50 protein-coding genes (1 of these 50 running past the window's edge) are annotated in these 57,038 nt (G+C 66.0%); 19 read left to right on the forward strand and 31 right to left on the reverse strand.

What is annotated here, in order from left to right; genetic code table 11:
- The 4 genes from PKKP23_RS17610 to ubiA all read left to right on the forward strand — a co-directional run.
- On the forward strand, positions 1-440 hold a 440-nt coding region (locus PKKP23_RS17610), incomplete at its 5' end, for a catalase-related domain-containing protein (RefSeq protein ID WP_126877857.1).
- Between the two features lie 141 nt (positions 441-581).
- Entirely contained in the window at positions 582-749 is a 168-nt protein-coding gene (locus tag PKKP23_RS34150) for a hypothetical protein (protein ID WP_156125922.1), read from the forward strand.
- Positions 750-917: 168 nt separating this feature from the next.
- Positions 918-1,406: a Dps family protein gene (locus PKKP23_RS17615; RefSeq protein WP_017776971.1), complete on the forward strand. Its 489-nt coding sequence runs from the start codon at positions 918-920 to the stop codon at positions 1,404-1,406.
- A 116-nt stretch (positions 1,407-1,522) separates the two neighbouring features.
- Entirely contained in the window at positions 1,523-2,386 is an 864-nt protein-coding gene (ubiA, locus tag PKKP23_RS17620; RefSeq protein ID WP_126877858.1) for a 4-hydroxybenzoate octaprenyltransferase, read from the forward strand.
- A 34-nt stretch (positions 2,387-2,420) separates the two neighbouring features.
- On the opposite strand, the gene proC is transcribed toward ubiA, so the two are convergent.
- From proC to PKKP23_RS17650, 6 genes are all read right to left on the reverse strand, one after another.
- A complete protein-coding gene (gene proC / locus PKKP23_RS17625) occupies positions 2,421-3,236 on the reverse strand; it encodes a pyrroline-5-carboxylate reductase (RefSeq protein ID WP_126877859.1) in 816 nt (271 codons plus the stop codon).
- Positions 3,237-3,268: 32 nt separating this feature from the next.
- Positions 3,269-3,967, reverse strand: a complete 699-nt coding sequence (locus tag PKKP23_RS17630) for a YggS family pyridoxal phosphate-dependent enzyme (RefSeq protein WP_126877860.1) — start codon at positions 3,965-3,967, stop codon at positions 3,269-3,271.
- Positions 3,968-4,078: 111 nt separating this feature from the next.
- Positions 4,079-5,317, reverse strand: coding sequence for a glycolate oxidase subunit GlcF (gene glcF, locus PKKP23_RS17635; protein WP_126877861.1), 1,239 nt, complete (start codon positions 5,315-5,317; stop codon positions 4,079-4,081).
- 8 nt (positions 5,318-5,325) lie between these two features.
- Positions 5,326-6,414: a glycolate oxidase subunit GlcE gene (gene glcE, locus PKKP23_RS17640; RefSeq protein ID WP_126877862.1), complete on the reverse strand. Its 1,089-nt coding sequence runs from the start codon at positions 6,412-6,414 to the stop codon at positions 5,326-5,328.
- Between the two features lie 134 nt (positions 6,415-6,548).
- Positions 6,549-8,042: an FAD-linked oxidase C-terminal domain-containing protein gene (locus PKKP23_RS17645; protein WP_126877863.1), complete on the reverse strand. Its 1,494-nt coding sequence runs from the start codon at positions 8,040-8,042 to the stop codon at positions 6,549-6,551.
- A 58-nt stretch (positions 8,043-8,100) separates the two neighbouring features.
- Positions 8,101-9,525, reverse strand: a complete 1,425-nt coding sequence (locus PKKP23_RS17650; RefSeq protein WP_126877864.1) for an FAD-binding oxidoreductase — start codon at positions 9,523-9,525, stop codon at positions 8,101-8,103.
- A gap of 177 nt (positions 9,526-9,702) precedes the next feature.
- Between PKKP23_RS17650 and PKKP23_RS17655 the strand changes: the two genes are divergently transcribed.
- Positions 9,703-10,323: a cob(I)yrinic acid a,c-diamide adenosyltransferase gene (locus tag PKKP23_RS17655; RefSeq protein ID WP_126877964.1), complete on the forward strand. Its 621-nt coding sequence runs from the start codon at positions 9,703-9,705 to the stop codon at positions 10,321-10,323.
- Positions 10,295-11,638, forward strand: coding sequence for an NO-inducible flavohemoprotein (hmpA, locus tag PKKP23_RS17660; protein ID WP_126877865.1), 1,344 nt, complete (start codon positions 10,295-10,297; stop codon positions 11,636-11,638). The genes PKKP23_RS17655 and hmpA overlap by 29 nt, the downstream gene beginning before the upstream one ends.
- A 43-nt stretch (positions 11,639-11,681) precedes the next feature.
- Here hmpA and PKKP23_RS17665 read toward each other — a convergent pair whose 3' ends face one another.
- From PKKP23_RS17665 to PKKP23_RS17690, 6 genes are all read right to left on the reverse strand, one after another.
- The gene (locus PKKP23_RS17665; RefSeq protein ID WP_126877965.1) at positions 11,682-12,014 is read right to left on the reverse strand and encodes a helix-turn-helix domain-containing protein; all 333 of its coding nucleotides are present in this window, start codon (positions 12,012-12,014) and stop codon (positions 11,682-11,684) included.
- Positions 12,015-12,029: 15 nt separating this feature from the next.
- Positions 12,030-12,371: a type II toxin-antitoxin system RelE/ParE family toxin gene (locus PKKP23_RS17670; protein WP_126877866.1), complete on the reverse strand. Its 342-nt coding sequence runs from the start codon at positions 12,369-12,371 to the stop codon at positions 12,030-12,032.
- Between the two features lie 221 nt (positions 12,372-12,592).
- The gene (gene aroG, locus PKKP23_RS17675; RefSeq protein WP_017776959.1) at positions 12,593-13,666 is read right to left on the reverse strand and encodes a 3-deoxy-7-phosphoheptulonate synthase AroG; all 1,074 of its coding nucleotides are present in this window, start codon (positions 13,664-13,666) and stop codon (positions 12,593-12,595) included.
- A 385-nt stretch (positions 13,667-14,051) separates the two neighbouring features.
- Positions 14,052-15,518, reverse strand: a complete 1,467-nt coding sequence (gene tldD, locus PKKP23_RS17680; protein WP_017776958.1) for a metalloprotease TldD — start codon at positions 15,516-15,518, stop codon at positions 14,052-14,054.
- A 52-nt stretch (positions 15,519-15,570) separates the two neighbouring features.
- The gene (locus tag PKKP23_RS17685) at positions 15,571-16,413 is read right to left on the reverse strand and encodes a carbon-nitrogen hydrolase family protein (RefSeq protein ID WP_126877867.1); all 843 of its coding nucleotides are present in this window, start codon (positions 16,411-16,413) and stop codon (positions 15,571-15,573) included.
- 133 nt (positions 16,414-16,546) lie between these two features.
- Positions 16,547-20,920 carry a YhdP family phospholipid transporter gene (locus PKKP23_RS17690; RefSeq protein ID WP_126877868.1) on the reverse strand — a complete coding sequence of 1,458 codons (4,374 nt, stop codon included), beginning with the start codon at positions 20,918-20,920 and terminating at the stop codon, positions 16,547-16,549.
- A gap of 192 nt (positions 20,921-21,112) precedes the next feature.
- Between PKKP23_RS17690 and glnE the strand changes: the two genes are divergently transcribed.
- Positions 21,113-23,908: a bifunctional [glutamate--ammonia ligase]-adenylyl-L-tyrosine phosphorylase/[glutamate--ammonia-ligase] adenylyltransferase gene (gene glnE, locus PKKP23_RS17695; protein ID WP_126877869.1), complete on the forward strand. Its 2,796-nt coding sequence runs from the start codon at positions 21,113-21,115 to the stop codon at positions 23,906-23,908.
- A 27-nt stretch (positions 23,909-23,935) separates the two neighbouring features.
- On the opposite strand, the gene recN is transcribed toward glnE, so the two are convergent.
- Positions 23,936-25,603 carry a DNA repair protein RecN gene (gene recN, locus PKKP23_RS17700; RefSeq protein WP_126877870.1) on the reverse strand — a complete coding sequence of 556 codons (1,668 nt, stop codon included), beginning with the start codon at positions 25,601-25,603 and terminating at the stop codon, positions 23,936-23,938.
- A gap of 29 nt (positions 25,604-25,632) precedes the next feature.
- Complete coding sequence (locus PKKP23_RS17705; RefSeq protein WP_017776953.1) at positions 25,633-26,535, reverse strand: NAD kinase; 903 nt, start codon at positions 26,533-26,535, stop codon at positions 25,633-25,635.
- A gap of 310 nt (positions 26,536-26,845) precedes the next feature.
- Here PKKP23_RS17705 and hrcA point away from each other — a divergent pair, with 310 nt between their 5' ends.
- The 7 genes from hrcA (at position 26,846) to pabB (ending at position 36,520) form a co-directional block, all read left to right on the forward strand.
- Positions 26,846-27,865: a heat-inducible transcriptional repressor HrcA gene (gene hrcA / locus PKKP23_RS17710; RefSeq protein ID WP_017776952.1), complete on the forward strand. Its 1,020-nt coding sequence runs from the start codon at positions 26,846-26,848 to the stop codon at positions 27,863-27,865.
- 136 nt (positions 27,866-28,001) lie between these two features.
- Positions 28,002-29,069, forward strand: coding sequence for a ferrochelatase (gene hemH, locus PKKP23_RS17715; RefSeq protein WP_026121879.1), 1,068 nt, complete (start codon positions 28,002-28,004; stop codon positions 29,067-29,069).
- A gap of 91 nt (positions 29,070-29,160) precedes the next feature.
- The gene (locus PKKP23_RS17720) at positions 29,161-29,568 is read left to right on the forward strand and encodes an RNA-binding S4 domain-containing protein (protein ID WP_017776950.1); all 408 of its coding nucleotides are present in this window, start codon (positions 29,161-29,163) and stop codon (positions 29,566-29,568) included.
- A gap of 503 nt (positions 29,569-30,071) precedes the next feature.
- On the forward strand, positions 30,072-30,647 hold the full coding sequence (grpE, locus tag PKKP23_RS17725) for a nucleotide exchange factor GrpE (protein ID WP_126877871.1): 576 nt from the start codon (positions 30,072-30,074) through the stop codon (positions 30,645-30,647).
- Between the two features lie 574 nt (positions 30,648-31,221).
- Positions 31,222-33,177, forward strand: a complete 1,956-nt coding sequence (gene dnaK, locus PKKP23_RS17730; RefSeq protein WP_042303326.1) for a molecular chaperone DnaK — start codon at positions 31,222-31,224, stop codon at positions 33,175-33,177.
- A 295-nt stretch (positions 33,178-33,472) separates the two neighbouring features.
- Positions 33,473-34,606 carry a molecular chaperone DnaJ gene (gene dnaJ, locus PKKP23_RS17735; RefSeq protein WP_017776945.1) on the forward strand — a complete coding sequence of 378 codons (1,134 nt, stop codon included), beginning with the start codon at positions 33,473-33,475 and terminating at the stop codon, positions 34,604-34,606.
- Between the two features lie 24 nt (positions 34,607-34,630).
- Positions 34,631-36,520, forward strand: coding sequence for an aminodeoxychorismate synthase component I (gene pabB / locus PKKP23_RS17740; RefSeq protein WP_126877872.1), 1,890 nt, complete (start codon positions 34,631-34,633; stop codon positions 36,518-36,520).
- Between the two features lie 121 nt (positions 36,521-36,641).
- Here the strand turns inward: pabB and panB are convergent, their stop codons facing one another.
- Genes panB through PKKP23_RS17775 form a run of 7 tightly spaced genes read right to left on the reverse strand, consistent with a single transcriptional unit; the run spans position 36,642 to position 43,012 of the window.
- Positions 36,642-37,457, reverse strand: coding sequence for a 3-methyl-2-oxobutanoate hydroxymethyltransferase (gene panB / locus PKKP23_RS17745; protein ID WP_017776943.1), 816 nt, complete (start codon positions 37,455-37,457; stop codon positions 36,642-36,644).
- Positions 37,458-37,498: 41 nt separating this feature from the next.
- A complete protein-coding gene (locus tag PKKP23_RS17750) occupies positions 37,499-38,179 on the reverse strand; it encodes a deoxynucleoside kinase (RefSeq protein ID WP_126877873.1) in 681 nt (226 codons plus the stop codon).
- Positions 38,176-38,769 carry a 2-amino-4-hydroxy-6-hydroxymethyldihydropteridine diphosphokinase gene (folK, locus tag PKKP23_RS17755; protein WP_126877874.1) on the reverse strand — a complete coding sequence of 198 codons (594 nt, stop codon included), beginning with the start codon at positions 38,767-38,769 and terminating at the stop codon, positions 38,176-38,178. Before folK ends, PKKP23_RS17750 begins: the two co-directional genes overlap by 4 nt.
- Before the next feature lie 48 nt (positions 38,770-38,817).
- Entirely contained in the window at positions 38,818-40,455 is a 1,638-nt protein-coding gene (pcnB, locus tag PKKP23_RS17760; protein WP_017776940.1) for a polynucleotide adenylyltransferase PcnB, read from the reverse strand.
- Positions 40,452-41,138, reverse strand: a complete 687-nt coding sequence (locus PKKP23_RS17765; RefSeq protein WP_017776939.1) for a histidinol-phosphatase — start codon at positions 41,136-41,138, stop codon at positions 40,452-40,454. The genes pcnB and PKKP23_RS17765 overlap by 4 nt, the downstream gene beginning before the upstream one ends.
- Positions 41,139-41,149: 11 nt before the next feature.
- On the reverse strand, positions 41,150-41,902 hold the full coding sequence (gene hda / locus PKKP23_RS17770; protein WP_126877875.1) for a DnaA regulatory inactivator Hda: 753 nt from the start codon (positions 41,900-41,902) through the stop codon (positions 41,150-41,152).
- Between the two features lie 33 nt (positions 41,903-41,935).
- A complete protein-coding gene (locus PKKP23_RS17775; protein ID WP_017776937.1) occupies positions 41,936-43,012 on the reverse strand; it encodes an AI-2E family transporter in 1,077 nt (358 codons plus the stop codon).
- Positions 43,013-43,104: 92 nt separating this feature from the next.
- Between PKKP23_RS17775 and purM the strand changes: the two genes are divergently transcribed.
- Positions 43,105-44,160, forward strand: a complete 1,056-nt coding sequence (purM, locus tag PKKP23_RS17780; RefSeq protein ID WP_126877876.1) for a phosphoribosylformylglycinamidine cyclo-ligase — start codon at positions 43,105-43,107, stop codon at positions 44,158-44,160.
- Between the two features lie 141 nt (positions 44,161-44,301).
- Here the strand turns inward: purM and kynA are convergent, their stop codons facing one another.
- The 3 genes from kynA to kynB form a co-directional block, all read right to left on the reverse strand.
- Positions 44,302-45,282 carry a tryptophan 2,3-dioxygenase gene (gene kynA, locus PKKP23_RS17785; RefSeq protein ID WP_126877877.1) on the reverse strand — a complete coding sequence of 327 codons (981 nt, stop codon included), beginning with the start codon at positions 45,280-45,282 and terminating at the stop codon, positions 44,302-44,304.
- Positions 45,283-45,292: 10 nt separating this feature from the next.
- The gene (kynU, locus tag PKKP23_RS17790) at positions 45,293-46,543 is read right to left on the reverse strand and encodes a kynureninase (RefSeq protein WP_126877878.1); all 1,251 of its coding nucleotides are present in this window, start codon (positions 46,541-46,543) and stop codon (positions 45,293-45,295) included.
- Positions 46,544-46,625: 82 nt separating this feature from the next.
- Complete coding sequence (gene kynB, locus PKKP23_RS17795) at positions 46,626-47,267, reverse strand: arylformamidase (RefSeq protein WP_126877879.1); 642 nt, start codon at positions 47,265-47,267, stop codon at positions 46,626-46,628.
- A gap of 160 nt (positions 47,268-47,427) precedes the next feature.
- Here kynB and PKKP23_RS17800 point away from each other — a divergent pair, with 160 nt between their 5' ends.
- On the forward strand, positions 47,428-47,934 hold the full coding sequence (locus PKKP23_RS17800) for an Lrp/AsnC family transcriptional regulator (protein WP_126877880.1): 507 nt from the start codon (positions 47,428-47,430) through the stop codon (positions 47,932-47,934).
- A gap of 76 nt (positions 47,935-48,010) precedes the next feature.
- Here the strand turns inward: PKKP23_RS17800 and PKKP23_RS17805 are convergent, their stop codons facing one another.
- Positions 48,011-48,523 (reverse strand): flavin reductase family protein, encoded by a 513-nt coding sequence (locus PKKP23_RS17805; protein WP_017776931.1) that lies wholly within the window; start codon positions 48,521-48,523, stop codon positions 48,011-48,013.
- Between the two features lie 175 nt (positions 48,524-48,698).
- Between PKKP23_RS17805 and msrA the strand changes: the two genes are divergently transcribed.
- The gene (msrA, locus tag PKKP23_RS17810; RefSeq protein ID WP_126877881.1) at positions 48,699-49,247 is read left to right on the forward strand and encodes a peptide-methionine (S)-S-oxide reductase MsrA; all 549 of its coding nucleotides are present in this window, start codon (positions 48,699-48,701) and stop codon (positions 49,245-49,247) included.
- Positions 49,248-49,310: 63 nt separating this feature from the next.
- Here msrA and PKKP23_RS17815 read toward each other — a convergent pair whose 3' ends face one another.
- The 3 genes from PKKP23_RS17815 to pdxH all read right to left on the reverse strand — a co-directional run bounded on the left by PKKP23_RS17815 (position 49,311) and on the right by pdxH (position 52,666).
- Complete coding sequence (locus PKKP23_RS17815) at positions 49,311-50,564, reverse strand: DUF72 domain-containing protein (protein WP_126877882.1); 1,254 nt, start codon at positions 50,562-50,564, stop codon at positions 49,311-49,313.
- A 90-nt stretch (positions 50,565-50,654) separates the two neighbouring features.
- Positions 50,655-51,869, reverse strand: coding sequence for an SAM-dependent methyltransferase (locus PKKP23_RS17820; RefSeq protein ID WP_017776928.1), 1,215 nt, complete (start codon positions 51,867-51,869; stop codon positions 50,655-50,657).
- Positions 51,870-52,027: 158 nt separating this feature from the next.
- Complete coding sequence (pdxH, locus tag PKKP23_RS17825) at positions 52,028-52,666, reverse strand: pyridoxamine 5'-phosphate oxidase (protein ID WP_017776927.1); 639 nt, start codon at positions 52,664-52,666, stop codon at positions 52,028-52,030.
- A gap of 218 nt (positions 52,667-52,884) precedes the next feature.
- Between pdxH and tcdA the strand changes: the two genes are divergently transcribed.
- Positions 52,885-53,802, forward strand: coding sequence for a tRNA cyclic N6-threonylcarbamoyladenosine(37) synthase TcdA (tcdA, locus tag PKKP23_RS17830; RefSeq protein WP_126877883.1), 918 nt, complete (start codon positions 52,885-52,887; stop codon positions 53,800-53,802).
- Between the two features lie 95 nt (positions 53,803-53,897).
- Here tcdA and trxA read toward each other — a convergent pair whose 3' ends face one another.
- Entirely contained in the window at positions 53,898-54,746 is an 849-nt protein-coding gene (trxA, locus tag PKKP23_RS17835; protein ID WP_126877884.1) for a thioredoxin, read from the reverse strand.
- A 60-nt stretch (positions 54,747-54,806) separates the two neighbouring features.
- A complete protein-coding gene (locus tag PKKP23_RS17840; protein ID WP_126877885.1) occupies positions 54,807-55,682 on the reverse strand; it encodes a pirin family protein in 876 nt (291 codons plus the stop codon).
- Between the two features lie 197 nt (positions 55,683-55,879).
- Between PKKP23_RS17840 and PKKP23_RS17845 the strand changes: the two genes are divergently transcribed.
- On the forward strand, positions 55,880-56,779 hold the full coding sequence (locus tag PKKP23_RS17845; protein ID WP_126877886.1) for an EamA family transporter: 900 nt from the start codon (positions 55,880-55,882) through the stop codon (positions 56,777-56,779).
- 125 nt (positions 56,780-56,904) lie between these two features.
- On the opposite strand, the gene PKKP23_RS17850 is transcribed toward PKKP23_RS17845, so the two are convergent.
- Positions 56,905-57,038 carry the final stretch of an N-acetylmuramoyl-L-alanine amidase gene (locus PKKP23_RS17850; protein ID WP_126877887.1) on the reverse strand. 1,432 nt of this gene lie beyond the right edge of the window, so 134 of the gene's 1,566 nt are visible here — the last part of the coding sequence; its start codon lies off the right edge, out of view; it ends in the stop codon at positions 56,905-56,907.

Below are 57,038 nucleotides of genomic sequence, written 5' to 3' on the forward strand. Positions count from 1 at the left end.
GCGACACGCAGCGCTACCGGCTGGGCGTGAACCACCACCAGATTCCGGTGAATGCGCCGAAGTGTCCGTTCCACCACGCGTTCCACCGCGACGGCGCGATGCGCACCGACGGCAACCTGGGCGGCACGGTGAACTACGAGCCGAACCGCTTCGACGACTTCACGCAGGACCGCAACGCGGCAGAGCCGCCGCTTGCGGGCGGCACCGTGGACCACTACGACCATCGTGAAGACGGCGACTACTACAGCCAGCCGGGCGCGCTGTTTCGTCTGTTCGACGCGGCTCAGCGTGAGCGCCTGTTCGCGAACATCGCAGCGGCCATCGACGGTGTGCCGAAGGAAATCGTGGAGCGGCAGGTCGAGCATTTCCGCCGTGCCGATGCGGCGTATGCCGAAGGCGTGATTGCGGCAATGGCTGCGCGGGCGGAAGCCGCGAAGTAAAAGCCCGGCAATCGAGGCGCGTTGCGGACGGTGGGTGTTTCCGCCGTCCGCGCAGATCGAGATGCAAGGCGAAGCAGGCGAAACACCGGGCGAGGCGCTTCAGCGCCTCGTTCGTTCTTGAAGTTGGAACGGAGAAGGATCATGAATTCGAACCCAATCGCCCAGCGAGCCCATTCCGGCGCGGCAGTCGCATCCGCCTTTCATGCGGGCGGCGACATGCTGATGCGCAAGGCACTGGGTTTCGCGATCGTGAGTAGCGGGTTTGCAGTGTTGGTCGTGCAAGGCGTGCAGCACGTACTGCGCGGCTAGGTCCGTGTCACGTGCGATGCGCGGTTCTTGACCCGCATGCCTGCGCGTGTGCCACCGTGCGCAAGCGGATCGCTATTCCAAGCTAAACTGTCGCCTGCTCGAAGGTCCATGCATGGCGTCTGTCTCATGGGCCAGCGACGGTTCGAATCACTCTTCCAAGGAGTCATCATGGCCAAAAAGGGATCCGTGCAGCAAGTCAACATCGGCATCAACGACAAGGACCGCAAGAAGATCGCGCAAGGCTTGTCGCGTCTGCTTGCCGACACGTACACGCTGTACCTGAAGACCCACAACTTTCACTGGAACGTGACGGGACCGATGTTCAACACGCTCCATCTCATGTTCGAAACGCAATACACGGAGCTCGCGCTCGCGGTGGACGCGATCGCCGAGCGCATTCGCGCGCTGGGCGAGCCGGCGCCGGGCAGCTATCGCGACTTTGCGAAGCTCTCGTCGATTCCGGAAGCGGACGGCGTGCCCGCCGCCGAGGAAATGATTCGCCAGCTGGTGCAAGGGCAGGAAGCCGTGGTGCGTACCGCCCGCGAAATCTTCCCGGCCACGGAAGCTGCCAACGACGAGCCCACCGCCGACCTGCTCACGCAGCGCATGCAGACGCACGAAAAGACTGCATGGATGCTGCGCGCAATGATCTCGTGATGTCCCGCGCGCGAACACGCGCCCTGCAGTAACGCGCGTGACGGCAGAGCCCGCTTGCCGGGCCTGCCCGCGCGGCCTGACCTACAATAGCGGGATCGTTTTCACCGGCACGTCCCATGTTCGCCCGACTCCCGCTGTATCTGCGCCTCGTCCGCATGGACAAGCCGATCGGCAGCCTGCTGCTGCTCTGGCCCACGCTCAACGCGCTCTGGATCGCGTCCAACGGACACCCGCCGCTCCAGCTGCTCGCCATCTTCGTCGTCGGCACCGTGCTCATGCGCTCGGCGGGCTGTGCCATCAACGACTACGCGGACCGCGATTTCGACCGCTACGTGAAGCGCACCGCCGAACGGCCCATCACATCGGGCAAGATCAAGGCGTGGGAAGCCGTGGCACTCGCGGTAGGGCTCTCGCTCATCGCGTTCCTTTTGATCCTGCCGCTGAACGCCTTAACGAAGGAGCTTTCCGTCGTGGCGCTCTTCGTGGCCGGCTCGTATCCGTTCACCAAGCGTTTCTTCGCGATTCCCCAGGCCTATCTCGGCATTGCGTTCGGTTTCGGCATTCCAATGGCGTTCGCGGCACTTCAGGACCACGTGCCCGTACTCGCGTGGGTGATGCTCGCGGCGAACGTGTTCTGGTCGGTGGCGTACGACACGGAGTACGCGATGGTGGATCGCGACGACGACATCAAGATCGGTATCCGCACGTCGGCGCTGACCTTTGGCCGCTTCGACGTGCTCGCCATCATGCTCTGCTATGCCGCGACGCTGGGCATCTATGTCGGCGTCGGCGTCGTGCTGGGCTTCGGGTTGCTGTACTGGCTCGGCTGGGCAGCGGCGGCAGGTTGCGCCGTCTATCACTACACGCTGATCCGTAACCGCGAGCGTATGCCGTGCTTCGCGGCGTTCCGGCACAACAACTGGCTGGGCGGCGCACTCTTTGCAGGCATCGCCGCGCATTACGCGGCGGCTTCGTTCTAGTTTCTTCTGCTGCCCTCGGGCGCCGGCTTCGGGCTTACTGCTTGCCGAACGCCTCGCCCATTTCTTTCGCCCGCGCGTCCGCGGCCAGTGCGCCGCGCACGATCGCTTCCTTCACGCCCGACGCGTCGAACGAGGCCAGCGCCGCCGCGGTGGTGCCGCCCTTCGACGTCACGCGCTCGCGCAGCACGGCCGGCGGCTCGTCGGACTGCGCCGCAAGCTGCGCCGCGCCCGCGAATGTCGCGATGGCGAGCGCGCGTCCCTGCTGCTCGTCCATACCCAACTGGCGTGCGGCTTCTTCGAGCGCCTCGATGAAATAGAACACGTAGGCGGGGCCGCTGCCGGAGATTGCCGTGACGGCGTCGATCTTTGTTTCGTCGTCGAACCAGACGGTTTGGCCCACGGCGCCCAGCACCTGCGAGGCGAGCGCGCGGCCCGCTTCGTCCACCCCCGAGGTCGCCACGAGACCAGCCGCGCCCATGCCGATCAGCGCGGGCGTGTTCGGCATCGTGCGCACGATGCGCGCGTGGCCGCCCAGCCAGCGAGAGAGGTCCGCGGCGCGGATGCCGGCCATGATGCTGATGACGACCTGCGTCGGCGCGAGGTGCGGTGCGAGCGCCGTTGCCACGTCCTTCGCGACCTGCGGTTTCACGGCGAGCACCACGGCGTCGTAGGCGGCGAGCGCCGCGTCGGCGGCGGCGCCGGTGCGGATGCCGAATTGCTGCTCGCTGCGCGCGCGGGCGTCGGCATTCGGATCGATTGCGTAGAGGTCGCCGGGCGCCACGCCGCGGCGGATCATGCCGCCGATGAGTGCAGCGGCCATGTTGCCGCCGCCGATGAAGGCAATCTTCATGATGGTGATGAAAAGAGGTGAGAACGGGTGAGTCAGTGGGCGTATTGGCGCGCGCCGAAAATCGCGGTGCCGATGCGCACGATGGTGGCGCCTTCGAGCACGGCCGCTTCGAGGTCGGCGGACATGCCCATGGAAAGCGTATCCAGCGCGAGGCCGTCGGCGCGCAGCGAGTCGAAGAGCTCGCGCAGCATGCGGTGCGGCGCGCGTTGTGCCTCGAGGGTTTCGGCCGGCTCCGGGATCGACATCAGCCCGCGCAGACGCAGCTTCGGCAGCGCGGCAATCTCATGCGCGACGGCGGCGGCCTCGGCGGGCGTCACGCCGCTCTTCGACGCCTCGCCGCTCACGTTCACCTGGAGCAGGACGTTGAGCGGCGGCAGCGCGTCGGGCCGCTGCTCGGCGAGCCGCTGCGCAATCTTGAGGCGGTCCACGGAGTGCACCCAATCGAAGTGTTCGGCGACGGGGCGCGTCTTGTTCGATTGCAGCGGTCCGATGAAATGCCATTCGATGGATGCGCGCAGGTCGGCGAGCGCTTCGATCTTCGCGATGGCTTCCTGCACGTAGTTCTCGCCGAACGCGCGCTGGCCCGCGGCGTGGGCGGCGCGTACGTCGTCGGCGGGGAAGGTCTTGGAGACGGCGAGCAGCGCGACCGATTGCGGGTCGCGGCCGGCCGCGTGCGCCGCGCGCTCGATGCGCGCGTGGACGTCGGCGAGGTTATGGGCAATATCTGACATGACGCGCGGGCATGAAGCTGGACGGGGACGGCAGAGCGGACACCTGGCGAGCCATCTGGCGAATCCGTAGGCAAACCGGCAGGCAGGCGCGGTGCCGCGAGCAGGCGCCCATTATACGGAGCCTGGATTGGCGAGCATATGCTCGACCAGCTCGATCCAGTGCGCGACGGGCAGGGAGGTACCGCTTTGCAGATGCGCGATGCAGCCGATGTTGGCCGACACGATCATCTGCGGCTCTACGGCGTGCAGGCGCTCCAGCTTCTGGTTGCGTAGCGCGTACGAGAGCTTTGGCTGCAGCAGCGAGTACGTGCCCGCCGAACCGCAGCAGGTGTGGCTGTCGGCGGGGAGTCGCACGTCGATGCCGAGCGTCGTGAGCAGGCGCTCGACGTCGCCCCTCAACTGCTGTCCATGCTGAAGCGTGCACGGCGGGTGGTACGCCACCGTATGCACGCTGCGCCGGCGCGCTGCTGCCGCCAGTTGCTCCTCGAACTGGGGCAGGATTTCCGAGATGTCGCGCGTGAGGTCGGCCACGCGGCGCGCCTTCTCCGCATACGCGGGGTCGTCGCGCAGCAGGTGCGCGTATTCCTTGACCGTTGCGCCGCACCCCGACGCGTTCATCACGATCGCCTCGACGCCCTGCTCGACGTAGGGCCACCAGGCGTCGATGTTGTGACGGGCGTCGTCGAGGGCTTCGTCGTTGTAGCCGAGGTGCAGGCGGATCGCTCCGCAGCAGCCGGCGTCCGGCGCGACCACGGTTTCGATGCCGAGCGCGTCGAGCACACGCGCCGTGGCGGTGTTGACGTTCGGCATCATCGAAGGCTGCACGCAGCCGGCCAGCATCAGCATCTTGCGCGGATGCTTCGCGGTGGGCCACGCGAGCGCACGCTGGTGCGCGGGCACCTTGTCGCGCAGCTTCTTCGGCAGCAGCGCGCGCACGTGCTGGCCAAGCCGCATGGCGGGCGTGAAGACGGCGCTGTTGGGCAGGAAGCTCGCAAGGAAGCGGCGCAGCGCGCGCTGGCCCGCGGGCCGCGGCACCTTCTCTTCGGCGAGCTTTCGGCCTATCTCCACGAGCCGGCCGTACTGCACGCCGGAAGGGCAGGTCGTTTCGCAGTTGCGGCAGGTGAGGCACCGGTCGAGGTGCGTCTGCGTGCTGCGCGAGACTTGCGACCCTTCCACCATCTGCTTGATGAGATAGATGCGTCCGCGCGGACCGTCCAGCTCGTCGCCGAGCAACTGATAGGTGGGGCAGGTCGCGGTGCAGAAGCCGCAATGCACGCACTTGCGCAGAATGGCGTCGGCCTCGTTGCCGTCGGCGGTGTTGCGAATGAAGTCCGCGAGGTTGGTTTGCATCGCGTTGCTCAGAAATCGGGGTAGAGCCGGTTGCGGTTGAAAATGCGCGCCGGGTCGAACGCGGCTTTCAGCCCGCGATGGATCTTCATCACGGGCGCCGGCAGCGGCGTGAACACGCCCGCGCTGCGGTCGTAGCCGTGGCCGGTTCGAAAGAGGGTGGCGTGACCGCCGGCCTGTTTCGCGCTCATGCGTACCGTCTGGGCGTCGGTGTCGGTGATCCACCAGCGTTGCGCGCCGCCCCATTCCATCAATTGAGCGCCCGGCAGTTGCAGCGGCTCGGCAATCGAGGGCAGCGCGAGGCGCCACAGCGCCGACTTCGGCGCGATGCCGGTGAAGAACGGATCGGTCTGCTCGCGCAGGCCTGCCCAGAAACGTTCGGCCTCCACAGCATCCACCACTTCGCCGCCGAGCGTGGCGCGCGCCGTCTTGACGGCGGCCTCGGCGCCTGCGAGGCGCACCACCAGCGTGTCGTTGCGCCACGCGCTGCCCGTGATGGGCAGCGGGCGGCCGCCCCACTCGTTGAGCTTGCGCACGGCGTCGGTGCCGTTCATGTCGAAGCGAAGCGTTGCTTCGGCTTTGGGCAGCGGCAGCACCTTGACGGACAGTTCGAGCATCAGACCCAGGGTGCCGAGCGAGCCGGCGAGCAGGCGCGAGACGTCATAACCCGCCACGTTTTTCACCACCTGGCCGCCGAAATGCAGCACCTGCCCCTGGCCATTCATGATGACGGCGCCGAGCACGAAGTCGCGCGGCGCGCCCGCGTACGGGCGGCGTGGCCCGGCAAGTCCGGCGGCGATGCAGCCGCCCAGCGTGGCCTGTGCGCCGAAGTGCGGCGGCTCGAATGCCAGCATCTGGTCGCGTTCGGCGAGCGTGGCTTCGATCTCGACGAGCGGTGTGCCGGCGCGCGCCGTGATGACGAGCTCGGGCGGATCGTAGGAGACGATGCCGCGGTGCGCGCGCGTATCGAGGATCTCGCCTTCCAGCGCCTGGCCGTACCAGTCCTTGGTGCCGCCGCCGCGGATGCGTAGCGCGCGTCCCTGGGCGCTTGCCGAGCGGATGCGCTCGGACCAGTCCGCGACGATGTCGTCCTCTTCCATGGCGTCTTGTTCGTTGTAGGTCGTTCGATTGTACCGACTGGGTTTGCCCCCGCAACCGGAACGACCCTAAGCCCGGCCCCCGATCCATCACGCCGCAGGCAATTGCAAAAAACCGTGGCTCAAAAGCCTGCGGCTCAGAACCGCGGCAGATCCGGATGCGGCAGCAGCCCGCCGCGCACGTGCAGCTTGCCGTACTCGGCGCAGCGCGCCCGCGTCGGAATGCCCTTGTCGGGATTGAGCAGTCCCGGCGGATCGAAGGCGCGCTTCACTGCGTGGAACGTGTCGCGCTCTTCCGTCGAAAATTGCACGCACATCGAATTGATCTTCTCGATGCCCACGCCGTGCTCGCCCGTCACCGTGCCACCCAGTTCGACACAGGTTTCGAGGATGTCCGACCCGAAGGCCTCGGCGCGGTGCCACTCGTCGAGGTCGTTGCCGTTGAAAAGAATCAGCGGATGCATGTTGCCGTCGCCTGCGTGGAACACGTTGATGCAGCGCAGCCGGTACTGCTCTTCCAGCGTCTTGATGCGCATGAGCAGCGGCCCGATGCTGCGCCGTGGCACGGTGCCGTCCATGCAGTAGTAGTCCGGCGAAATGCGGCCCGCGGCCGGGAATGCGTTCTTGCGGCCCGACCAGAAGCGCAGCCGCTCGGCTTCGGTGCGCGAAATCTGGATGCGCGTGGCGCCATGCTCGCGCAGCACGGCGGTCATGCGCACCACTTCCTCGGCCACTTCTTCGGGCGTGCCGTCCGACTCGCACAGCAGGATGGCCTCGGCGTCGAGGTCGTAGCCCGCGCCGACGAATTCCTCCACCGCACGCGTGGCGGGGTTGTCCATCATTTCGAGCCCGGCTGGGATGATGCCCGCCGCGATGATGCCGGCCACCGCGTCGCCGCCTTTCACGACGTCGTCGAAGCTCGCCATGATGACCTGCGCCATTTGCGGCTTCGGAATGAGCTTCACCGTGACCTCGGTGACGATGGCGAACATGCCTTCGCTGCCGATCAGCACGGCGAGCAGGTCGAGGCCCGGCGCATCGGGCGCGAGCGAGCCGAATTCCACGATGTCGCCGTCCATCGTCACCGCGCGCACGCGCAGCACGTTGTGGACCGTGAGGCCGTACTTGAGGCAGTGCACGCCGCCCGAATTCTCCGAGACGTTCCCGCCGATCGTGCAGGCAATCTGCGACGACGGGTCCGGCGCGTAATAGAGGCCGAACGGCGCCGCCGCTTCGGACACTGCCAGGTTGCGCACGCCGGGCTGCACAGTGGCCGTACGCGCGTACGGGTCCACCTCGACGATTTTGCGAAAGCGCGCGAGCGAGAGCACGACGCCGTGGCGGATCGGCATGGCGCCGCCCGACAGGCCCGTGCCCGCACCGCGCGGCACGATGGGCACGTCGAGGCGCCGGCAGATCTGCACGATGCGCTGCACCTGCGATTCGGTCTCGGGCAGCGCGACTGCGAGCGGCAGGCGCCGGTACGCCGAGAGACCGTCGCATTCGTACGCGACCGTGTCTTCCTCGCGGTAGAGCAGGCAGTGCGTCGGCAGCACGGCCATCAGCGCCTGCACGACTTCGCGCTGGCGTTGTGCGAGTGCGTCCGCTGTCAGTTCGCCCGGTGCGTTCATGAGGTCTCCCGCGTCGAGGGTGTCGGGTTTGTCGGGTTGTCGGGGCGTCGCCGCGCTGTCATGCCGACCAGGAAAAAATCTTCCCGGGGTTCATCAGATTGCGCGGATCGAGCGCGTGCTTGATGGCGCGCATCGTGTCGACCGTGTCGGCACCGTGCTCGTCCAGCAGAAAGCCCATCTTGTGCAGGCCCACGCCGTGCTCGCCGGTGCAGGTGCCGTCCATGCGCAGCGCGCGTTCGACGATGCGCCGATTGAGGCGCTCGGCTTCCTCGAGTTCCTCGGGCTTGTCGGGATCGATCAGGATGGCCACGTGAAAGTTACCGTCGCCGACGTGGCCCACGATCGGGCAGGGCAGCGGCGAGGCGCCAAGGTCGGCCTCGGTCTCGGCCACGCACTCGGCGAGGCGCGAGATCGGCACGCAAACGTCCGTCGTCACGGCGCGGCAGCCGGGCTTCAGTTGCAGCATCGCGAAATAGGCGTTGTGGCGCGCGTTCCAGAGCCGGCTGCGGTCTTCGGGACGCGTGGCCCATTCGAAGCCCTCGCCGCCGTTTTGCGCGGCGATTTCCTGAACGGTCTTGGCCTGTTCCTTGACGCCGCTTTCGGTACCGTGGAACTCGAAAAACAGCGTGGGCGCCTCGCGCAGCGTGAGGTTCGAATGGCGGTTGATCGAACGGATAGCAAGTGAATCGACGAATTCGACGCGCGCTACGGGCACGCCCATCTGGATGGTCTCGATGACGGCGCGCACCGCGTCGCCCATCGACGCGAACGTGCACACCGCCGCGGACACCGCTTCGGGCTGCGGATAGAGTCGCAGCGTGATCTGCGTGATGACGCCGAGCGTGCCTTCCGAGCCCACCAGGAGGCGCGTGAGATCGTAGCCGGCAGACGACTTGCGCGCGCGAGAGCCGGTCTTGATGACGCGGCCGTCGGCCAGCACCGCCGTGAGGCCGAGCACGTTCTCGCGCATCGTGCCGTAGCGCACGGCGTTGGTGCCCGAGGCGCGCGTGGCGCACATGCCGCCGATACTCGCGTCCGCGCCCGGATCGATGGGGAAGAAGAGGCCCGTGTCGCGCAGCGCCTCGTTGAGCTGCTTGCGCGAGATGCCGGGCTCCACGGTGACGGTAAGGTCTTCGGCGTTGATCGAGAGCACGCGGTTCATCTCGGAGAGATCGATCGACACGCCGCCCTGCACCGCGAGCAGATGACCTTCGAGCGACGAGCCGTTGCCGTACGGAATGACGGGCACGTCGTACTGGCCGCACAGCCGCACGATGGTCTGGACCTCTTCGGTACTGCGCGCGAACACGACGGCGTCGGGCAGTTGGGGATCGAACGGCGATTCGTCGCGACCGTGATGAGCGCGTACGGCTTCGGCTGTCGACACGCGTTCGCCAAAGGCGCTCTGGAGCGCGGCAAAAAGACCAGTGGGGAAGGGACGACGGGCAGGATGCAGGGAGGTGGGCGGCGCGAGTTGATTCACGCGTGTCTCCTGATAACGATTGAGTGGTTCTGCTTTTGCTTCATTTTACGCCGATCGACCCTGCGCCCGCCGCCCGGGCTTCCCCGCGCCTCGCGGGCACGGAGAGGGGCGACGCGCGAACCTATAATGTCGCGCACCGCATTGGCCAATGCATCGATCGACAAAGGGGACGACATCATGGGCAACCGCCTCAGCAAAATCGCAACACGCACCGGCGACGACGGCACCACGGGTTTGGGCGACGGCAGCCGCGTGCGCAAGGACGATGCGCGGATCGCGGCGATCGGCGATGTGGACGAACTGAACTCGCAGATTGGCGTGCTGCTCTGCGAAGCGCTGCCCGACGACGTGCGCGACGCGCTGACGGTCATCCAGCACGATCTGTTCGACCTGGGCGGCGAACTATGCGTGCCGCGCCACACGATGATGACCGACACGCACCTCGCGCAGCTCGACGATTGGCTCGCGGCATACAACGCGACGCTCGAACCGCTCAAGGAGTTCATCCTGCCGGGCGGATCGCGGGCGGCGGCGCTGGCCCACGTATGTCGCACGGTGTGCCGGCGTGCCGAGCGCTCCATCGTGGCGCTGGGCGCTCAGTCCCACTCCGCCGGCATGGCAGGGGCGAAGACCGGCGAGCCGGATAAGGGGCGCGATTCGGCGCTCAACGATGTCCCGCGCCGCTACGTGAACCGCCTTTCCGACCTGCTGTTCGTGCTCGCGCGCGTGCTCAATCGCGCCGACGGTGGCAATGACGTGCTGTGGCGCCATGACCGCAGTGCAAAAAAACATCGCTGATGTTGGATTCGCGTCACGTTTCAAGCTTTTTGCGCTGCGACAAAATGTCCTCGTTTTTGTTCGTGCTAAAAAATGTATCGTGTCAGCATCTTTTGAGGAGAGACACGCTATGACAGCGCTTACCGCTGAACAGATGGCCCGCGTGAAGGCTACGGCCCCTGTTCTTGCCGAGCATGGCACCACGATCACGAAGCATTTCTACAAGCGCATGTTCGCGCACCACCCGGAGCTGAAGAACGTCTTCAACCAGACGCACCAGCAAAGCGGCAGCCAGCCCGAAACGCTGGCACGCGCGGTCTATGCCTACGCCGCGAACATCGACAATCTCGGCGCGCTCGGTTCTGCGGTGTCGCGCATCGCCCACAAGCACGCGAGCCTTAACATTCGTCCCGAACACTACCCTGTGGTGGGGCGGCATCTGCTTGGCGCGATCGTCGACGTGCTGGGCGACGCGGTGGATCAGGACACGCTAACGGCGTGGAAGGTGGCCTACGGTCAACTGGCGGACATTTTGATCGGCGCGGAAGCGAAGCTGTATGAAGGCGCGGCGTGGAGTGGTTTCCGTCCGTTCGTGGTGGCGCGCAAGGAAGTGGAAAGCGACGAGATCACGTCGTTCTATCTGACGCCGCCCGATGGCGCGGACGCGTGCCGCTTCCAGCCAGGCCAGTATGTGAGCGTGATGCGTTTCGTGGACCGGCTCGGCGTTGACCAGCCGCGTCAGTACAGTCTTTCGGACGCCCCGCATGGCCGCTGGCTGCGCATTTCCGTGAAGCGCGAGGCCGCACGCGATGACGTGCCGCCGGGCCACGTGTCGAACCTGCTGCACGACGGCGTGGAAGAGGGCACCGTGGTGCATGTGAGCGCGCCGATGGGCGACTTCACGCTCAACCGTTCGGCCGATACGCCGGTCGTGCTCGTGAGCGGCGGCGTGGGCATTACGCCGATGACGTCGATGCTCTCCACCTTGCTGGCCGATGGCAGCCAGCGCCCTGTGGCGTTCGTGCATGCGTGTCGCAATGGCCGCGTGCATGCGTTCAAGACCTGGCTGAACGGTGTGGCTGCGTCGAACGCAAACGTGTCGCGCACTGTGTTCTACGAAGCGGTGGATGCGGCTGACCGCGAGGGCGTCGATTACGACTTCGAAGGCCGGCTCGACTTCAAGCGCATTGCCGACAAGGCTCTGCTGCCGAATGCCGACTACTACATCTGTGGTCCGCTGCCGTTCATGCGCGAGCAGCGCGACGCGCTTGTGGCGCTGGGTGTGGACGCTTCGCGCATCCATACCGAAGTGTTCGGCTCGGGCGCGCTCGAATAAGCGTTTCGTTTTCCGCGTTCGGGTACGGCATCAACCCGCTGCATCACCCCACTGAGAGCCGGACCGGCTTGCCGATCCGGCTCAGCAGTTCTACCAGCATGTCGATGGTGAACTTCGAAGTCTTGCGGTTCACCACATCCGAAACGCGCGGCCGCGACACCATGAGCACCTGGGCGGCCTCCACCTGCTTCAGGTTGTGCTGCTCGATCCATTGCGTGAGTTCGGCCATGAGCTGCTCCTTGAGCAGCCGCGTGTCGTTGATCTGCTTTTGCGACGCTGCGTAGAGACGCTTCGCTTCGTCCGGCGCAAAGCCGAGTTCGAGGAAGAGATTGGCGCCCGGCTTCGTGACGTGCCGGATTTCGGTGTCGATGTTCACGGTCTTGCTGGTCATTTACTGAATCTCCCTGCGATGAGCCACGGCGCGGTAACGCGCCATGGCGATTTCCGTATCGAGCGTTCGGGTAACCGGTGTCTTCTTCTGAAAGCAGTGAAGCACGTACACCGCTTCTTCGAACTTCGCCACGTAGAGCACCCGCCAGGTGCCGAAGCGCTCGCGGATACGGATTTCCCGCGTACCCGCGCCGATGCGCTCGAACGGCTTCCAGTTGGTCGGATCGAGGCCCGCCTGCACCTTGCCAAGATCGAAGCCAGCCTGCCTGCGTACTGCCTGGGGAAAAGCGAGCAGGTCGTCCAAAGACGAACCCACCCAGCGGATCTCTCGTTCGTGAATCATGGTTACCCAACGTGTATAAAATTTTATACAAGAATGCGCCGTAAAACAAGTTTTGTTCTGCGGCGCGACGGCAACCACCTTACGAATCCCGGCACCCGGCGACTATTCGTCCGGACGGCCAAATAAAAAAGCCCGGCACCTTTGTGCCGGGCTCCTGCTGCTGCCCACCGTCGCTCGAATCAGCCGGTTGCGCAGTTACGTCCGAACTCGTCTGGCCACGCTCAGTTCCCGCTGCCGCGGGCTGCGCGTCGCTGTCGTACCGCTTCGGCGAGGCCTTCGAGCACGCCGACACTTTCGTCCCAGCCGATGCACGCGTCCGTGATGCTCTGGCCGTAGGTGAGCGCGCAACCTTCCTTGAGGTCCTGGCGCCCCGCGACCAGATGCGACTCCACCATCACGCCGACAATGCGCTCGTCGCCGCCGGCAATCTGGCGGCCGATATCAGCGCACACCGGAATCTGGTTCTCGTGCTTCTTCGAGCTGTTGGCGTGGCTCGCGTCGATCATGAGGCGCGCGGCGAGGCCGGCTTTGCCGATGTCGCTGCATGCCGCGTCCACGCTTTGCGCGTCGTAGTTCGGCGCCTTGCCGCCGCGCAGGATGACGTGGCAGTCCTCGTTGCCCGCCGTCGAGACGATGGCCGAATGGCCGCCCTTCGTCACCGAGAGGAAATGGTGCGGCTGCGACGCGGCCTTGATTGCGTCGACCGCGATCTTCACGTTGCCGTCCGTACCGTTCTTGAAGCCGACCGGGCACGACAGGCCGGAGGCCAGCTCGCGGTGCACCTGCGACTCGGTCGTGCGCGCGCCGATCGCGCCCCAGGAGATCAGGTCGGCGATGTACTGCGGGCTGATCATGTCGAGGTATTCGGTGCCCGCGGGCAGTCCGAGTTCGTTGATCTGCATGAGCAGTTCGCGCGCGGTGCGCAGGCCGTCGTTGATCTTGAAGCTGTTGTCGAGATACGGGTCGTTGATGAGGCCTTTCCAGCCCACCGTCGTGCGCGGCTTCTCGAAGTACACGCGCATCACGATTTCGAGTTCGCTCGCGAAGCGCTTGCGTTCCTTCACGAGTCGCCCCGCGTATTCGAGCGCCGCGCGCGTGTCGTGGATCGAGCACGGCCCGATGATGACGATGAGCCGGTCGTCCATGCCATGCAGGATGCGATGCATGGACTGCCGCGCGTTGTAGATGAGGTCGGCAACCGTTTCCGTGCACGGGAATTCGCGGATGAGGTGGGCCGGCGGGACGAGTTCCTTGAGTTCGCGGATGCGCACGTCGTCGGTGTTGTACGGGGGCATGGTTTTCTCCTGATTCTCTTCGTAGCGTGTCTGCGCAGTCTTTGATGCGGCTACAGACGAATTCGAAAGGTCTTGCGGTCAATGCATGAGGCGAAAAAAAACCGCCAGACTGGCTGGCGGTTTTTCGGGAATTTCGGGTGACTTTCGTGCGCTAACACCCCTCTCGATCCGCCAGCGGCCTGAGATACCAAAAGAAATAAAAGTAAAACCGGGCGGACATGATCGTGAGGAAACGCTGGATGCGTGAAGTACGTGCGTTGAAAGTGTTGAGCTTTATAACCCGGCGAACCGGTGCTGACAAGCCGAGTCGCGCAAAAATGCGGGAAATCCGCACGATCCATTGCGATGGCGCAAGGACCGTGCGTTGGTTCGGATCAGATTCGGATCAGACGGTGCCGCCCACCGTCATGCGGTCGATGCGCAGCGTCGGCTGGCCCACGCCCACCGGCACGCTCTGGCCTTCCTTGCCGCAGACGCCCACGCCCGTGTCGAGCCGCATGTCGTTGCCGATCATGCTCACGTACTTGAGCGATTCCGGGCCGCTGCCGATCAGCGTCGCGCCTTTAACGGGGTAGCTGATCTTGCCGTTCTCGATCATGTACGCCTCGGAGGCGGAGAACACGAACTTGCCGTTCGTGATGTCGACCTGGCCGCCGCCGAAGTTCACGGCATAGAGGCCGTTCTTCACCGAGGCGATGATCTCCTGCGGATCCTTGTCGCCGTTCAACATGTAGGTGTTGGTCATGCGCGGCATGGGCAGCGACGCGTACGACTCGCGCCGCGCGTTGCCCGTTACGGGCATGTTCATGAGGCGCGCGTTGAGCGTGTCCTGAATGTAGCCCTTGAGGATGCCGTCTTCGATCAGCGTCGTGCACTGCGTGGCGTTGCCTTCGTCGTCGATGTTGAGCGAGCCGCGGCGGTTCGGCAGCGTGCCGTCGTCCACCACCGTCACGCCCTTGGCCGCCACCCGTTCGCCGATGCGCCCCGCGAACGCCGACGACCCCTTGCGATTGAAGTCGCCTTCAAGCCCGTGGCCAATGGCTTCGTGCAGCAGCACGCCCGGCCAGCCCGGCCCGAGCACGACCGTCATCGCGCCGGCCGGCGCGGGACGCGCTTCCAGGTTCACGAGCGCCGAGTGCACGGCGTCGTCGACGTAGCGCGACAGCACGTCGTCGGTGAAATAGCCGTAGTCGAAGCGACCGCCGCCGCCGCCGTTGCCGATCTCGCGGCGACCGTTCTGTTCCGCGATCACCGTGACGGACACGCGCACGAGCGGCCGGATGTCGGCCGCCAGCGCGCCGTCGCTGCGCGCCACGAGCACGATGTCGTACTCGCCCGCGAGCGCCGCCATCACCTGCGTGATGCGCGGGTCGCGCCCGCGCGCCATCTGCTCGATGCGCTCGAGCAGTTTCACTTTGGCGGTGGCGTCGAGCGAGTGGAGCGGGTCGGAGGGCAGGTACAGATCGCGGCCGGCCACGCCCGTGAGCGACGAGGCCACCTTCACCTTCTGCTTGCCGCCGCCCGACTTCGCGATGGCGCGCGTGGCGATGGCCGCCTGGCGAATCGCTTCGGGCGAGAGGTCGTCGGAATAAGCGAAGGCAGTCCTGTCGCCGGACACGGCGCGCACGCCTACACCTTGATCGATGCTGAAGCTGCCCGATTTGACGATGCCTTCCTCGAGGCTCCACGCCTCGCTACGGGTAGCCTGGAAATACAGATCCGCGTAATCCACGCGATGCGTGAAGATCTCGCCGAGCGTGCGCGTGAGCACGCTTTCGTCGAGTCCATATGGCGTGAGGAGCACGTCCTTTGCGGTCGCGAGATTGCGGATGCCGGGTTCGATGATGTTCATGCGAGCAGTAATGAAAGGACTTGGGTGACAGTTCGGGCCAATATGCGGGATATCAACGGGCGCGCGGCTCGTCCAGCACGCGATGTCGCCATGCGGGCAGGCTCGAGCGAACTTCCTGGATGCGCGCAGGATCGATGTCGCCGACCACGGCGCCCGCGCCTTCGTCGCGTACCGCAACGATTTCGCCCCAGGGGTCGATCAGCATGCTGTGCCCCCAGGTGCGCCGACCGTTTTCGTGCTTGCCGCCCTGGGCCGCGGCGAGCACATAACACTGGTTCTCCACGGCGCGGGCGCGCAGCAGCGTTTCCCAGTGAGCGCGGCCGGTGGTGTACGTGAATGCGGAGGGCACCACCATCAGCGCGCAATCGCCCATGCGCCGGTACAGCTCCGGAAATCGCAGATCGTAGCAGACCGAGAGTCCCACGCGCCCGAACGGCGCATCGAAGGTGCGGACCGCGTCGCCGGGGCGGATGGTGCGCGCCTCGTCGAACGACTCCTCGCCTTTTTCGAAGCTGAACAGGTGGATCTTGTCGTAGCGTGCCACCTCGGCGCCTTGCGGGTCGAACACGAGTGTCGTGTTGAGCACGCGCTCGGGTTCCGGTGCCACGAGCGGCAGCGTGCCGCCGATCACCCATACGCCATGGCGGCGGGCGGCGTCCGACAGAAAGCGCTGGATCGGACCGTCGCCGTGCGGCTCGCGCACGGCGATCTTGTCCGTGTCCTTGAATCCCATGAAGCAGAAGTATTCGGGCAGCAGCACGAGCTGCGCCCCTTGGGCGGCCGCTTCGGCGATCAGTTGTTCCGCCTCGGCGAGATTGCGCTCGCGCTCGGGCGTGCTGACCATCTGCAGCGCCGCAACGCGGTAAGACGACAAACCGGTGTGTGGATCGCTCATCAACCTGACAACCCCCGGCACTGCAACGTCCCACGAAAAAGCGGGTGCCGCCGTGCGCGTAATCTGCTGAATTTCCTGAAAGCCCAGAGGCCGGGTGCTGGGCGAAAGCCCCGGTGGGCGTGGCGCTTGCGGCCTACTGCGCCGCGACCGGCATTTGAGCGTCCATCTTACCCTGTTCGCCCCGCACCCGCTCGACGTGGGGTTTCGACCACGAACCGGTGATCGCGTAGTCGAGCGCGAAGGCCGATGAGATGGAGTGGGAGAGGGCGAAGTCCGCCACGAGCGCGCCCAGCCCGAACAGTGGATTGATGACCGCGGCCGCCACCACGCCGGCCCCGGCGCTCAACGTGGGCACCACGTGGACGTGCAGGTTCTGCGTTTCGTGCGCGAGGTCGACGGTGCCCTTCATTTCGGCGCGTGCCGGAGCGGTGACCATCTTGAAGTTGCTGGTGCGCCCAATGCCGTTCTCGATCTGGCCCGTGCCCGTCACGCTTTCGTACGGCAGCCCTTCGCCGATCACGTCGCGGAAGTTGAGCGTGACGAACCGCGCGAGGCTTTGCAGGCTCAGCACGCCGAGCAGCTTCGCCACACCGGGATCGACTTTCAGGATCTGCCCGTGATGCAGGTCGAGCGCGAGATTGCCGTTGAGCGTGGGATAGTCGATTGCCGTGGGACCGCCACGCCACGCCACCTTCCCCGAGAGCGTGCCGCTGCCCTTCTTGAGCGTGCGCGGCAAACCCGCTCGTTCGAGCAGCGCACCGGCGTCCTTGATGTCGAGCTTGAAGTCGAGCGCGGTGCGACGCGGTGCGTCTTCGTCTGCGTTGGCGCCGAAGCTGCGCGCCGTGCGCCAGTTCGCCGTGGCCGTGAGCTGGGCGGCCGGATTGCTGATGTCGAGCTTGTCGAGTTGCCACACGGGCGCACCGTCTTCCTCGCGGTTGCGGGCGTCCACTTCGAGCCGGCCGACGTTGCGGTCTCGCACGATCAGCTCGTTCACGACGAGGTCGATGGAAGGCATGTTCTGCGCCGGTGCCGAGATCGCTTCGCCCAGCAGATCGTTTTCCGCACGGGCCGGCACCACGAGTTTCGCGAGCCGCGCTTCCAGCGTGCCGGGCGCGCCGGGCACCGCGCCCGGCAGCCAGGTCAGGTGGCCCGACACCTGGTTCGACGCGATGTTCGCCTGCCACGTGCGGTCGGTATGGGATGCGCCCAGCACCACGCTTTCCCAGTGGCGTTTGAGCAGCGTGAGCGTACCGATGTGGACGGCGAAGCGCGATGGCAGGAATTGCGCGACGGTGCTGGCGGGCAGGGCGGGCGCTGCCGTCTTTGCCGTCGTCTGGTTCGGCGCCTGGCCTGTTGCAGGCGCTGCTTGTGCAGTCTGTGCTGTGCCGGCCGTAGCGGTTTGATCCGCACCGGTTTGTCCGGCGGATGCCGACGACGCTTGCGGCGCTGGCGCCACCGGCTGTTGCTGGGCCTTCCCGCGCATGGCTGCGATCACGCCGCGCCAGGCATCGGCGTCGAGCGTGTCGAGATCGACGGCCGCGGTCACGCCTTCGGACGGCAACTCCGCCGGGCGGTTCACGCCGATCGCGCCGCGCACGACTTGCGGCGGCTCGCCCGGCGTCGCGCGCAGCAGATAGGTCGCGGCGACCGGCCCGAACGTCAGCGCCGCGCGTTGCAGTCCACTCGGCTCCAGCTTGCCTGCTTCGTCGCCGTGGGCATCGTCTTCCTTCGTGTTGTCGGGGCGAAACGAGAGGCGCAGCGGCATCGGCTGACCGGCTGGCTTGCCGAATGGGGCAGGGAAGTCGAGCGCGAGGTCGGTCAGATCGGAGCTTGCGGACACCTCGGGCAACTGCTTCTTCGCGCCGCGCACCGAGAGCGCATACGGCGCCGTGCCGCTCATGCGCGTGAGCACCTGCGCCGCCGTGCCGCGCAGGTTGAGCCCGCGTGCCGCGTCGACCGCAATGTTGCCGTCGAGGTCCAACGCATAAGTGCCGTCCTCGCGCAGGCCGCCGTTGGCGTGCACGTCGCCGCCCATGAAGCGGCCCGCGAGGCGGTCCAGTTCTGCCGTGTGCTCCGTGAAGCGCACCTTGCCCGTGAGGTCGGAGAGCGGCGGCACGTTGTGCATCGAAAGCCGGTCGTTCTGGAAGCCCAGCGCGCCCTCCACGGCGATATGCGGTTTAGGCGTGCGCGGTACCGTGAGCTTGAGCGCGAGCGCCGCGGGGCCTTCGGCTTCCACCTTCTCGCCTACGTGCTTCGAGAGGCTGCCCAGCGCGCTGTTGTTCGCGTAGTCGATCATGTCGGCGAGCGGGCCGTGTCCGTTGCCGTTGATGACGAGGCTCGACGCCTTCGTGCCCAGGTCGTCGATCTTGCCCGTCACGCCCGTGAGCAGCACGCGCTTGTAGTAGCCGCGCCCGATGTCGAAGCGCAGCAGGTTTTCCTTGAGCCGGAACACGCCGTCGATACGATCGAAACCAGGCCACACGCTCGGCGTACCGTTCTTGAGCTTGCGCGGCGGGTAGGGCGACGGGTCGAAGCGGCCGCCGGTGAAAGGTGCCTCGATGCGGAAGATGCCCGCCGTCGGGTCGCGCGAGTACGGGAATTTTTCGAGGTTGCCGTGCACTTCGATGGTGGCGCTGCGGGACATGCCGGCCTGCAGACCGTGGCCCAGGTAGATACGCAGCTTCTCGCTGATGCTCGTGGGCAGATAGCGAACGATGCGGTTCACCTGGGCGTGGTCGAAGCTCGCCTTCAGATCGAGCGCGCCGCGGCCGTGGCCCGGGTTCGTATAGTTGGCGACGGCGCTGGCCTTGACGTCCGCGTTTTCCACGCCGAACTCCGGCACATTGATCTTGAAGCCTTTGCGCTTCTCGCCCGGCGCGCGGGCGTTGGCGATGGTCCAGTCGCTGCGGCCATACAGGCGGTCGAACGTGAGGCGCGGATCGTCGAACACGCCGGGCAGCGTGATGGCCGCGTTTGCGGTATCGAAGGTGGCGTTGCCGTGGGTTTCGTCGGCGTCGATGTGCCCCCACAGGTTTTCGATGCCGGGCAGGCCCGCGCGCGGATGGTTACGCGCCGTGAGGCCGGGCGGCGGTTCCTGGGCGGCCACACTGATGCCCTGCAGGTCCGCTTTGAAGCGGTAGCGCACGATCGGCTCCACGCCGTCGCCGCGCTGCTCGGCCGCGGCTTCGCCCGCGTCAGGCCGCGCCCGCTCGATGCCGATCTCGTAGTTGGCAACGAGCCCGCGCGGGTCGAAGCGCACCAGCGTATTGAGGAAGCGGCGCGGCAGCGGCAGCGTGCGGCTGAACTCGGAGAGCATGCCCAGATCCATGCGGTCGCCTTGCACGCTCATCGTCTGCCCGTGCTGGACCGACGGACGGCGGTAATGGCCGGTCAGCGTGGAAAACGAGAGCGTGCGGAAGACGGGCGTGCCGTCGTCGAGCGGCGGCTGGCCGAGTTCGGCGCGCAGGCGGCTCAGCTTCACCGTGTAGTCGCCGGGCGCGGCGTCGACGGTCCAGGAGAAGTGCGCGACCGGCATGTCGAGCCGCGGCTGCGTGGGATGCACGCGCAGCGCGACACCGACGCCGTCCAGCACACCGGTCGCGGTCGTGATGCGGCCTTCGCTGAAGCTTGCCCAGATCACGTTGTCGATGCGGCCGGCGTACGTCTCGACGGGAATGTCGATGTAGCCGGCGAGCGTGGGCAGGTCCACCGGTCCGGTGGATACGTAGGCTGAGCCGCTCCAGCCCACGGGCTTGCCGGGCGCTCCCGTGCGCGGGCTGCGAAAGCGCGCGCGGAAGTCGAGGGGGCCGTGCAGCAGCCGGCCTTCGGGCGGGGCCTGGAGCGCGAGGCGGTGGTCGGTGCCCTCGTTGAGAATGGCGAGGCGGATGTTCTGCAGCGCGATTTCCGGCGCATTGTGGCGCCCGTCGCGCCAGCGCAGCGTGCCGCCGCGCAGCACGATGGCCTGCTGGCGCAAAAGCCAGGTGCTGAACGCGTCGTTGCCGGTATGGGCCGAGGGAATCGGCACGCCGGCCACCGAGAGCGAGCCGCCTTGCGAGCGGGCAACCAGCACGTCAGGCCGGTCCACGATCAGGCTCGACAGGCGCGGCGCGAGCGTAACCAGCGAAAGCCACGAGACCGTGGCCGTGGCATGCGGCACGTTCAGTGCGATCTGGCCGTTGCGGTCGCGAATGGTGAGGTTGGTGACGTCGATGCCGGGCTGGAAGCCGAGCCAGTGCGGCGAAAGCTTGCCGATACGCAGTTCGGCGTGAATCTTGTCGGAAACGAACGTTTCGATGCGCGGACGGAACGTATCGATGCGCGGCAGCACCACGTAGCGCAGACCGAGAATGAGCGCCGCGGCGATGAAGTAGAGCACCACCGCAATGGCGAGCACGACACGCAGCGTGTGCCGCAGCGCGACATGGTGATGCTCGACGGGGACGCGTCCGTTCGCCCGGCTGGCCTGTCCGGCTTCGTACGGACCGGCGGATTCGTTTCGCTCGGACATGCTGCGAGGGGGGCGGTATGGTAGCTTTGCGGTCTAACGACGAAATGTAACACACGGGTGCGCGGCTCACGACATCCGGCAAACCCTGCGCCATCGGCGCCGGCGCGGGGATTGGCGGACCACGGCGCCAGCCTGCCGACGCGTCTTCCTCACCCGCTCGTGACCAAGCAACGAACGAGCCCGGAAACCTCCATGACTGATGCAAACCTCCTGAGTTCCGCCGCTTACTCCCACTATGCGTCGCGGGCGCTGGCGAGCCGCCCGGAACTCGCCGGGCGCGTCGCGGCGCTTGCCGCAACGCCCGTCACGCGCGAGCGCATCGAGGCGCGCTTCGATGCGCTGTCCAGCGAGGTTCAGGGCGGCGCCGCGGCGGCGCTGACCGACGATCAGCTCAAGAAGGTGCTGCGCCAGTTGCGCACCGAGGTCTTCTGCGCCGTGATGGAGCGCGATCTTGCATTCAATGCCGACGTGGCCGAGGTCACGGGCACGATGACCGATCTCGCCGAGGTGGCGATCCAGCGGGCGCTCGCCGTCGTCACCGCGGATCTGGAGGCGCTCTACGGCGAGCCGCGCGGCCCCGAAGGCGAGCGGCTCACGCTCGGCGTGGTGGGCATGGGCAAGCTGGGCGGGCGCGAACTCAACGTGTCGTCGGACATCGACCTCATCTTCGTCTACGAGGACGACGGCGAGACGGCCGGCGGCGAGCGCGCGCCCATCGCCACGCAGGAATTCTTCACGCGCGTGGGCAAGCGGCTCATCGCGGCGCTCAACGACGTCACGGCGGACGGCTACGTCTTTCGCGTCGACATGCGGCTGCGGCCGAACGGCGACGCGGGGCCGCTCGCGTGCAGCCTCGGCATGCTGGAGGAGTATTTCTACGTGCAGGGCCGCGAGTGGGAACGCTACGCGTGGATCAAGGGGCGGCTCGTCTCCGAAGGCCAAAGCGCATCGGCCCAGCGGCTCGCGCAACAGCTCGACGCCATCGCGAAGCCGTTCGTCTACCGGCGCTATCTCGATTTCGGCGTGATTAGCGCCATTCGTGCGCTGCATCTGCAGATTCGCCAGGAAGCGCAGCGGCGCGCCTCCATGCGCCCCGAGAAGGCCGACGACATCAAGCTCGGGCGCGGCGGCATCCGCGAGATCGAATTCAGCGCCCAGGTGTTCCAGCTGATTCGCGGCGGCCAGGACGCGGATTTTCGCGTGCGTCCCACGTTGGCCGTGCTGCGGCACGCGACGGCGCGCGGTCTCATTGCGCCGTCGGTCTGCGCGGAACTGACGGAGGCCTACCGGTTCCTGCGGCGCCTCGAGCACCGGCTCCAGTACCGCAACGACGCGCAGACGCACGCCATGCCGGTGGACCCCGAGGAGCGCGCGGCACTCGCCACGACAATGGGCTTCGCCGACTACGCCGCCCTGATGGCCGCGCTCGACGCGCATCGCGAGAAGGTGGAGCGCCAGTTCGACCAGATCTTCGCCGACAAAGTGAACGGCCACGGCGGCTGTGCCGCGCCCGACGACGGCGCCGCCGCCTGGGTCTGGAGCAGCGCGCTCGCGGACGACAGCGCCGGCGAGGCGCTCGAGGCGCGCCTCGCGGACCTCGGTCTCGCCGAGCCCGCCGACCTGCTCGCGCGGCTGCGCGCCATCTGGCAGTCGCCGCGTTACCAGGGGTTGCCGGAGCACAGCCGTCAGCGCTTCGACAGCGTGGCCAAGCGCGCGCTGGACGCGGCTCGCACGATCGACTTGCCGGCGCGGCGCACCGCTACGCTCGCGCGCTTCTTCGATCTGCTCGAAACGGTGGGCCGGCGCGGCGCCTATCTGGCACTGCTCTGCGAGTATCCGCATGCGCTCGAACGCGTGCTCTCCGTGCTCGGCGCGTCGCGCTGGGCGGCCGGCTACCTGATTCGCCATCCGCAACTGCTGGACGAACTGCTCGACGACGAGGCGATTGCGAGTCCCTTCGACTGGCCCGAGTTCAAGCGCACGCTGCGCACGCGTCTTGCCGCCGCCGACGGTGCCGAGCAGCAGATGGACTTGCTGCGCCACGCCCACCAGGCCGAAGTGTTTCGCATTCTGCTGATCGACCTGGCGGGCAAGCTTTCGGTCGAGCACGTGAGCGACCGGCTCTCCGAACTCGCCGACGCCGTGCTCGACGTGACCATCGAAACGGTCTGGGCCCAGTTCGCGAAGCGCCATCGTGAGGTGCCGCGCTTTGCCGTGATCGCTTACGGCAAGCTGGGCGGCAAAGAACTCGGCTACGCGTCGGACCTCGACCTGATCTTCCTCTACGACGATCCCGACGAGGCCGCACCCGACATCTACACGGCCTTCACGCGCCGGCTCATCACGTGGCTCACCATGGCGACGGGCGCGGGCACGCTGTTCGACGTGGACCTGCGGCTGCGACCCAACGGCGAGTCGGGCCTGCTCGTCACGGACCTCGATGCGTTTCGCCGCTACCAATTGCGCGAAGGCGACGCCGCCAATACTGCGTGGGTGTGGGAGCACCAGGCCCTGACGCGCGCACGTTTTTGCGCGGGCGACGAACAGATCGGCAGGGCTTTCGACGCGATCCGCCAGCAGGTGCTCACGATGCCGCGCGAGGCCGCACCGCTCGCGAAGGAAATCGTGGAGATGCGGCAGCGCGTGGAAGACGGACACCCGAACCGCAGCGAGCTGTTCGACCTGAAACACGACCGCGGCGGCATGGTCGACATCGAATTTCTCGTGCAGTACTGGGTGCTGTTGCACGCCGGGCGCGATCCCGAACTCGTGCGCAACACGGGCAACATCGCGCTGCTGCGCGAAGTGTCGCGGCTCGGCATCATGAGTGCCGACGAGGCCGAGACGGTGGGCGCCGCCTATCGCACCTACCGCAAGCTGCAGCATCGGCTGCGGCTAGACGGCATGGAGAAGGCGAGGGTGGAGCCGCAGCGTGTGGAGACCGAGCGCGCCGCAGTACTTGCGCTGTGGAATCGGGTGTTCGGGTGAAGGCCGGCGCTCGGCCTTCTCGGGTTGTTACGCCGCCAGCATTTCCTTCGCGTGACGCCGCGTGGTGGCCGTGATTTCGAGTCCGCCCAACATGCGGGCGACTTCCTCGACGCGGCTTGCACGGTCGAGCGGATTGACCGAACTCACCGTGCCGCCGTTGCCGTCGGACGCCTTTGCGACCTGGAAATGGTGATCGCCGCGCGCGGCGACCTGCGGCAGGTGCGTGACGCAGAGCACCTGGCGGGCACGGCCGAGCTGATGCAGCAACCGCCCGACCACTTCTGCCACGCCGCCGCCGATGCCGGTATCCACTTCGTCGAAGATCAGCGTGGGCGTGGGGCTTGCAGCGCTGGCGATCACGGCGAGCGCGAGGCTGATGCGCGCCAGTTCGCCGCCTGACGCCACCTTCGCGAGCGGCCGCAGCGGCACGCCCGCGTGACCGGCCACGCGAAATTCGACCTGTTCCAGCCCGTGTGCGCCGCCCTCCGCCAGCGGCACGAGGGCCACTTCGAAGCTGCCGCCTGCCATCGACAATTCCTGCATGCCGGTCGTCACGGCCGCGCCGAGCGCCTTGGCCGCCTTGGCGCGCGCCTTCGAAAGCTGCTTCGCTTCGGCGAGGTAGCCTTCTTTGGCCTTTGTCTCGGCGGCGCGCAGCGCGTCGAGGTCGGCGGCTGCGTCGAGTGCGGCGAGTTGCGCCTGGCGCGCTTCGTGTTCGTCGGGCAGCGTTTCGGGCTGCAGACGGAATTTGCGTGCCGTGGAATGCAGCGCGTCGAGCCGCTTTTCCACCTGGGCGAGGCGGTCCGGGTCGAGTTCGAGCCGCTGGGCATAGTGGGTGAGCGAGTAGGCGGCTTCCTGCAGCTGGATCGCGGCGGGTTCGAGCGCCGCGAGCGCGTCGTTGAGCGCAGGATCGATCTCGGCGAGGTCGCGCACCTTCGAGACGATAGAGCCGAGCTGCGAAATCATCGCGTCGTCGGACTCCGAAAGCGCTGCGAGCGCCCCCTGGACGCCCTCGATCAGATTGGCTGAATGCGAAAGCCGCCGGTGTTCGGCGTTGATCTCTTCCCATTCGCCGGGCTGCGGGGCAAGCTTGTCCAGCTCGGCGAGTTGCCAGGCGAGGCGCTCGCGTTCCAGTTGCAGTTCGCGGTCGCGCGTCTGGGCCGTTTCGACCGCATTCGATGCGTCGCGCCAGGTGCGCCAGGCGCGGCCTGTTGCGGCGGCCAGATCGGCGAGCCCGGAGTGCGTGTCGAACAGCTCGCGTTGCGCGTCGGGACGCATCAACAACTGGTGCGCGTGCTGACCGTGGATGTCCACGAGCATTTCGCCTACTTCACGCAGTTGCGTGAGCGTAGCCGGTGTGCCGTTGATGAAGGCGCGCGAGCGACCGCTGGCATCGACCACGCGGCGCAGCAGCACCGTGCCGCCCTCGCCTTCGTCGCCTTCGGCGGCAAACGCCTGGTCGTCGAGCCAGCGTGCGACGAGCGGGTGGGCGTCGAATTCGGCGGTGATGTCGGCGCGCGTCTCGCCGGTGCGCACGACGCTCGCGTCGGCGCGGGCGCCGAGCGTGAGCGCGAGCGCGTCGATGAGAATGGACTTGCCGGCGCCGGTCTCGCCCGAGAAAACCGTGAAGCCGCTGTTGAACTCGAGATCGAGCGCGGCGACGATGACGAAGTCGCGTATCGAAAGGTGGCGGAGCATGGTCTGGGTTCTGGCTTCTGCGTGTGGAGTCAGTACAGCGAGTTGTCCTCGAGCGACGGATGTTCGTTCCAGTGCAGCTTCTGGCGCAGCGTAGCGTAGTGGCTGTAGCCCACGGGATGCAGGATCGGCACCGTATGGCGCGAGCGGCGCACCTCGATGGTGTCGTTCAGTTGCAGCGCCGTGAATGACTGCATGTCGAAATTGACGTTGACGTCCCGGCCCGCGACGATCTGGATGCTCACTTTGCAGCTGTCGGGCAGCACGATAGGGCGGTTCGAGAGCGCGTGCGGCGCGATGGGCACGAGCACGATGCCCTGCAGCTGCGGATGCAGGATCGGCCCCGACGACGACAGCGCGTAGGCTGTCGAACCAGTCGGCGTGGCGACGATCAGGCCGTCTGAGCGCTGGTTGTACATGAAGCGGCCATCCACGTGTACGCGCAGTTCGGCCATGCCTGAAAAGCCGCTGCGGTTCACCACCACGTCGTTGAAGGCGATGGCGTGATAGATGGGATCGCCGTCGCGCGTGATGCGCGCCTCCAGCAGCGTGCGCTCCTCGCGCTCGAAGCTGCCGCAGAGCATTTGCGGCACGACTTCCTGCATGTCGGTGAGCGGAATGTCGGTAATGAAGCCGAGCCGCCCAATGTTGACGCCGATGAGCGGCGTGCGGTACGGCGCGAGCTGCCGTCCGATGCCGAGCATGGTGCCGTCGCCGCCGAGCACCACCGCCACGTCGGCGCGCGCGCCGATTTCCGCCGGGCGCAGTGCCGTATAGCCGGTTGCCCCGATATCCTGTGCCGTCTCGGCCTCGAACACCACGTCGAAACCCCGTTTCGCGATGCACGAGGCGAGCGCCGTCAGCGGCTCGGCAATGCCGGGCGTGTTGCTGCGCCCGACGAGCGCCACGGTCTTGAACTGGCTATTGATCTGCATGCCGGCATTACACCATAGTCAGGTCGCGAAAAGAACCGTGCGCAGACGCCGCGACAGGGCCTGCAGGACGCCGTGTGACGGGGCCGCCGGGCCTTGCACGATTATCGCTAGAATGGTGATGTGTTGATGACAGGGCAAGAAGTCATGTCGATGTGGAGGCAATGCCTTTGGCCAAGCGTTGCGGGCGCTCTCAGAGCGAGCGCAACGCAGCCAGTGCACCCGCGGCAGGTGCGCGGACGTGCCGCAACGCCGGGCGTGCGCACGTGCGCCGGCTCCCGGGCGACATGGCGTTGAGCTAAAATTTCGCGTCATGCTAGATCCCCGCGCACAAACCCTCCTCAAAACGCTGATCGAGCGATACATCGCCGAGGGGCAGCCGGTCGGCTCGCGCACGTTGTCGCGGTTCTCTGGCCTCGAACTCAGCCCCGCGACCATTCGCAACGTGATGTCGGATCTCGAGGAGCTCGGCCTCGTCGCCAGCCCGCACACCTCCGCGGGCCGCATACCGACGCCGCGCGGCTACCGCCTGTTCGTGGACACCATGCTCACCGTAGAGCCAGCCGGAGATGAAGAAGCTGTCACGCGCGCGGTGAAAACCACCCTGAAGCCCGGCGAACCCCAAAAGGTGATTGCCGCCGCGGCGAGCGTGCTGTCGAATCTCTCGCAGTTCGCGGGCGTCATACTCACGCCGCGGCGCAGTCACGTCTTCAAGCAGGTGGAATTCATGCGCCTGTCCGACAAGCGCATCCTGCTCATCATCGTGACGCCGGAGGGTGACGTTCAGAACCGCATCATGGCGACGCAGCGGGACTTTTCGCCGTCCGAACTCATTGAAGCGTCCAATTACATCAACGCACACTTCGCGGGACTCTCGTTCGACGAGGTGCGCCGTCGGCTGCGCGAGGAAATCGACCAGTTGCGCGGCGACATGACGGCTCTCATGCATGCCGCGGTGACCGCGAGTACCGACGAAGTCGAACCCGGCGAAACCGTGGTGATTTCGGGTGAGCGCAACCTGCTCGAGGTGGCTGACCTCTCTTCGGACATGGCCCGTCTGCGCAAGCTTTTCGACGTATTCGACCAAAAGACCAGCCTCCTTCAGTTGCTCGACGTTTCCAGCCATGCGCAGGGCGTGCAGATTTTCATCGGCGGCGAATCCAATCTCGTCCCTATCGAGGAGATGAGCGTCGTGACCGCGCCGTATGAGGTGAACGGCAAGATCGTGGGCACGCTCGGCGTGATCGGTCCTACGCGCATGGCCTATAACCGCGTGATTCCGATCGTCGACATCACCGCCCGCCTGCTCTCCACCGCGCTCAGCCAGCAATAAGCGCATAGATCCCATCATCCGCGATGCCCGTGCGGCGCGCCATCGGCCGGATGGCGGGGTGTCCCCACAGGGGTCGCTGGCTATAATGAAAACTTTCCAACCGGATCTCCGCGCCACGCGGCAGACCTTCTCGCCTATGCGCTTCGATCTCGAGCGGCCTTCGCAGTCTGCCGCGTCTCATCGCGTTGCGGTGCTGCTCATCAACCTCGGCACCCCGGACGCGCCCACGCCGCGCGCCGTGCGTCGCTACCTCGCGCAGTTCCTCTCGGACCCGCGCGTGGTCGAGATTCCCGCGTTGGTCTGGCAGGTGATCTTGCGCATGTTGATCCTGCCATTCCGGGGTTCGGCGTCTGCAAAGAAGTACGCTTCGGTGTGGATGCCGGAGGGCTCGCCGTTGCGCGTTTTCACGGAGAAGCAGGTGGAGGGGCTGCGGCAACTGCTGCACGTCAACGACTATGCCGTGATCGTGGACTACGCGATGCGCTACGGCACGCCCGGCATTCCGGCTGTGCTGAACCAGCTCAAGCTTGCGGGCGCCGAACGGATTCTGCTGATGCCCATGTATCCGCAGTATTCGTCGTCCACCACTGCCACCGCCTTCGACGACGCATTCACCGCACTGCGCCGCATGCGCAACCAGCCGGAAATTCGCACGGTTCGTCATTACTGTGATCATCCGGCCTATATCAGCGCGCTTTCCGCGCAGATTCATCACTACTGGAACGCACACGGGCGGCCCGATTTCGCTGCTGGCGACCGGCTGGTGCTGAGCTTTCACGGTGTGCCGAAGCGCACCATGGACCTCGGCGACCCTTATCACGACCAATGCCAGCAGACCGCGAGCCTCCTGATGCATGCACTCGGTCTCCAGCCGGTGGAGTGCCTCGTCACATTCCAGTCGCGATTTGGTCGGGCGGAATGGCTTCAGCCTTACACTGCTCCCACGCTGAAGGAGCTCGGCTCGGCCGGTGTGAAGCGGGTTGACGTGTTTTGCCCCGGCTTTACAGCTGACTGCCTGGAAACGATCGAAGAGATCGGCATCGAAGGGCGTGACGAGTTTCTCCACGCCGGCGGCAAGGCGTTTCACCGGATCCCTTGCCTCAACGCAGCGCCGGCATGGATTGCGGCGCTCGGCGAAATCGTGGCGCAAAACCTTCAGGGTTGGTCGGTGCAAGCCGCCGTACCGGCAGGCGTGGCGGCATGAGGCATGCTTTACCGGAAGTTCGGCCGGTGCCAGCCGTAGCCTCCTGCAATGGCGGCCATCGTTGCCGTGCGGCAGAACTTGAATTCCCCGTATGAAAGACAAGATTTCGACTGATCCGTCCGCTCGTACGCGTGTGGACAAGTGGCTGTGGGCTGCGCGCTTCTTCAAGACGCGCTCGCTTGCCGCCGATGCCGTGGCGAAGGGCCGGGTGCGGATCGACGGTGCGCCGGTGAAGGCGTCGAAGGACGTCCGCGTCGGCGACCTGATCGACATCGACATCGAGCGGGTCGTCTGGCAGGTCGAGGTACGGGGAATTTGTGACGTCCGCGGGCCGGCCAGCGTGGCGCAAACGCTTTATGCGGAGACGGACGACGGCCGTGCGAGGCGCATGCAGGAACTGGAGCGGCGCAAAACGTTTCGCGAACCGGCCGCGGCGCTGCACGGCCGGCCCACGAAGCGGGACCGCCGGACTATCGACAAACTTTCAGGTGGGGATTGAAGAACGACTCGATCGTTGCGTGAACGACGCCGTACTCCGTCGTGTTCTCCGTGACGGCCCCGGACATGCAGATGGTGGTGGTCCCCGCGATGAGTACCAGCGCGACCACCGATATTGCGAAGGTCAGTTTCACGGTACTCCCCTCGGTCATTCAGGTCGGATCAGGTCGGAAAGGGGCCGAAGACAGGCAACCCTCTGACGGGCGGCATTGCTGCGCCGACATCAGGGTAAACGTGTCCTGCGAGCGCATGAGTTGCAGTGTAGGTCAGCGCCCGAGGCCGCTCAATCTCAATCTGCGGGTGCCGAAGTAATGGTTGTTACCGTGCGTTTCGATGGCACGGAGGCGGTGCAAAAAGTGAGGCTGGTGACCTTGAAATCGCCAATTCGGCCCCCATGTGCACCGCCTGTGAGCGAATGGGTTGTTGCTTTTCCGCAACCGCATGACTGCATGCGGAAGGGCCACACATTTATTCAGGCATTTATTTTTGACGACTTTCAGCGACATGGAAAACACGCAAGAGAACCCGACGAGCCAGAACCCGACGACGCCCGAAGACGCCGCTCGTGAGGCGGCCGTGGCGGGAGCGGATCAGAGCCCGCAGCCGGCTGCCGAAAACGCGGCAACTGGGGCCGAGGCTGCGCTTGCTGAAGCGCAGGCGAAGATCGTCGAACTTCAGGAAAGCTTCCTGCGCGCGAAGGCCGAAACGGAAAACGTACGGCGCCGCGCTCAGGAAGACGTCGCGAAGGCTCACAAGTTCGCAATCGAGAGCTTCGCCGAACACCTGTTGCCCGTGGTGGATAGCCTCGAAGCGGCCACGACGCACGAGTCCGACGACATCGCCAAGGTGCGTGAAGGCGTCGAGCTCACGCTGCGGCAGCTGACGGGCGCACTGGAGAAAGGGCGCGTGGTGGCCATCAATCCGGTGGGCGAGAAGTTCGATCCGCACCGGCACCAGGCCATTTCGATGGTGCCGGCCGACCAGGAGGCGAACACTGTCGTCTCGGTGCTGCAGAAGGGCTATACGATCGCGGACCGCGTACTGCGCCCGGCGCTCGTGACGGTGGCGCAGCCGAAGTAAGCAGCGCGAGCCACGGGACCGGAACGTTTCTGCCGCAAGCGTGCATGGCCTTCGATTCCCGGCTTTGGCTGCCTTCGGCATGCCAGGGCCGAGAGCCGGGAAGCCGGGCGCGGCATTTGCCGCGGCACGTGACCCGCTTGCTGGTTCCGTTGCTTCGGGCCACGGCTGCATCGCGGCGAAATCATGAAGAGCGGTCGTCGCTTCGTGCTGCAAGGCGTACCGGCCTTGGGGCTTCGTTTACCGGGCCATGGAGCCTGACCGCGCGACCGGCTGCCACGTGCCAGGGCAGTTCGAAGCGGTGGTATCTGCGGGTCGCGCGAAAAATGAGAAAATCCGCGCCGCCGGTGAAGAACCGGCGGCCGGCGAGCCGGTATCAGGCGGGCTGGCATCCGGTCGGCGCCGCGGTGGCGCTGGCGATTGAGAAAAATTAAAGACCGCATCGCCTTTGAGGTCTTGAAAACGATGCGGCGGCACTTACCTTGGGTGCAGTGAAGGATTGAAGGCCGGCTGCCTCGCGACAGGAAGCGCAACAGGGCAGCCAGCAACAGCGATCGAAATCAGGAGATTAGTAAAAATGGGCAAAATCATCGGCATCGACCTCGGTACCACGAACTCTTGCGTGGCGCTGATGGAAGGTAACCAGGTCAAGGTGATCGAGAATTCGGAAGGCGCGCGTACCACGCCGTCGATCATCGCTTACCTCGACGAGAACGAAGTGCTGGTGGGTGCGCCGGCCAAGCGTCAGTCGGTCACCAACCCGCGGAACACGCTGTACGCGGTCAAGCGCCTGATCGGCCGCCGCTTCGACGAGAAGGAAGTGCAGAAGGACATCAACCTGATGCCCTACAAGATCGTCAAGCACGACAACGGCGACGCCTGGGTGGAAGCCCACGGCCAGAATCTCGCGCCGTCGCAGGTTTCGGCCGAAGTGCTGCGCAAGATGAAGAAGACCGCTGAAGACTACCTCGGCGAGCCGGTCACGGAAGCCGTGATCACGGTTCCCGCATACTTCAACGACAGCCAGCGCCAGGCCACCAAGGATGCGGGCCGCATCGCGGGCCTGGAAGTCAAGCGCATCATCAACGAGCCGACGGCAGCGGCGCTCGCGTTCGGTCTCGACAAGTCCGAGAAGGGCGACCGCAAGATCGCGGTGTTCGACCTGGGCGGCGGTACGTTCGACATCTCGATCATCGAGATCGCAGACGTGGACGGCGAAAAGCAGTTCGAAGTGCTCTCGACGAACGGCGATACGTTCCTGGGCGGCGAAGACTTCGACCAGCGCATCATCGATTACATCATCGGCGAGTTCAAGAAGGAGCAGGGCGTCGACCTCTCGAAAGACGTGCTCGCGCTGCAACGCCTGAAGGAAGCGGCTGAGAAGGCGAAGATCGAACTCTCGTCGTCGCAGCAGACCGAAATCAACCTGCCGTACATCACGGCTGACGCCTCAGGTCCGAAGCACCTGAATCTCAAGATCACGCGCGCCAAGTTGGAAGCGCTGGTCGAAGACCTGATCGAGCGCACCATCGAACCGTGCCGTATCGCGATCAAGGACGCAGGCGTGAAGGTCGGCGAAATCGACGACGTGATCCTGGTCGGCGGCCAGACGCGTATGCCGAAGGTGCAGGAGAAGGTCAAGGAGTTCTTCGGCAAGGAGCCGCGTCGCGACGTGAACCCGGATGAAGCCGTGGCCGTGGGCGCCGCGATTCAGGGCCAGGTGCTCTCGGGTGACCGCAAGGACGTGTTGCTGCTCGACGTGACGCCGCTGTCGCTCGGTATCGAGACGCTGGGCGGCGTGATGACGAAGATGATCAACAAGAACACCACGATCCCGACGAAGCACTCGCAGGTGTATTCGACCGCGGACGACAACCAGTCGGCCGTGACGATCAAGGTGTATCAGGGCGAACGCGAAATGGCGGCGGGTAACAAGCTGCTGGGCGAGTTCAATCTGGAAGGCATTCCGCCCGCACCGCGCGGCCTGCCGCAGATCGAAGTGACCTTCGACATCGACGCGAACGGCATCCTGCACGTCGGAGCGAAGGACAAGGCGACCGGCAAGGAAAACAAGATCACCATCAAGGCGAACTCGGGTCTCTCGGAAGCCGAGATCGAAAAGATGGTGAAGGACGCCGAGGCGAACGCCGAAGAAGATCACAAGCTGCGCGAGCTGGCCGATGCGCGCAATCAGGGCGACGCGCTCGTCCACAGCACGAAGAAGGCGCTGACCGAATACGGCGACAAGCTCGAAGCAGACGAGAAGGGCAAGATCGAAGCTGCGCTGAAGGACCTGGAAGACACGCTGAAGAACACGTCGACTGACAAGGCGGCGCTCGAAGGCAAAATCGAGGCGCTGGCTACGGCTTCGCAGAAACTCGGCGAAAAGATGTACGCCGACATGCAGGCCGCCCAGGGCGCGGCAGGCGCAGCAGCCGGTGCTGCGGGCGCTTCGGCCGGGGCATCGGCGGGCGCGAGCCAGCAGGCGGACGACGTGGTCGACGCCGACTTCAAGGAAGTGAAGAAGGACTAAGGCCGCCGGGTTGAAGTAACGATCCGTGATGCCGCGCACCGCAAGGTGCGCGGCACGGCAGCAGGACAGCCGGCGCGTCGCCACAGCAGCGAATGCGTACGGTATTGCAAGCGCCTGGCGAGCCTTTCGGCTCCCCGGGCACATTTGTTTTCTGGACGCCGTTCTCGGAACGGCGTGGCGGGCACTGCAATGCCGGCCGCGCCGTGCCACGAAGAGGCGGCAGGACGGGTCGCGAGACTCCAGCAATCACAAGGAGCGGCCGTGCGGCGATGCGCATGGCTGGTGTTGAACCGATATGGCGAAACGGGATTACTACGAGGTTCTGGGCGTCGCGAAGAATGCGAGCGACGACGAAATCAAGAAGGCTTATCGCAAGCTCGCGATGAAGCATCACCCCGACCGCAATCCGGGCAACAAGGAAGCGGAAGAGCAATTCAAGGAAGTGAAGGAAGCCTATGAAATGCTCTCGGACTCGCAAAAGCGCGCGGCGTACGACCAGTACGGGCACGCGGGCGTCGATCCGAACATGGCGGGTGCGGGTGCACAAGGCTTCGGCGGTTTCGCGGACGCGTTCGGCGACATCTTCGGCGACATCTTCGGCCAGGCCGCTGCGGGCGGTGGGCGCGGTCGCGCGGGCCCGCAGGTCTATCGCGGCGCCGACCTGCGCTACAGCATGGAAATTACGCTCGAGCAGGCGGCGCACGGCTACGACACGCAGATCCGCGTGCCGGGCTGGATCTCGTGCGAGGTCTGTCACGGGTCGGGCGCAAAGCCGGGCACCAAGCCCGAAACCTGCCCCACCTGTAACGGTTCGGGCGCGGTGCGCATGTCGCAGGGCTTCTTCAGCATCCAGCAGACCTGCCCGAAGTGCCACGGTACGGGCTCCTACATCCCCGATCCGTGCACGCACTGTCATGGCGCCGGCAAGGTAAAAGAAACGCGCACGCTGGAAGTGAAGATTCCCGCCGGTATCGACGACGGCATGCGCATCCGCTCGGCCGGTAACGGCGAGCCAGGCATCAACGGTGGACCGTCGGGCGACCTGTACGTCGAGATTCATATCAAGGCGCACCCGGTGTTCGAGCGCGATGGCGACGACCTGCATTGCCAGATGCCGATTCCGTTCACCACCGCAGCGCTGGGCGGCGAGATCGAGGTGCCTACGCTCGCGGGCCGCGCGAGTTTCACGGTGCCCGAGGGCACCCAGTCGGGCAAGACGTTCCGGCTGCGTGGCAAGGGTATCAAGGGACTGCGCTCGAGCATTGCCGGCGATCTGTACGTGCACGTGCAGGTTGAAACGCCGGTCAAGCTCACGGACCAGCAACGCGAACTGTTGCAACAGTTCGAGAAGTCGCTCGTCGAGGGGGGCGCGCGGCACAGTCCCCAGAGCAAAAGCTGGTTCGACCGGGTGAAGAGCTTCTTTGACTGACGGGTAGCCCCGGCTGGCGGCGCTATGACCGATGAAGACCGCGGCGCGGCGTTCGCGCTGCTCGACGACTGCGACTCGACGGACGCGCACCGCACGAGCCGCCTGTACACGGGCTTCGTGCACGAGCGCGCGACAACAGACCCGGCGGCGCTCGATGAACTGTGCGCTGCCGTGGTTGCCGACATGCGCGCCGGCCTTCACGCCGTCGTGCTCGCGGACTACGAGTTTGGCCGCAACCTCCAGCTGAAATCGAAATCGACGCAGCGTGGCGATGCCGCGCTGCGTTTTTTGTTGTTCGAGCGCTGCGAGCGGCTTTCGCGCGACGAAGCCGACGCGTGGCTCGCAGAACGCGATGGCGGTGCCGCTGAACCGTCGGTGGCCGGTACCGCGAATGTGCGCGAAAGCGTGGACGATGCGCAGTTCCATCAGGCCATCGCCGCCATCCACGAAGCGCTGCGGGCTGGCGACTCCTACCAGGTCAACTACACCTACCGGCTGACATTCGACGTATTCGGCTCGCCGCTCGGGCTGTACCGGCGGCTGCGCGCGCGGCAGCCCGTGCGCTACGGCGCACTGATCGCGTTGCCGCAGGACCGTTGGGTGTTGTCGTGCTCGCCCGAACTCTTCGTCGAAAAGGCCGGGGACACGCTGCGCGCGCGTCCCATGAAGGGCACCGCGCCGCGTTCGGCCGATCCGCACGAAGACGAACACGGCGCCCGCTTTCTCGCGAGCGACCCCAAAAACCGCGCCGAAAACGTGATGATCGTGGATCTGCTGCGCAATGATCTTTCGCGCATTGCGCAAACGGGATCGGTGAGTGTGCCGGCGCTGTTCTCCGTGGAGCCCTACCGATCCGTGTGGCAGATGACCTCGACCGTGACGGCGCGTCTGCGCGAGGGCGTGTCATTTGCCGGTGTGCTGCGTGCGCTGTTTCCGTGCGGCTCCATTACGGGCGCGCCCAAGCATCGCACGATGGAGTTGATCGACATGCTCGAAAGCACGCCGCGCGGGCTCTATACGGGCGCCATCGGCTGGCTCGATGCGCCCGCGAGCGGGACGGGAGTCGCTGAGACATGCGGCGACTTCTGCATGTCGGTCGCGATCCGCACGCTTACGCTTGCGAACGCAAACTCAGCCGGTCTGCGTCGCGGCACGCTGGGCATTGGCGCCGGCATCGTGCTCGACAGCGTGGCCGCCGATGAACGCGCGGAGTGCCGGCTGAAAGCGCGCTTCCTGACCGAGGCCGATCCGGGCTTCCAGCTCTTCGAAACGATGTTCGCCACGCGCGAGGACGGCGTGCGGCATCTGGACCGCCATCTCGCGCGGCTCGCCCGCAGCGCTGCGCAGCTTGGGTTCGGCTACGACGAGGCCCACGTGCGCGCGCGTCTGCAGGCACAGTGCGAGCAGTTAGCGCCCGCGACGTCGCATCGCGTGCGGCTCGCGCTCGACAAGGCGGGCACGGTGCACGTCACGGCCGCGCCGCTCTCCCCGCTCGCGACGAAAACGGTCGGCGTCATGCTCGCGCCCGACCATGGCTTCGCGCTCACGCACGCAGCCGACCTGCTGTTGCTCCACAAGACCACGCGCCGCGCCGAGTACGATCGCGCGTGGCACGAGGCCGAGCCGAACGGTGCCTTCGACATGCTGTTCTTCAACGAGCGCGGCGAGTTGACGGAAGGCGGTCGGTCGAATGTGTTCGTGAAGCTCGATGGACGGTGGTGGACGCCGCCGCTCTCCTCAGGCGTTCTGCCGGGCGTGATGCGCGGCGTGCTGCTGGCCGATGCGTCGATGAACGCCGCAGAGCGGGTGTTGACCCGCGAAGACGTATTGCGTGCCGAAGCGCTGATCCTCTGCAACGCCCTGCGCGGCGCGTTGCCGGCGCAGATCGTGACCGAAGCGCCGCGCAAGGCGTGACGCTCACCTCACCGTCGCAGACCGAGCCGCAAGGCGCCGGTGGGTGGGCAAGCAAGCGGCAACGCAACACAGCAGAGTAGCCACCGCCGTATCGGGGCCGCCTGCGCCGGCCTTACCCCAATCAGAACGAATGCTCGGGCCCCGGGAACGACCCGTCCTTCACGGCGCGCACGTAAGCATCCACGGCTGCGGCGATGCCCGGCTGCCCTTGCATGAAATCCTTCACGAAGCGCGGCCGCTTGCCGGGGAATACACCCAGCATGTCGTGCAGCACCAGCACCTGGCCCGAGCACTGCGCGCCCGCGCCGATGCCGATGGTGGGAATGCGCAGTTGCTTCGTCACGTCTGCGGCGAGCAGCGTGGGGATTGCTTCCATCACGATGAGTTGCGCACCCGCGTCCTGCATGGCGAGCGAGTCGCGCAGCAACTGGTTCGCGCCCGCTTCGGTCTTGCCCTGCACCTTGAAGCCCCCGAACGCGTGCACCGACTGCGGCGTGAGGCCCACATGCGCGCACACCGGCACCGACCGATCGATCAGAAAACGCACCGTTTCGCCCAGCCATTCGCCGCCTTCCAGCTTCACCATCTGCGCGCCGGCCCGCATCAGCTGCACGGCGCTCTCGAACGCGGCGGTAGGCGTGCCGTAGCTGCCGAACGGCATGTCGGCGACGATCAGTGCCGAGGGCTGTGCGCGCGCCACGCAGGCGGTGTGATACGCGATGTCCTCGAGCGTGACGGGCAGCGTGGTGGTGTGTCCTTGCAGCACGTTGCCGAGCGAATCGCCGATGAGCAGCACGTCCACGCCTGCACGGTCCAGCAGCGCCGCGAAGCTTGCGTCGTAGCACGTCAGCATGGCGATCTTCTCGCCAGCCTCGCGCATGGCCTGCAGTTTCGGAACGGTCACGGCCGGCCGGCTCGCTTCCTGCAAATAGGTCATCAGACAGTCCGTTTGAAAAGGGGGAGGAGGGTACGCGCGATCTAGCGCGCCGTGCCCTTGACGAAGAATTCCTTGCGGCCGCGCATCGTTTCGATCCGCTCGACGACGAGCGCGAGGTCCGCCTCGGAATCGAGCGGATTCAGATGTTCGACGTTCACCGTGAGTACGGGCGCTCGGTCGTAGTGGTAGAAGAACTGGTTGTAGGCGTCAGAGAGCCCACGCAGATACGCGTCGGAAATCTGTTGCTCCATTGGAATGGCGCGTTTCTGGATGCGCGAGAACAGCACCTCGGGGCTGGCCTGCAGGTACACGACAAGGTCGGGGTCGGGCGCGCTTGCTGTGAGCCGCGCCGCAATGGCGCGATAGAGCTGCCATTCGTCGTCAGGCAGCGTGAGGCGACCGAAGACGTCGTTCTTCTGGGTGATGAAGTCGGTAACGAGCGTGCCGCCGTCGGCCAGCGTCGATGCGATGGCCTGCGCTTCCTCCATGCGTTGCAACGCGAACTGGAGTTGCGTGGACAAGGCGTACCGCGTGTTGTCGCGATAGAAGCGCTCGAGAAAGGCATTGTCCTGCGGGCGCTCGAAGCAGGTCTGCATCGACCAGCGCTGCGCAAGCCGCATGGCGAGCGACGTCTTGCCGGCGCCAATCGGGCCTTCGATTGCGAGGTACCGCACCGGCGGGCGCAGTTCGGGGGCCGTGACCGTGAGCGGCGGCGCGGTCATCGGCAGCCGCCCTGCTTCATCTTGCCGTTGCCTTCGCCTGTGGCGAAATCCGCGTCTGCGCCCGGGTTCCTGTCCAGGTCGGCTGCGGCCGTGCCGGCTAGGCACTGGCACAGCGGCTTCACCTTCTCGATGCGCTGGCCCGCGACGGCCGTGAGGAACGCGTCGGCGCGTCCGTGCTGCGGAATGATGAGGTCGGGTTCCAGTTCGATGAGCGGCACCAGCGCGAAGGCGCGTTCGATGAGCCGCGGATGCGGGACGATCAGATCGGGCTCTTCGATGACGTGGTCGCCGTAAAGCAGAATGTCGAGATCGAGCGTGCGCGGTGCGTTGCGAAAGGGACGCTCCCGGCCGAAATGGCTTTCGACGCGGTGACACAGCGCCAGCAGATGCCGCACCGGCAGTGTCGTGTCGAGCTTCACGACGCAGTTGTAATAGTCGTCGCCGCCCGCGTCGATCGGGGCGGTGCGATACAGGCTCGACTTCGCGAGCACGGTGATGGTGTGCTGCTGTGCAAGGCACACCACCGCGTCTTTCAAGGTCTGGCGCGCGTCCCCGAGATTCGCGCCGAGCCCTAGCCAGGCTACCGTCATGGCATCACTTCCTGCGACTTTCGTTTGACGGCGAAAGCGCCAGCCCGATCAATCCTCGTGTGCGCCGTTGTGGCTCACCTCGCCGGATGCGTGCGGGCCCGCTGCTGTGCCGTCCTCCACTCCGTCGCCCGTCTTGCGGTTTCTGGCGCCACCGCGCCGCCGTCGTTTTCTGGGCGTCCGGTCCTTCCCGCCTTGCGCGAGCAATGCTTCGCGCGCAGCCGCGTCTCCTTCGATGAACTCCGTCCACCACGCGCCCACGGCTTCGTCCAGCTCGCCTGACTCGCAGCGTAACAGGAGGAAATCATACCCCGCTCTAAATCTTTGGTGTTCCAGCAGCTTCAGCGCGCTGCGGCCCGAGTGTTTTTCGAGGCGCAACTGCAAGCCCCAGATTTCGCGCATGTCCGACGAGAAGCGGCGATGGATGGCGAGCTTCTCGGTTTGGGCGTCGATCACGTCGTCCATCGCGCGGTGCAGCGCGGGCACCGGATAGTCGCCCGCGGCCGTGTACTGCTGGTAGCGCTGCTGCACGTCGTGCCACAGGAGCGTGGCGAACAGGAAGCCCGGGGAGACCGGCTTGCCGGCGCGCACGCGGGCGTCGGTGCTGGAAAGCGCGAGCGTGATGAACTTCTCGCCTTGCGGCTGTTCGAGCACGACGTCGAGAAGCGGCAGCAGGCCGTGATGCAAGCCTTCCTTGCGCAACCGCTGCAGGCACGCGAGCGCGTGGCCCGAGAGCAGCAGCTTCAGCATTTCGTCGAACAGACGCGCGGCCGGCACGTTGTTGATGAGGTCGGCGAGTTCCTGGATGGGCGCACGCGTGTGGTCCTCGATCTCGAAGCCGAGCTTCGCGGCAAAGCGCACCACGCGCAGCATCCGCACCGGGTCTTCGCGATAGCGCGTGGCCGGGTCGCCGATCATGCGCAGCAACCGCGCGCGCATGTCGGCCATCCCGTTGTGATAGTCGAGCACGGTCTGCGTGGCCGGGTCGTAGTACATCGCGTTGATCGTGAAGTCGCGTCGTGTGGCGTCTTCGTGCTGCTCGCCCCACACGTTGTCGCGCAGCACGCGGCCGCTCGCGTCCACGGCGTGCGTGCGGCGGTCGAGTTCGTCGCGGCGATAACGCTTCGGCGGCACTTCGGCACTGACGCCTTCTTCGAGCGAGGGCGGCGGCGGATCGACGAGCGCGCGGAACGTGGAGACTTCGATGATCTCCTGGCCGAACTGCACGTGGACGATCTGGAAGCGCCGGCCGATCAGGCGCGCGCGGCGAAAGAGGCGCTGAACCTGGTCCGGCGTGGCGTCGGTGGCGACGTCGAAATCCTTCGGCGCGATGCCGAGCAGCAGATCGCGCACGGCGCCGCCCACGATGAACGCGCGGAATCCTGCCTGCTGCAGGCCTTCGGTCACGCGCACCGCGTTGCGGGAAATCAGCGAGGGGTTAATGCCGTGAACGTCCGCCGAGAGGATGACCGGTGCATCCGGATCGCCCGCCGTAGCAGCCGCTTTGCCGGTCTTGCGAGCAGGGCGGCGACGCGCCTTCGAGCCGTCTTGCGCCGCTTCGTCGGCCGCGCGCGAACCTGAATGTGAGCCGGGCGGCGAGCCGGACTGTAGATCGGCGTCGGCATCGGACGAGCCGGCCGCGGCGGCCGTGTCCTGACCGAACAGCTTGCGGATGAGTTTCTTGATCACGAGGGTTGGAAGAGGTCGAGAATGCGCCAGCCCTTCGACTGCGCGTGAGCGCGCAGCGTGTCGTCAGGGTTGGTCGCGATCGGGTCGGTGACTTTTTCGAGCAGCGGGATGTCGTTGTGCGAGTCGCTATAGAAATAGCTGCGCTCGAAGTCCGACCACGTTTTGCCTAGGGAGGCGAGCCATGCCTCGGTGCGCACGATCTTGCCTTCGCGGTAGCTCGGCGTGCCGGTGGGGCGGCCCGTGTAATCGGAATGCGGCTGGCCGTCCACAGTTTCCACTTCGCAGGCGATCAGCTTGTGCACACCGAACACTTCGGCGATAGGGGCCGTGATGAATTCGTTCGTGGCAGTCACCATGCAGCAGAGGTCGCCGGCGTCCCTGTGCTCGCGCACGAGTTCGAGGGCGGCCGGCACGATGGCCGGCTTGATCACTTCATGCATGTACTGGTCGTGCCAGATCTTGAGCTGCGCGCGCGGGTACTTCGCAAGCGGCGTGAGCATGGCGACGAGATACGCGTGAATGTCCAGCACGCCCGCTTTGTAGTCGGCAAAGAAGCGGTCGTTCTGACGCGCGAAACTTTCGCCGTCCACAATGCCGAGCTTCACCATGAAGCGACCCCATTCGTGGTCGCTGTCGGTGGGGATGAGCGTGTGATCGAGGTCGAAGAGTGCGAGATTGGCCATGGGGGCTCATTTTACTTGAAGCGGGTGAAGGCGTTGCCGCCGTCCGGCGCACCGTCCGCTGCGCCTCGCGCCATCTTCTCCGGCGAGGCCAGCATGGCGCGCAGCAGCGGCAGCGTGACGGCGCGTTTCTGTTCGAGCGAAAAGCGGTCGAGCGCGTCGAGCAGCGCCATCAGGCTCGGCATGTCGCGGCGATAGTGCGTGAGCAGATAGGCGGGCACGTCGTCGGCGAGCGCAATGCCGCGCTCGCGCGCGGCCTGTTTCAGCACGGCGGCCTTGTCTTCGTCCGCGAGCGGCGCGAGATGATAGACAAGGCCCCAGCCGAGCCGCGTACGCAGATCCTCGCGCACGGCGAGCGCGATGGGTGCAGCGTTGCCGGCCGCGACGAGCGCGCTCGTGGGATGCGCGCGCACCTCGTTGAACAGATTGAAGAGCGCGATTTGTTGCGCGCCGGAAAGCGCGTCGCAGTCGTCGATCGCGTAGATTGAAACCGCGGGGTCGAACGAGAAGGCCGCGAGGCCGCTTTGCGGACCCGCGAAGCGGGCATGGCCCGGCGGCGTTTCATGAACCAGCGCCTGGAGCAAATGGCTGCGGCCGCTGCCCGCCTCGCCCCAGATATAGAACGTGCGGTCCGCGACGGGGCCGGCCGCGAGCGCGGCGTCGAGCTCGCGCAGGCGCGCGACGAGCTCCGTGTTCGGGCCCGCGAAAAAATTGTCGAATGTCGATGGCGGCGGGGTGCCGAGATCGAGCGTCAGCTGTCGAAGCACAGTGAGATGAAAGCGGAAATACGGTGTCGGATATCAGTTCTTGTAGAGCGCGCTGGCGAGGTAGCCGCGGCGCAGTTCGCGCAGCGCCACAGCGAGCACGGCGCTCACGGGCAGCGCGATCAGCACGCCGAAGAAGCCGAACAGCTGTCCGAACGCGAGCAGCGCGAAGATGACGGCGAGCGGATGCAGGCCGATGCGCTCACCCACGAGCCGCGGCGTCAGGAAGAAACCTTCGAGAACCTGTCCGACGCCGTAGATCAGTGCCACGGCGCCGAAGCCGTACCAGTCGCCGAACTGCAGCGATGCGGCGATCAGCGCGAGGCCGAGGCCCGTTGCGTAGCCCACGTACGGAATGAACACGGCGAGCCCCGTGAAGACGCCCACGGGCAACGCAATCTCGAACCGCGCGATGCTGAGCGCGATTGCGTAGTACGCGGCGAGGACGACCATCACGAGCAACTGGCCGCGCAGGTACTGCGAGAGCATGCGGTCCATTTCACCCACGAGTTCGCTGGTGCGCCCGAGCCAGCGGCGCGGAATGAACGCCTGCACGCGGCCGATCATCGCGTTCCAGTCGTAGAGCAGATAGAACAGCACGAGCGGCACCATGACCACGTTGCCGATCACGGAGATCATGACGTTGCCGCTCGTGCGAATGGAGGCCCACGCGGCGAGCGCGATGGACTGCGCGCTGCCTTCGAGCTGCCCCATCACGGTGTCGCGCAGGCTGGCGAAATCGAGCGGATTGGCAAGACCGAGCAGTGCGAGCTTCGGCTGCAGCCAGTCGTGCAGATGCGCGAAGAGCGCCGGTACCTGCTGCTTCAACTGCGGCACCTCGTTCTGCACGACGGCGAGCACGAGCACGACGAGCAGCGTGATGACGAGCGCGAACAGCAGCATCATGAGCAGGGCGGCAAGCCCGCGCGGCACGCGGTGGCGCACGAGCCAGGCCACGCCCGGTTGCAGGATGTAGGCGAGAATCGCGCCGAGCAGGAACGGCGTGAGCACCGGCCGCAGGAGCCACAGCACGATGCCGAACGCCATGGCGAGCGCGGCCCAGATGAAGGCCTGGCGCTGGTATGGCGTGAAAATCGGAGAGTTCTGCGACAAGGTTGTTTTCCCAAGGTGGTCGGACAGGCGAATTCAGCCAGGCGGCCGGCATCGGGTAAAATCGCATTTTACCGACCTTCTCGCTCTTCCCCATGAATCAACCGAAATCCGACCCGAACGCCCAGGGACTGTCGTATCGCGATGCCGGCGTGGACATCGACGCAGGCGACGCCCTCGTCGACGCGATCAAGCCCTTTGCCAGGAAGACGATGCGCGACGGCGTGCTCGCCGGCATCGGCGGATTCGGTGCGCTTTTCGAGGTGCCGAAGAAGTACCGCGAGCCGGTGCTCGTGTCCGGCACCGACGGCGTGGGCACCAAGCTCAAGCTCGCATTCCATCTGAACAAACACGACACCGTGGGCCAGGACCTCGTGGCCATGAGCGTCAACGACATCCTCGTGCAGGGCGCTGAACCGCTGTTCTTCCTCGACTATTTCGCCTGCGGCAAGCTCGAAGTGGGCACGGCCGCGACCGTCGTGAAGGGCATCGCCCAGGGCTGCGAACTGGCGGGTTGCGCGTTGATCGGCGGTGAGACGGCCGAAATGCCGGGCATGTACCCGGACGGCGAATACGATCTCGCCGGCTTCGCTGTCGGCGCGGTGGAAAAGAGCAAGATCATCGACGGCAGCACGATCATGCCGGGCGACGTCGTGCTGGGCCTCGCGTCGAGCGGCATCCATTCGAACGGTTTCTCGCTGGTACGCAAGGTTATCGAGCGCGCGCAGCCCGATCTTTCCGCCGACTTCGACGGACGGTCGCTCGCCGACGCGCTGATGGCGCCCACGCGCATCTACGTGAAACCGCTCCTTGCGTTGATGGAGCAACTGCCGGTGAAGGGCATGGCGCACATCACGGGCGGCGGGCTCGTCGAGAATATTCCGCGCGTGCTGCGCGAGGGCCTCACGGCCGAACTCGACCACCGCGCGTGGCCGCTGCCGCCGCTCTTCGCGTGGCTGCAAAAGCACGGCGGCGTGGCCGATGCGGAAATGCACCGCGTGTTCAACTGCGGGATCGGCATGGCGGTCGTCGTTGCAGCAGCGGATGCCGACAAGGCGATCGGCCTGCTTTCGGCCGCCGGCGAGCAGGTCTGGAAGATCGGCTTCGTGCGCGAGAGCGCCGCGGGCGAAGCGCAAACGGTCGTGGTCTAAGCGTGATCCAGGCGGCCTGTCAGTCCTAAGCCGTCTGTAGCAGCAGGAAGAAAAAAGGGCGTGCCGGGTTCATCCCGGCACGCCCTTTTTTTGACTTCCGGCCGCGCTCCATCCGAAAGCGCGGCGCGCAGCGGCGGCACGCTACAAAACCGTCCTGACGTGCCAAAGCTCGGGAAACAGCACCACGTCCAGCATCTTGCGCAGATACGGCGCGCCGTTCGTGCCGCCCGTGCCCTGCTTGAAGCCGATGATCCGTTCCACCGTCGTCACGTGACGGAAGCGCCACTGACGGAACGCGTCCTCCAGATCCACCAGTTCTTCGGCCATCTCGTACAGGTCCCAGTGCCGCGACGGGTCGCGGTACACCTCGAGCCAGGCGGCTTCCACCGACGCATCGTGCGCCGTCGGCTGCGTCCAGTCGCGCTCGAGCCGCTCTTGCGCAATCGGAAAACCGCGTCGGGCAAGCAGGCGAATCACTTCGTCGTAGAACGAAGGCGCTTCCAGCGCGGCTTGCACCTGCGCGAAGACATCGGGCCGGTGCGCGTGCGGCTTGAGCATCTGTTCGTTCTTGTTGCCGAGCAGAAATTCGAGCAGCCGGTACTGATACGACTGGAATCCCGACGACGCCCCCAGGTACGGCCGCATCGCCGTGTACTCCGAAGGCGTCATGGTGGCGAGCACGTTCCACGCCTGGACGAGCTGCTCGAAGACGCGCGACACGCGCGCGAGCATCTTGAACGCGGGCGGCAGGTCGTCGCGGTGCACACAGGCGAGCGCCGCGCGCAGTTCGTAGAGCGCGAGCTTCATCCAGAGTTCGCTCGTCTGATGCTGGATGATGAACAGCATCTCGTTGTGATCGGGCGAGAGCGGATGCTGTGCCGAAAGGATCGGATCGAGCGAGAGGTAGTCTCCGTAGCTCATCGACTTCGAGAAGTCGAGCTGGGCGCTGTGCCAGCCGGCTTCGGCCGCGGATCGCTCTGCCGCCAGGGCTTCGGGCACGTGCGCGGCGTGCTTCGCCTCCGAGCCGTGCAGGCCCGCCGCGCCATGTCCGAACGGACAGCCGCCGCGCGGTTCGTCGACCCGCTCGACCGGTTCGCCCGGCACTTCCATGTGATCGGTCATCGCTGTCTCCTCAGGTCACGGCGCCGCGTGCGGCGAATTCGGGCGCGCGCCAGCTTTCGCTTTCGAGCACGTCGCGCAGCGTTTCCACGGCGTCCCACACGTCCGCATAGCGCAGATAGAGCGGCGTGAAGCCGAAGCGCAGCACGTGCGGCTCGCGGTAGTCGCCAATTACGTTGCGCGCGATCAGCGCTTGCATCACCTCGTAGCCGTGCGGATGCGCGAAGCTCACGTGCGAGCCGCGCTGGCTATGCGCGCGCGGCGTCACGAGATGCAGCGCGTGGCCTGCGCAACGCGATTCGACGAGGTCGATGAAGAGGTCCGTCAGCGCGAGCGACTTGCGGCGAATCTCCTGCATGCTGGTTTGCAGGAACACGTCGAGCCCACACTCGACGAGCGCCATCGAAACCATCGGCTGCGTGCCGCACAGATAGCGGCCGATGCCCGGGCCGGGCTGATACACGGGGTCCATCTGAAACGGCGCGCGGTGTCCCCACCAGCCCGAGAGCGGCTGCGAGAACGCATCCTGATGGCGCTTCGGCACCCAGACGAAGGCGGGCGAACCGGGGCCGCCATTCAGGTACTTGTAGGTGCAGCCCACGGCGTAATCGGCGGCGACGCCGTTGAGATCGACCGGCACGGCGCCCGCCGAATGTGCGAGGTCCCAGAGGGCGAGCGCGCCGCTCTGGTGAATCAGTTGCGTGAGCGCGGCCATGTCGTGCATGTAGCCCGTGCGGTAGTTCACGTGCGTGATCATCGCGACGGCTGTGTCGCTGCCGATTGCGTCGGGCAACTCGGCGGGGTCGTCGACGAGGCGCAGTTCATAGCCGCGGTCGAGCTGCTCGATGAGCCCCTGCGCGATGTACAGATCGCTCGGGAAGTTCGACCGCTCCGACACGATCACGCGACGGTGCGGGTCCCGCGCGTCCTGCAGGCGCAGCGCCGCGGAAAGCGCCTTGAAGAGATTGATGGAGATGGTGTCGGTCACGACCACTTCGTCGTCGGCCGCGCCGATCAACGGTGCCAGCTTGTTGCCGAGCCGGCGCGGCAGCGCGAACCAGCCCGCGGCGTTCCAGCTGCGAATCAGCCCCTCGCCCCATTCGGCGCCGATCACCTGCTGCGCACGGGCGGAGGCCGCCTTCGGCGGCACGCCGAGCGAGTTGCCGTCGAGGTAGATGGTGTCGGATGCGAGCGCGAACTGGTCGCGCAGCGGCGCAAGCGGATCGGCGCGGTCCAGCGCCAGGGCGTCGTCACGGTGTTTCATGGTGCTCCAGTCGAAAAAATGGGGGCGGGCGCGGGCTTTGGCGAGGCGAGATATCGGCGGCCTCAGTCGGCTTCCGGGTGCCTCAGGATCGCGCCGGCAGCGGGCGCAGCACGGCGCGCACGGGGCTTGCGTCCAACGTGGCAAGGCGCAGCGGGAGCGCGATCAGCTCGTAGTCGCCGGGCGCCACGGCATCGAGCACAAGGCCTTCCAGGATCGCCATGCGATGCGCGCGGATGCGGCCGTGCGAATCCATGGTTTTGGAATCCTGCGGGTCGAGCGAAGGCGTGTCGATGCCGATCAGCTTCACGCCGCGCGAGGCGAGCAGATCAATGGTCTGCGGCGCCACGGCGCAAAAGCGGCTGTCCCATTCGGTGATCGGCGCGCGCTGACAGGTGCGCAGCAGCACGCGCGGCGGCATGCCGTCAGCCAGCGCCGCCGCGACGTGTTCCGGCCTCACGAGCGGCGCCGCGCCAATGCAATGAATCACGCGGCACGGGCCGAGATAGGCGTCGAGCGGCACCTCGCCAATCGGCGCGCCGTGCGCGTCGTAGTGCAAGGGCGCGTCGGCGTGCGCGCCGGTGTGCGGCGAGAGCGTGAGCCGCCCGACGTTCACGGGCGAGCCCGCCTCCATGCGCCACACACGCTCGATGCCGACCGGCGTGTCGCCCGGCCACACGGGCGTTTGCGGCCCGACAGGCGGAGAAATGTCCCAAAGTGCATCCATGTCTGCGGATGTCCTGCAAGTGGTCGTGTACTCGCCGCGGTGCGGCGGGCTGATCTTTTGAATGATAGGCGGCCTGTCACGAAATGTGCTTGCAAAAAAATCACCGCAAGGGTGTGCTGTTGGAACATAATTTGAGGGAAAGCGGAAAGGGAGACCGAAAATGAACGCAATCTCGCTCGACGCCACGGATTGCCGCATTCTCGCGGTGCTTCAGAACGAAGGCAGAATCAGCAACCTGGACCTGGCCGATCGCATTTCACTGTCGCCGTCCGCGTGCCTCAGGCGATTGCGCCTGCTGGAGGAGCAGGGCGTAATCGAGCGCTACCGCGCCTGTTTGAATCGCGAGGTGCTGGGCTTCGAACTGGAGGCTTTTGTGCAGGTGTCCATGCGCAACGACCAGCAGAACTGGCACGAGCGTTTCGCGCAGGCGCTGCGCGACTGGCCCGAGGTGGTAGGCGCGTACGTCGTGACGGGCGAGACGCATTACCTGCTGCGCGTGCTGGCCCACAACCTCAAGCATTACTCGGACTTCGTGCTGAACAAGCTCTACAACGCGCCGGGCGTGATGGACATCCGTTCGAACATCGTGCTGCAGACGCTGAAGGACGATACCGGCGTGCCGGTGGATCTGGTGGCGCGCTCGGGAGGTAAGGCGGCCGGTTCGTGAGGGCGTGCCTCGGCCTGGCCTTTACAGCATTCGCGGCTTTCGCGGCCTTTCAGGCCTCGACTTGCCCGAAGCCGCGTCAGAGCGGCTCGATTCGATGAAACCCGCCGCTGTGGAACACGAGCGGCGACACATCTCCGGCGCCGTCGCGCACTCCGCAGCGCTCCACTTCACCCACGAAGATCACGTGGTCGCCTTCCTCGTAGCGGCTGCGGTTGTGGCATTCGAACCAGGCGAGCGCGCCTTCGAGCACCGGCATGCCGGTGTCGCCGGCCGCATGGGCCACGCCCTCGAAGCGGTCGCCCTTCACCGTGGCGAAGCGCTTGCAGAGGTCGAGTTGTGACGCGGCGAGCACATTCACCACATAATGGCTGTTCGTCTGGAACACCGGCATCGACGCCGAACGCGTCGCGAGGCTCCACAGTACGAGCGGCGGATTCAGCGACACCGAGTTGAACGAACTCGCCGTAATGCCGATCAGCTGACCCGACGGCGCGCGCGTGGTGATGACGGTCACGCCCGTGGCGAACTGGCCGAGCGCGTGGCGGAACGCCTTGTCGTCGAAATTGGGGGCTTTGGCGCGGCGCGTCATTGCAGTACGGACTCCGTTGCAACGAGCACGGGCGATCGCGCGGCGGGCGCCGGCAGGACGAAAACTGGAGCGAAGGTCATGTAGAAAACGCGTGAATTGCCCCCATTCTAGCGTCATTCGCGCGCGTGCAGCCGCGGGCAGCGGGCCCGGCGCGGACTATCCAAGGAGGAATTCCATGAGTCAGGCAGTTGAAACCGCCACCCTCGCCGGCGGGTGTTTCTGGTGCCTTGAAGCGGTGTTTCTGGGCGTCGACGGCGTGGTGGCGGTGGAGTCGGGTTATGCGGGCGGGCACGTGGACCATCCGTCGTACGAGCAGGTCTGCGACGGCAATACCGGACACGCGGAAGTCGTGAAGGTGCAGTTCGATCCGTCGAAGATCGGGTATCGCGACATCCTCGACATCTTCTTTGCGATCCACGATCCAACGCAGCTGAACCGCCAGGGCAACGACGTCGGCACGCAGTACCGGTCGGTGATCTTCACGCATTCGGAAGCGCAGCGCGATACCGCGTTACAGGCGATTCGCGAACTGACGGCCGAAGGCGTCTACGACGGGCAGATCGTCACCCAGGTGCTGCCACTCGACGGCAATTACTGGCCGGCCGAGGCCTATCACCAGAACTACTTCGCCCAGCATCCCGAGCAGGGCTACTGCGCATTCGTAGTGGCACCGAAAGTGGCCAAGTTCCGGCAAAAGTTCGCGCACCGCATACGCGGGGCGTGATTTGCACCGAGGCATACCGGGCGCCGCGCTGCCGTGCGAGGGCACGGGCGGCGCGGCGCCGGTTCAATGCGGCTCGTGCCCTTCCTCTTCTTCCCGCATCTTCGTACAGGCCGCGCCAATCTCGCGGGCGAGTTCAATGCACGTGAGCGGCGCCGAGCCTTCCGCCTTGTTGTTCGTCGCGATCAGCACCGGCTGGCCCGCAATTGCGTAGCGTGCCGCCAACTCGGCGAGCGCGCGGCGTGTGTACGGATCTTCGTCGACGAGCTTGTCGAACGGCTCGTATTTCGCCTTCGCCTGCTCGTACTTGAAGCCGCTGTGCAGGCTCCAGCGCACGATCAGCGGACCGGCGGGCGTGTCGCCATCCAGCAGCGCGAGCGCCGCAGCCTGCCGCAGCGGATCGGGCATGCGCGCGTGAAGCCCGACGCAGTACCGTACGCCCGCGGCGCGCAGCGCGCGGATGAAGCGCGGCGTCAGCAGGCAGGCGTCGCGAATCTCTACGGCGTAACACGGCGTCGACCCCGCCGTGGAGCCCACGGCGGATAACGGCGGCAACGCGGCGAGGAATGCAGAAAGCCGCTCGATGAACCCGGCCGGATCAGCAAGCAGTGCGTCGGGCAGCGGCGGAAACTGGAACACGAGCGCACCGGCGCGTATGCCCAGTCCATCGAGACACGGTCGCACGAATTCGTCGATGGCGAGTTGCGCATTCAGGAAGCACGGATTCGCTTCGACCGGCTCGCCACGCTCTCCGCGCACGACGGCGTCCGTGATCAGCGCCGCGCACTTCACGATGAATCGAAACGTATCCGGCACCTGCTGCGCGTATCGCAGATAGTCCGCGACCGTGAGCGGCGCGTAGAACGAGCGATCGATGCTCACGGTGCGCAGCAGCGGGTGCGCGCCGTAGGCGGAAAGGCCGTCGCGCGAGAGCTTCGAGTTGCTGTACTCGTCGCCGTAGACAATGCCCTTCCAGCCGGGAAACGACCACGACGACGTGCCGAGATGCACTTCGCCGGGCAAGGTGCGGGCGATGTCGAGCACGTCGTCGTTGGGCGGCGCAGCCAGGACGACGGCGCGGCCCCGCGACTTTTTCGGTGCGGCGAAAGAAGATAAACCGGCCGCCCCCAAGGGCCCGGTTTGCGCAGGAGAAGAGGCGGCTGGCCGAGGCGCGCCGTGCGGCGGCAACGGCTCGCCGAAGAGGTCGAACTGCTGCTCAGGACCACCGCTGTCCGTGGCGCTTTCCGCAGTGCTTTCAGACTGCGCGATAGCGTCGATTGCGTTGGGCTCGTGAGCGGCCGGTGCGGCGCCTTCGTTCATCTAGTCCTGTCGGTGTTTCCTGGGGCGCCGCCGCGCCCTAGCGGCACGGCGGTCGCCCTCGCGAGCCTCAATGAAGTGCTGGCGAATGACTTACAGCGGCTTTTCGTACATATAGCGGCGCGACCACGGCAGCGTCGCCGCGCTGCGTCCGGCCTTGCGGCAGACCACCTGGAAGAGCGATACGTCGTCGTGTTCGAACGCATAGGCGCAGCCCGCCAGATACACGCGCCAGATGCGGAACTTCTCGTCGTCCACGAGCTTTCTCGCCTCTTCGGCGTGCGTCTCGAACCGTTCCGCCCAGATGTCCAGGGTGTGCGCATAGTGACGGCGCAGGCTCTCGGCGTCAATCGCTTCCAGGCCGCCGCGCTGCATGGATTCGAGCACGAGGCCGATATGCGGGAGTTCGCCGTCCGGGAACACGTAGCGGTCGATGAATTCGCCGCCGCCCAGCGAGGTCTCGCCGCTGTCCGCATCCGACGACGTGATGCCGTGATTCATCGCGATGCCTTCGTCGGTGAGCAGGTCGTGCATCTTGCGGAAATAGCCAGGCAGGTTCTTGCGCCCCACGTGCTCGAACATGCCGACGCTCGTGATGCGATCGAATTGGCCTTCCACGTCGCGATAGTCCTGCAGGCGGATCTCGATGCGATCCGAGAGTCCTGCGGCCTTCACGCGTTCGGTGGCGAGGTTGAACTGGTTCTGCGAGAGCGTGACGCCTACGCAGTTCGCGCCGAACTTCTGCGCGGCGCGCAGGACGAGCGCCCCCCAGCCGCAGCCGATGTCGAGCAGGCGCTGGCCGGGCTGCAACTGGATCTTGGTGAGAATGTGGTCGATCTTCTTGAGCTGAGCCGTGCCCAGATCTTCGTTGCCGTTCTCGAAGTAGGCGCACGAATAGACCATGTTCTCGTCGAGCCACAGCTTGTAGAACTCGTTCGAGACGTCGTAGTGATACTGGATCGCTTTCTTGTCCGACGCCTTCGTGTGGTTGAAGTAGCGGCGCACGCGGGCGAGCTTGCTCGCATTGGTGACCGTGCTTCGCGCCAGCGAATAGCCGATGTTGATGATGTCCGAGAGCTTGCCCTCGATGTCGATCTTGCCCTTCACATACGCTTCGCCGAGGTTGTCGAGGCTCGGTTCGAGCAGAAGCGGCAGCGCCGACGCGCTATTGACCTTCAGCGTGACCTGCGGCGCCGCGAAGTTGCCGAAATCGAGTTGTTGTCCGTCCCAGAGCACGAGACGCGCAGGCAGATTCGCCTTGTCCCGTACTTCCTGCACCCACTGCGCCAGCTTCTTCTCCCAGAACATGTGATTTCTCCGTGTCCGATGAAATACAAAGCAAAGCTCATGGATCGCGCCGATGCGCTCCTTTTTGTGCTGCGTGTTACCCCGATGGAGTACGCGATCCGTATTTTCACTGCGCGCCGGGTGCGCCCCGCGCGGCGGTGTTCGTCAACGCCTCGACGTCAAGGCGACAGCCGCGCGATGCGCCAGTCGCCGCCTGTTTCGCGCGTGTAGAGAATGCGGTCGTGCAAGCGGGACGGGCGGCCCTGCCAGAACTCGATGGCCTGCGGCACGAGCCGGTAGCCGCCCCAGTGCGACGGGCGCGGCGGATGTTCACCGTACTTCGCTGCCATGTCGCGCTCGCGTGCTTCCAGCACGGCGCGGCTTTCAATTTCCTTGCTTTGTTCCGATGCCCACGCGCCAATGCGCGAGCCGAGCGGACGCGAGGCGAAGTAGGCGTCGCTTTCCTCGGCGCTTGTCTTGACGACGCTACCGTCGATGCGCACCTGCCGTTCCAGCTCGATCCAGTAGAAAAGCAGGCTCGCGTGCGGATTGGCGGCCAGTTCGTGGCCCTTGCGGCTTTCGTAATTCGTGAAGAAGACGAAGCCCTGTTCGTCCACGCCCTTGATGAGCAGGATCCGCGCGGTAGGACGAGCGTTCTCGTCCACCGTGGCGAGCGTCATCGCGTTTGGTTCGGGCAGTTTGGCGTCGAGCGCCTCGGCGAACCATTTGTGGAATTGTTGGATCGGGTTGGGATCCACGTCGGTCACGTCGAGTGAGCCGAGCGAATAATTCTTGCGGAGATTAGCGAGGGAAGTCATGTTCTTATGCGCACGCTTCAATTAGGCCAGTATAGCCGGGGTGTGAATTTTCTGCGTGCGGTCGCACGCGCGTGAAAGGGCGCGCCGTTTCCTTGCGCGCGATCAGGCAAAATACGGTTTGCCCGCGCTCCGCCGTCCGCTGCCGCGCCGTTGCAGGCCCTGGCGGCCGTGCCAGACGGCCGGATCCGAAGCGCCTCCTTCTGTTTCCGTATCGAGCCATGTCCGCCTCCGGCCTTACCGCGCACCACGCTACTTCCGATGTTACCTCCAGCCTCGCCGAGCCTGAAGCCGCCGATCGCGCCCGCCGTTTCGGCGGCATTGCGCGGCTTTACGGCGACGCGGCGCTGGCCGGCTTCGAGCGTGCCCACGTGGCGGTGATCGGCATAGGCGGCGTGGGTTCGTGGGCGGCCGAGGCGCTCGCGCGCAGCGCGGTGGGCACGATCACGCTGATCGACCTCGACAACGTGGCCGAAAGCAACACGAACCGGCAGATCCACGCGCTCGACGGCAACTATGGCAAGCCCAAGGTAGAAGCCATGGCGGAGCGGATCGCGCTGATCGACCCCGCGTGCAAGGTGCGGCTCGTGGAGGACTTCGTCGAGCCCGACAATTTCGACGCAGTGCTGGGCGCCGGCTTCGACTACGTGATCGACGCCATCGACAGCGTGCGCACGAAAACCGCGCTCATCGCGTGGTGCGTGGCGCGCGGGCAGCCGCTCGTGACCGTGGGCGGCGCGGGCGGTCAACTGGACCCCACGCGCATTCGCATCGACGACCTCGCGCTCACCATTCAAGACCCGCTGCTCTCGAAAGTGCGCGCGCAATTACGCAAGCAGCACGGCTTTCCGCGCGGACCGAAGGCGAAGTTCAAGGTGAGCGCCGTGTATTCGGACGAGCCGCTCATCTACCCCGAAACAGCGGTCTGCGACATCGACGCCGACGCCGAGCACGTGAGCACGTCGCCGGGGCACAGCGGACCGGTGGGTCTCAACTGCGCGGGCTTCGGATCGAGCGTATGCGTGACCGCGAGCTTCGGCTTTGCTGCGGCCTCGCACGTGCTGCGAGCACTCGCCCGCCGCGCGACGGACGCGGCGCGCGGCGAAGGTCTCGCCGCAGCCGCCACCACGCGCGCATAAAAAGCGAATGCGGCCCGAAGGCCGCGTCATGGTCGTGGGAGGGGATGCCGGATGAAGCGAAGCGGCGAAGATAAGGCGCGTTCGGAAACGCGCCGTCAATAAAGCGCCGCGCTCAGCTTGCGGCGCCATTCGCTCACGAGCTGCGGCTGCCCGGCCGCGAGATCGAACACCGACAACATCGTCTTGCGGCCGATGTCCTCACGGAACGACCGGTCGCACTTCACGATTTCCAGCAGATGTTCGAGCGCGCCCGCGTACTGACGGCGGGCGATCAGCGCGCTCGCCAGGTCGAAGCGGGCGTTGAGGTCGGTCGGATCTGCGGCCACGCGCGCTTCGAGCGCGTCGGTGGGCGGCAGATCGGCGGCAGCGTCCACTGCGTCGAGCCGCGTTTTCAGCGCGTTGAAGCGGGCGTCGATACCTTGCGTCGTCTTGGGCGAGAGCAGTTCCACTTCGGCGCGGGCGTCGTCGATGCGCTGGTCTTCGAGCAGCATTTCGATCAGGTCCATGCGAGCGTCGTCGTAGCCGGGGTCGTAGGCGAGGGTGGCCTTCAGCGCGTCGTAGGCCTCGTCGCGACGGCCTTCCGCAAGGGCCGCGAGCGCCACGCGGCGTGCCGCCTCGGCGCCGTCGGGTACGAGCCGGTCGAGGAACGCACGCAGCTGACCCTCGGCCAGCACGCCGACGAACTGATCCACCGGACGACCGTCTGCAAACGCGATCACGTGTGGAATGCTGCGCACCTGGAAGTGGGCCGCCAGCTCCTGGTTCTCGTCGACGTTGACCTTCACGAGCTTCCATTTGCCGCCGTACTCGGTTTCGAGGCGCTCGAGCATCGGACCGAGCGTGCGGCACGGACCGCACCACGGCGCCCAGAAGTCCACCAGCACCGGCGCGAGCGTCGAGGCAGCGATCACATCTTTTTCGAAAGTGGCGAGTGTGGTGTCCATTGCATCCTCGTGGGAAAACTGTCTCGATTTCATCTAGGGGCGGCGGCGGGCCATTTCAAGCTACTTCTTCTGCGGCAACGGAATCCAGTCCGTTTCCCCGGGCACCTGGCCCATCTGCTGGTTCATCCACGCCGTCTTGGCGTGCTCGATTTTGTCGCGCGAACTCGACACGAAATTCCATTCGATGAACCGCTCGCCTGCAAGTTTCTCGCCGCCCAGCAGCATGACCGTGGCGCCGCGCGTGCTCGCGAGCGTCACGGTTTCGCCGGGCACGAGCACGGCCATGCGGTAGGGGTCGAGTGGCGTGCCGTCGATGGCGAGGTCGCCCTCCACGAGATACACGCCGCGTTCTTCGTGCTCCGGTTCGAGCGCGAAGGCCGCGCCGGGCGCGAAGTGTGCTGCGACATAGAGCGTGCCCGAGAAGGTTTCGACCGGCGACGTCTGGCCGAACGCCGTGCCGGCAATGACGCGCAGCGTCACGCCGTTGCGCTCGAGTTGCGGCAGCGTGGCGCCCGGATGGTGAGCGAACGAAGGCTCGATGTCTTCGTCCTCCACGGGCAGTGCGACCCAGGTCTGGATGCCGTGCACCGTCATGCCGCGCGCGCGGTCTTCTTCGGGCGTGCGTTCGGAGTGGACGATACCGCGGCCCGCGGTCATCCAGTTCACGTCGCCGGGCACGATCTTCTGCGCAGAGCCGAGGCTGTCGCGATGCATGATGGCCCCGTCGAACAGATACGTGACGGTGGCGAGCCCGATATGCGGATGCGGACGCACGTCGATGCCGGAGCCGGGCGCGAGCGTGGCGGGGCCCATGTGGTCGAAGAAGATGAACGGCCCGACGAGGCGCGCGGCGAGCGCCGGCAAGACGCGGCGCACCATGAGGTTGCCGATGTCGCGTTCATGAGGCTTGAGGACTGCTTTAATCGCAGGGGACATGAGGATTCCTTGGTGGCCTGGGCGAGCGACGGGCCCATTCTAGCCTCATGCGGCGCGACGGTACCTGGAGCCTGTGCAGCAGGGCCATCGGCGCACCGGGGCCGCCTCGGCGAGTGTCGGGAGCCCCAGGCTAAACTCGGCCACGTCCAGCAGAAACGCAGGAAAAACTTCAATAAAACAGAAAGGAGGAGCCGGCCATGTCGCCGAAAGACCTGTTGCTCGCGCTTGTCGTCGTGGTGGCGTGGGGCGTCAACTTCGTGGTGATCAAGGTGGGTCTGCACGGTGTGCCGCCCATGCTGCTGGGTGCGCTTCGGTTCATGCTCGCCGCGGTGCCGGCGGTCTTTTTCGTGAAGCGTCCGCGCGTGCCGTTGCGCTGGCTCTTCGCCTACGGCGCAACCATTTCCTTCGGCCAGTTCGCGTTTCTGTTCTACGCGCTGTATGTGGGCATGCCAGCGGGGCTCGCTTCGCTGGTGCTTCAGGCGCAGGCGTTTTTCACGTTCGGGTTCGCCGTGCTGTTCCTGCACGAGCGCTTTCGCGTGCAGAACCTCGCAGGTCTCGCGATCGCGGCCGCGGGCCTGGCCGTGATCGGCACCGTGAGCGCGGCGGGCTCGTCGGGCGGCCATTCGATGACGCTCGCGGGCTTCCTCCTCACGCTGTGCGCGGCGGTGCTCTGGGCGCTCGGCAACATCGTGACGAAGAAAGTGGGCAAGGTGGACCTTGTGGCGCTCGTCGTGTGGGGCAGCCTCATTCCGCCGCTGCCGTTTCTGGCGTTGTCGTACGTGATGGAAGGGCCGGCGCGCATGGCGGCGGCGCTGAGCGGCATCGGCGTGACCTCGATACTCGCCATCGTCTATCTCGCCTTCGTGGCGACCATTCTGGGCTACGGGCTGTGGAGCCGGCTGCTTTCGCGCTATCCGGCCTCGCAGGTGGCGCCATTCTCGCTGCTCGTGCCGATTGTCGGGCTGGCATCGGCCGCGCTGCTGCTGGGCGAGCATCTGTCGACGGTCCAGGTCGCGGGCGCCGGGCTCGTCATGCTCGGGCTGGTCGTGAACGTGTTTGGCGGCTGGGTGGCGCAGCGTTTTGCGGCTGCGCGTTGAGGGTTCGGCGTCGTGCTGCGATCGTTCGGCAGGACGCCGATGCGGGCACGGTTCAAGCCGGTGAGCGCCTGGCGGGGCACCGGCAAGACGTGCGCGGAGCGTGCACCGCGTACGCTCCTCGCCCCTTACGTCATCCGGCTTTTCGCCAGCGGCGGATTCGCTGCGAAGTACCGCTTGATGCCCTTCATGATGGCGTCGGCCATCTGGTCGCGATAGCTGTCGTCGTTGAGCTTGCGCTCTTCGTCCGGGTTGCTGATGA

Source organism: Paraburkholderia kururiensis JCM 10599 = LMG 19447, assembly GCF_003986935.1.
GTDB lineage: Bacteria > Pseudomonadota > Gammaproteobacteria > Burkholderiales > Burkholderiaceae > Paraburkholderia > Paraburkholderia kururiensis.

Bases quoted from the DNA above. Each gene is read 5' to 3' on its own strand.
- PKKP23_RS17750 (WP_126877873.1), bottom strand. From the start codon at position 38,179: ATGACCGCGCCGCCGCTCACGGTCACGGCCCCCGAACTGCGCCCGCCG.
- purM (WP_126877876.1), top strand. From the start codon at position 43,105: ATGAATCAACCGAAATCCGACCCGAACGCCCAGGGACTGTCGTATCGC.
- PKKP23_RS34150 (WP_156125922.1), top strand. From the start codon at position 582: ATGAATTCGAACCCAATCGCCCAGCGAGCCCATTCCGGCGCGGCAGTC.
- PKKP23_RS17805 (WP_017776931.1), bottom strand. From the start codon at position 48,523: ATGACGCGCCGCGCCAAAGCCCCCAATTTCGACGACAAGGCGTTCCGC.
- pabB (WP_126877872.1), top strand. From the start codon at position 34,631: ATGACCGATGAAGACCGCGGCGCGGCGTTCGCGCTGCTCGACGACTGC.
- grpE (WP_126877871.1), top strand. From the start codon at position 30,072: ATGGAAAACACGCAAGAGAACCCGACGAGCCAGAACCCGACGACGCCC.
- dnaJ (WP_017776945.1), top strand. From the start codon at position 33,473: ATGGCGAAACGGGATTACTACGAGGTTCTGGGCGTCGCGAAGAATGCG.
- PKKP23_RS17630 (WP_126877860.1), bottom strand. From the start codon at position 3,967: ATGTCAGATATTGCCCATAACCTCGCCGACGTCCACGCGCGCATCGAG.
- hmpA (WP_126877865.1), top strand. From the start codon at position 10,295: ATGACCGCAGTGCAAAAAAACATCGCTGATGTTGGATTCGCGTCACGT.
- kynU (WP_126877878.1), bottom strand. From the start codon at position 46,543: ATGAAACACCGTGACGACGCCCTGGCGCTGGACCGCGCCGATCCGCTT.
- PKKP23_RS17800 (WP_126877880.1), top strand. From the start codon at position 47,428: ATGAACGCAATCTCGCTCGACGCCACGGATTGCCGCATTCTCGCGGTG.
- kynA (WP_126877877.1), bottom strand. From the start codon at position 45,282: ATGACCGATCACATGGAAGTGCCGGGCGAACCGGTCGAGCGGGTCGAC.
- tcdA (WP_126877883.1), top strand. From the start codon at position 52,885: ATGTCCGCCTCCGGCCTTACCGCGCACCACGCTACTTCCGATGTTACC.
- PKKP23_RS17685 (WP_126877867.1), bottom strand. From the start codon at position 16,413: ATGAGCGATCCACACACCGGTTTGTCGTCTTACCGCGTTGCGGCGCTG.
- dnaK (WP_042303326.1), top strand. From the start codon at position 31,222: ATGGGCAAAATCATCGGCATCGACCTCGGTACCACGAACTCTTGCGTG.
- pdxH (WP_017776927.1), bottom strand. From the start codon at position 52,666: ATGACTTCCCTCGCTAATCTCCGCAAGAATTATTCGCTCGGCTCACTC.
- hemH (WP_026121879.1), top strand. From the start codon at position 28,002: ATGCGCTTCGATCTCGAGCGGCCTTCGCAGTCTGCCGCGTCTCATCGC.
- PKKP23_RS17645 (WP_126877863.1), bottom strand. From the start codon at position 8,042: ATGAACGCACCGGGCGAACTGACAGCGGACGCACTCGCACAACGCCAG.
- trxA (WP_126877884.1), bottom strand. From the start codon at position 54,746: ATGGACACCACACTCGCCACTTTCGAAAAAGATGTGATCGCTGCCTCG.
- glcE (WP_126877862.1), bottom strand. From the start codon at position 6,414: ATGGAAGAGGACGACATCGTCGCGGACTGGTCCGAGCGCATCCGCTCG.
- PKKP23_RS17690 (WP_126877868.1), bottom strand. From the start codon at position 20,920: ATGTCCGAGCGAAACGAATCCGCCGGTCCGTACGAAGCCGGACAGGCC.
- glcF (WP_126877861.1), bottom strand. From the start codon at position 5,317: ATGCAAACCAACCTCGCGGACTTCATTCGCAACACCGCCGACGGCAAC.
- PKKP23_RS17765 (WP_017776939.1), bottom strand. From the start codon at position 41,138: ATGGCCAATCTCGCACTCTTCGACCTCGATCACACGCTCATCCCCACC.
- tldD (WP_017776958.1), bottom strand. From the start codon at position 15,518: ATGAACATCATCGAACCCGGCATCCGCAATCTCGCGACCGCAAAGGAC.
- PKKP23_RS17720 (WP_017776950.1), top strand. From the start codon at position 29,161: ATGAAAGACAAGATTTCGACTGATCCGTCCGCTCGTACGCGTGTGGAC.
- msrA (WP_126877881.1), top strand. From the start codon at position 48,699: ATGAGTCAGGCAGTTGAAACCGCCACCCTCGCCGGCGGGTGTTTCTGG.
- PKKP23_RS17655 (WP_126877964.1), top strand. From the start codon at position 9,703: ATGGGCAACCGCCTCAGCAAAATCGCAACACGCACCGGCGACGACGGC.
- folK (WP_126877874.1), bottom strand. From the start codon at position 38,769: ATGACGGTAGCCTGGCTAGGGCTCGGCGCGAATCTCGGGGACGCGCGC.
- PKKP23_RS17815 (WP_126877882.1), bottom strand. From the start codon at position 50,564: ATGAACGAAGGCGCCGCACCGGCCGCTCACGAGCCCAACGCAATCGAC.
- hrcA (WP_017776952.1), top strand. From the start codon at position 26,846: ATGCTAGATCCCCGCGCACAAACCCTCCTCAAAACGCTGATCGAGCGA.
- recN (WP_126877870.1), bottom strand. From the start codon at position 25,603: ATGCTCCGCCACCTTTCGATACGCGACTTCGTCATCGTCGCCGCGCTC.
- PKKP23_RS17820 (WP_017776928.1), bottom strand. From the start codon at position 51,869: ATGTTCTGGGAGAAGAAGCTGGCGCAGTGGGTGCAGGAAGTACGGGAC.
- glnE (WP_126877869.1), top strand. From the start codon at position 21,113: ATGACTGATGCAAACCTCCTGAGTTCCGCCGCTTACTCCCACTATGCG.
- panB (WP_017776943.1), bottom strand. From the start codon at position 37,457: ATGACCTATTTGCAGGAAGCGAGCCGGCCGGCCGTGACCGTTCCGAAA.
- PKKP23_RS17840 (WP_126877885.1), bottom strand. From the start codon at position 55,682: ATGTCCCCTGCGATTAAAGCAGTCCTCAAGCCTCATGAACGCGACATC.
- PKKP23_RS17705 (WP_017776953.1), bottom strand. From the start codon at position 26,535: ATGCAGATCAATAGCCAGTTCAAGACCGTGGCGCTCGTCGGGCGCAGC.
- aroG (WP_017776959.1), bottom strand. From the start codon at position 13,666: ATGCCCCCGTACAACACCGACGACGTGCGCATCCGCGAACTCAAGGAA.
- proC (WP_126877859.1), bottom strand. From the start codon at position 3,236: ATGAAGATTGCCTTCATCGGCGGCGGCAACATGGCCGCTGCACTCATC.
- PKKP23_RS17845 (WP_126877886.1), top strand. From the start codon at position 55,880: ATGTCGCCGAAAGACCTGTTGCTCGCGCTTGTCGTCGTGGTGGCGTGG.
- PKKP23_RS17615 (WP_017776971.1), top strand. From the start codon at position 918: ATGGCCAAAAAGGGATCCGTGCAGCAAGTCAACATCGGCATCAACGAC.
- PKKP23_RS17670 (WP_126877866.1), bottom strand. From the start codon at position 12,371: ATGATTCACGAACGAGAGATCCGCTGGGTGGGTTCGTCTTTGGACGAC.
- kynB (WP_126877879.1), bottom strand. From the start codon at position 47,267: ATGGATGCACTTTGGGACATTTCTCCGCCTGTCGGGCCGCAAACGCCC.
- ubiA (WP_126877858.1), top strand. From the start codon at position 1,523: ATGTTCGCCCGACTCCCGCTGTATCTGCGCCTCGTCCGCATGGACAAG.